We start from the raw sequence: 55,697 nt of genomic DNA, 5'->3' as shown, positions 1-55,697 counted from the left end.
GCTGCCTCCGGTGGTCGGTGGCGTCGCGCTGCTGCTCGTGCTCGGCCGCCGCGGGCTGGTCGGCGGATGGCTGGACGACACCTTCGGGATCACGTTCCCGTTCACCACGGCCGGGGTCGTGCTGGCGGAGACGTTCGTGGCGATGCCGTTCCTGGTGATCAGCGTGGAGGGCGCGCTGCGCGCCGCCGACCTGCGCTACGAGGAGGCCGCCGCCACCCTCGGCGCGGGCCGCTGGACGATCTTCCGCCGGGTCACGCTGCCGCTGGTCGCGCCCGGCGTCGCGGCCGGGGCCGTGCTGTGCTGGGCGCGGGCGCTCGGCGAGTTCGGCGCGACGATCACGTTCGCGGGCAACTTCCCGGGCCGGACGCAGACGATGCCGCTGGCCGTCTACCTGGCGCTGGAGACCGATCCGCAGGCCGCGATCGTGCTCAGCCTCGTCCTCCTCGCGGTGTCGGTCATCGTCCTGGCCGCGCTGAGAGACCGCTGGGTGAGCACCTCATCATGAGCGAGGCGGACCGGGGCGCGGGCCGTCCCCCGGGGACGGGGACGCGGGGGCTGGAGGCGCGGCTCGTGGTGCGGCGCGCCGCGTTCGACCTCGACCTCGCGCTCACCGCCGCGCCCGGCGAAGTGGTGGCGCTGCTCGGCCCGAACGGGGCGGGCAAGAGCACCGCGCTGCGCGCGCTGGCCGGGCTCGTCGCGATGGCGGGCGGCCACATCCGGGTGGACGGCGCCGACCTGCGCCCGCTGCCGCCCGACCGCCGCGGCATCGGCATGGTCTTCCAGGACTACCTGCTGTTCCCGCACCTCAGCGCCCTGGAGAACGTCGCGTTCGGGCTCCGCTGCCAGGGCGCGGGCCGCCGCGCGGCCCGGCGCCGCGCCGCCGAGTGGCTGGAGCGCGTCGGGCTGGCGGAGTTCGCGTCCGCCCGGCCGCGGGCGCTGTCGGGCGGGCAGGCGCAGCGCGTCGCCCTCGCCCGGGCGCTGGCCGTCGAACCCGGCCTGCTCCTGCTGGACGAGCCGCTCGCCGCCCTCGACGTCCACACGCGGATGGAGATCCGCGCCGCGCTCCGCCGTCATCTGGCCGGGTTCGCGGGCGCGGCCGTGCTCGTCACCCACGACCCCCTAGACGCGATGGTCCTGGCCGACCGGATCGTCGTCATCGAGGGCGGACGGCTCGTCCAGGAGGGGACGCCCGCCGACGTCGCCCGCCGCCCCCGCACCGACTACGTCGCGCGCCTGGTCGGCCTGAACCTGTACCGGGGCCGCGCCGAGGCCGGCACGGTCACCATCGAGGCTGACGCGGGTCCCGCCGCGGACAAGGTCGAGGGCGGCGCGGGGCCCGCTGGGGGAGGGGTCGAGGGCGGCGCGGGGGCTGCTGGAGGCGGTGGCTGGACGCTCGACACGGTCGACTCGCTCGAGGGTGACGTGTTCCTTGCCTTCGCGCCGTCCTCGGTGGCGCTGTACCGGACGCGTCCCGACGGCAGCCCCCGGAACCTGTGGCGGGCCCGCGTCGGCGCGATCGAGCGCCAGGGCGACCGCGTCCGGGTGCGGCTGGCCGGGCCGCCTTTCGACGCGGTCGCGGAGGTGACCCCGGCGGCGGTCGCGGAGCTTCAATTGTCCGAGGGCAGCATGATCTGGGCGGCCGTCAAGGCCACGGAAACCCACGTTTACCCAGCTTGAGAGCGTCCGTGCCAGGGGACCCAGGCGTGTCTCCGGCGTGTCTCCCGCCCACCCGCAGACCGGTGATATCTATCACAAAATCGGGCATCAACGCCCAAAAGCGGACGGGATTGGTCCAGACCAAATGGCAAAAACGACGGGTCTTGTTCATCATGCAAACATCCTGCGAACAGCTGAAGGAGTTGCCCGTGTCCAACCAGGTCCCCGGGGCCGACCAGGCCCCTACCGGCCACACCGAACTGACTGAGTGGGTACGCGGGATCGCCGAGCTGACCAAGCCCGACCGCGTCGAATGGTGCGACGGCTCGGACGCCGAATGGGAGCGGCTGACCGGGCTTCTCGTCGACCAGGGCACGCTCACGCGCCTCGACCCGGCGAAACGGCCCAACAGCTTCTACGCCGCGTCCGACCCGACCGACGTCGCCCGGGTCGAGGACCGCACGTTCATCTGCTCCGAGAAGCAGGAGGACGCCGGCCCCACCAACAACTGGATCGCCCCGGACGAGATGCGCGACACCCTCGGCGGCCTCTTCGACGGCTGCATGAAGGGCCGCACCATGTACGTGGTGCCGTTCTGCATGGGGCCGCTCGGCGGCAACATCTCGCAGCTCGGTGTGGAGATCACCGACTCCGCCTACGTCGCCGTGTCCATGCGGATCATGACGCGGATGGGCGCCGGCGCGCTGCGGCTCATCGAGGAGCGCGGGTCGTTCGTCAAGGCCGTCCACTCCGTCGGCGCCCCGCTGGAGCCCCGTCAAACGGACGCCAAATGGCCGTGCAATTCCACCAAATACATCACGCACTTCCCCGAGACGCGGGAGATCTGGTCGTACGGGTCCGGGTACGGCGGCAACGCGCTGCTCGGCAAGAAGTGCTACGCGCTGCGGATCGCGTCCACGATGGCGCGCGACGAGGGCTGGATGGCCGAGCACATGCTCATCCTCAAGCTCACGCCACCGGAGGGCGAGACCCGCTACGTCGCGGCCGCGTTCCCGTCGGCGTGCGGCAAGACCAACCTCGCCATGCTGGAGCCGACCATCCCTGGCTGGAAGGTCGAGACGATCGGCGACGACATCGCCTGGATGCGGTTCGGCGACGACTCCCGCCTCTACGCGATCAACCCGGAGGCAGGGTTCTTCGGCGTCGCGCCCGGCACCGGCGAGAGCACCAACGCCAACGCCGTGAAGACGCTCTGGGGCAACAGCATCTTCACGAACGTCGCGCTCACCGACGACGGCGACGTGTGGTGGGAGGGCCTCACCGACGAGCCGCCCGCGCACCTCACCGACTGGCGGGGCAACGACTGGACGCCCGACTCCGAGACCCCGGCCGCGCACCCGAACGCCCGGTTCACCACCCCGGCCGGGCAGTGCCCGATCATCGCCGACGAGTGGGAGGACCCGAAGGGCGTCCCGATCTCCGCGATCCTGTTCGGCGGGCGGCGGGCGTCCGCCGTCCCGCTCGTCACCGAGTCGTTCGACTGGCAGCAGGGCGTGTTCCTCGGCGCGAACGTCGCGTCCGAGAAGACCGCCGCCGCCGAGGGCAAGGTCGGCGAGCTCCGCCGCGACCCGTTCGCCATGCTGCCGTTCTGTGGCTACAACATGGGCGACTACTTCGGTCACTGGCTCGACATCGGCAAGGCCACGAACCCGGAGAAGCTGCCGCGGATCTACTACGTCAACTGGTTCCGCAAGAACGCCGACGGCAGGTTCATCTGGCCGGGCTTCGGGGAGAACAGCCGCGTCCTGAAGTGGATCGTCGAGCGGCTCAACGGGCAGGCCGACGCCGTCAAGACCCCGATCGGGCACCTGCCGACCCGCGAGGCGCTCGACACCGAAGGACTCGACCTCGACGACGCCGACCTCGACACGCTGCTGTCCGTCGACACCGAGGTGTGGAAGCAGGAGGCCGCCCTCGTCCCCGAGCACTTCGACAAGTTCGGCGACCACATGCCGAAGGCGCTGTGGGACGAGTACCACGACCTCGTCCGCCGCCTGGAGCACTAGACCGGCCCATCGGCCGCCGCAGACCGGCTCGCCGCCGCGCGCCCGCCCGCCGACGACCTCGGCGGGCGGGCGTTTGCCTCCGCCCCCTCCCCGGAAACCTCTACCGCGGTTGAGGTCGCATAGGATGCGGTCATGACGCGGCTTGAGCACCGGTTGCACGAACTGACCGTGGGGCAGCTCGCCGAGCGGAGCGGCGTGGCCGTCTCGGCGCTGCACTTCTACGAGTCCAAGGGCCTGATCAGCAGCCGCCGCACGGCGGGCAACCAGCGGCGCTTCAGCCGCGACACGCTCCGCCGCGTGTCGTTCATCAAGGTCTCGCAGCGGGTCGGCATCCCGCTCAGCGACATCCGCGACGCGCTCGGCACCCTCCCCGAGGAACGCACCCCCACGGTGGACGACTGGGCGCGCCTGTCGGAGAACTGGCGGACCGCCCTCGACGACCGCATCCGCCAGCTCGAACGCCTCCGCGACGACCTCACCGACTGCATCGGCTGCGGCTGCCTGTCGATCAACAAGTGCGCCCTCGCCAACCCCTACGACCGGCTCGGCGACGAGGGCCCGGGGCCGCGGCGGCTCCTCGTCCGGCACGGCACGTCCGGCCGGCCGCCGGCGGACGACAGGGCCGTGCGCGACGCCCCCAACCCCTGCCACGCCGACGCCTGCCCCACCGACTGACCGGCCAGCGCGTCATGGTGGGGGACGGCCCCCACGCCCCCACAACGACACGCTGACCGTCGTCGTCCACTCCGCCGACGCTCCGCGGGTGCTCCGCTCCAGGCGCCGGTCAGCGGCGGCGGGGGCCGCGGCCGTGGGGGTCGATGCGGCGGGGCATCGGCTCGCGGCCGGACGGCTGCGCCGGCGCCGGGCGGGCCTGGATCTGCTCGATCGGCAGCTCGACCGGCTCGTCCGCCAGCGTGAACGGCTCGCCGTGGTGCCACAGCTTGATGCCCGGGCCGTCCAGCAGCTCGTAGGACGCGGCCTCCGCCGTCACGTTGACCTTGACCAGGCTGCCGCGGTACCGCATCCGGAACGCCAGCCGGCTGATGCCGCCCGGCAGCCGCGGCGCGAACCGCAGCTTGCCGCGGCCCGCCCGCATCCCGCCGAACCCGGCGACGAGCCCGCTCCACGCCCCCGCCATCGACGCGATGTGCAGCCCGTCGCGGGTGTTGCGGTTCAGGTCGTGCAGGTCCATCAGGGCGGTCTCGCCGAGGTAGTCGTGCGCCAGCTCCAGCTGCCCGACCTCCGCCGCCACGACCGCCTGCGTCTGCGCCGAAAGCGACGAGTCACGGACCGTCAGACCCTCGTAGTAGGCGAAGTCGCGGACCTTCTGCTCCTCCGTGAACGCCTCCCCGCACAGGTGCAGCGCCAGGACGAGGTCGGCCTGCTTCACCACCTGCTTCCGGTACAGGTCGAAGTACGGGAAGTTCAGCAGCAGCGGATAGTGGTCGGGCTTGGTGGCGGCGAAGTCCCAGCGGGCGTGGTTGGTGAACCCCTCGCTCTGCGGGTGGACGCCCAGCCGGTCGTCGTACGGGATCAGCATCGCGGCCGCCGCGTCCCGCCACGACGCGGCCTCCTCGGCGTCCACGCCCAGCCGGTCGGCGACGTCCGGATGGCGCATCGCCATCTCCGCGGCCTCCTGGAGATTCCGGCGCGCCATGAGGTTGGTGTAGATGTTGTTGTCGACGATGGCGCTGTACTCGTCGGGGCCGGTGACGCCGTCGATGCGGAACACGCCGCCGACGTCGTGGTGGCCGAGGCTCCGCCACAGCCGGGCGGTCTGCACCAGGATGTCCAGGCCGACCTCCCGCTCGAACTGGTCGTCCTCCGTCGCGTCCACGTACCGGACGACGGCGTCGGAGATGTCGGCGTTGATGTGGAACGCGGCCGTCCCGGCGGGCCAGTAGCCCGAGCATTCGTGGCCGCGGATCGTCCGCCACGGGAACGTCGCGCCGTCCAGGCCGAGCTGGGTGGCGCGCTCCACCGCGAGCGGCAGCGTCATGTGCCGCCACGCGAGTGCGTCCGCGGCCGCGCCCGGCGACGTGTACGTCAGGACGGGCATCACGAACGTCTCGGTGTCCCAGAACGTGTGGCCGTCGTAGCCGGGCCCCGTCAGGCCCTTGGCCGGGATCATGCGGCGCTCCGCGCGCGCGCCCGCCTGCAGGACGTGGAACAGCCCGAACCTGACCGCCTGCTGGATCTCCGCGTCGCCCTCGACCTCGACGTCCGCGCCCTCCCAGAACCCGTCCAGGTACTCGCGCTGCTCGTCGAGCAGCCCGTCCCAGCCGGTCTGCCGCGCGCCCGCCAGCGCCCCGACCACCTGGTCGTGCAGCGCCGGACGCGACCGCCGGCTCGACCACCCGTACGCGATGTACTTCACGATGCGCAGCCGCTGCCCGGGCTCCAGGCGCGTCGCGACCGTCAGCCGGCCCACGTCCTTGGAGCTCTCGGTGTCGATCGCCATCGACTTCGGGCCCTCGATCTCGTGCGACATGCCCGCCGCCATCCGCAGCCCGCTCTGCCGCGTCCGGTGCAGGAGCAGGACCTTCGTGCCGTTGGCGACGTGCTCCTCGCTGACCAGCGGGCTCTCCAGGATCGCGGACGAGCGCGGATCCTTCCCGCCGCCCGGCAGCGCCTCGTTCGCGACCAGCTCCGACTGCGCGACCACCCGGACGGCCTCGTCCACCGGCTCGACCTCGTAGCAGATCGCCGCGACGGCCCGCTGCGTCAGCGACACGATCCGGACCGACGTCACCTTGATCGTCTTGTCGGCCGGGGACGTCCACTCCACATGCCGGGTGAGCGTGCCCTCCCGCATGTCCAGGATCCGCTCGTGGTGCAGGACGCGCCCGTACCGGACGTCGAGCGGCTCGTCGTCCACCAGCAGCCGGATCACCTTGCCGTTGGTCACGTTGATGACCGTCTGGCCCGACTCCGGATACCCGTAGGCCGTCTCCGCGTGCGGCAGCGGGCGCTGCTCGAAGAACGAGTTCAGATACGTGCCGGGCAGCCCGTGCGGCTCTCCCTCGTCGAGGTTGCCGCGCATCCCGACATGCCCGTTGGACAGCGCGAACACCGACTCGCTCTGGGCCAGCCTGTCCAGCCGCAGCTCCGGCTCGCGCACGCACCAGGGCTCCACCGTGAACACGGGCCGGTCGGCCGGGTTCAGCCCTTCCGCGTCTGTCACTTGCCCTCCATCAGCTCGGACAGGTCGGAGACCACGATGTCGGCGCCGTGCTCGGCGAGGGCCTTGGCGTGCGCGTCGTCCACCCGGTTGACGCCCACCACGTAGGCGAACCCGCCGGCCCGCCCCGCCTCGACGCCGGCGAGCGCGTCCTCGAACACCACCGCCTGCTTCGCCTGGACGCCGACCTCCTGCGCCCCCACCAGGAACATGTCCGGGGCCGGCTTCCCCGGCAGGTTCCGCTCGGCCGCGACGACGCCGTCGACCCGCGCGTCGAACAGGCCGGTGATGCCGACCGTCCGCAGCACCTGGACGGTGTTCGCGCTCGACGACACCACCGCCGTCTTCAGCCCCGCCTTGCGCGCCGCGCGGACGTAGTCGATCGACCCGTCGAACGTCTCGACGCCCTTCTCCTCGATCAGCCGCAGGACGAGCGCGTTCTTGCGGTTGCCGAGCCCCCGGACCGTCTCGTTCTCGGGCGGATCGTCCGGGTCGCCCTCCGGCAGCTCGATGCCGCGCGACTGCAGGAACGAGCGCGTCCCGTCCTCGCGCTTCTTGCCGTCGACGTACCGGCCGTAGTCCTTGACCGGGTCGAACTCTGTGAAGGGCCCGCCGTCGCGGCCCGCCCGCTCGCGCAGGTAGCCGTCGAACATCTCCTTCCAGGCGGCGGCGTGCACGGCCGCCGTCCTGGTCAGCACCCCGTCGAGATCGAAGAGACACGCCGCCGCCTCGTCCGGCAGTCCCAGCATTCGCACCCCCTGGAGAATGACACTGTTGAAACGATCCTCGACGCGCGTCCCGTTCCCGCGTACGGCGCGGACATGCGATGGCCGGCGCTCGAACGGGAGGATCATGGACCCGCGTACAACCCCTTGATCAGGGTGGCACACGAGGAGGAGCGATCCAATGGAAACGGCGCGTATCGGAGTCACGGGCCTCGCGGTGATGGGCCGCAACCTGGCCCGCAACCTCGCCCGGCACGGGCATCCCGTCGCCGTCCACAACCGCACCCCGGCCAGGACCAAGTCCCTCGTGGACGAGTTCGGCCACGAGGGCGCGTTCCTCCCGGCCGACACGCCGGAGAGGTTCGTCGCGTCGCTCGAACGCCCCCGCCGCCTGGTGATCATGGTGAAGGCGGGCGGCCCGACCGACGCCGTCATCGACGAGTTCGCGCCCCTCCTCGACCCCGGCGACATGATCGTCGACGGCGGCAACGCCAACTTCACCGACACCCGCCGCCGCGAATCCGTCCTCCGCGACCGCGGCATCCATTTCGTCGGCGCCGGCATCTCCGGCGGCGAGGAGGGCGCGCTGCACGGCCCCAGCATCATGCCGGGCGGCTCCGCCGCGTCCTACGAGGCGCTCGGCCCGCTCCTGGAGGACATCTCCGCCAAGGTGGACGGCACGCCCTGCTGCACCCACGTCGGCCCCGACGGCGCCGGACACTTCGTGAAAATGGTGCACAACGGCATCGAGTACGCCGACATGCAGCTGATCGCCGAGTCCTACGACCTGCTCCGGCACGCCGCCGGCCTCACCCCCGCCGAGATCGCCGAGGTCTTCCGCACCTGGAACACCGGCCGCCTCGGCTCCTACCTCATCGAGATCACCGCCGAGGTCCTCGCGCACACCGACGCCGCCACCGGCCGCCCGTTCGTGGACGTCGTCCTCGACCAGGCCGAGCAGAAGGGCACCGGCCGCTGGACCGTCCAGACCGCCCTCGACCTCGGCGTCCCGGTCGGCGGCATCGCCGAGGCGGTCTTCGCCCGCAGCGTCTCCGGCCACGCCGCCCTCCGCGAGGCGTCCCAGAACCTCCCCGGCCCGCGACGTGCGCCCGCCGCGGGCCCGGACTTCGCCGACGCCGTCGAGCGGGCCCTGTACGCGTCCAAGATCGTCGCCTACGCGCAGGGCTTCCACGAGATCCAGGCGGGCAGCGCCGAGTACGGCTGGAACATCGACCTCGGCGCCATGGCCGCCATCTGGCGCGGCGGCTGCATCATCCGCGCCCGCTTCCTCGACCGCATCCGCGCCGCCTACCAGGCCGACCCGCAGACCCCGACCCTGCTGACCGACCCCCACTTCACCGAGGCGGTCGGCGAAGCCCAGGACGCCTGGCGCGACGTCGTCGGCACGGCCGCCAGACTCGGCATCCCGGCCCCCGGCTTCTCCACGGCCCTCGCCTACTACGACGCGCTCCGAGCCCCACGCCTCCCCGCCGCCCTCACCCAGGGCCAACGCGACTACTTCGGCGCCCACACCTACCGCCGCGTAGACCGCGAAGGCGCCTTCCACACCCTCTGGGGCACCGACCGCACCGAAGTCACCTCCTGACTCACCGGAGCCCTCGCCCACCGAGGTGACGCGAGGGCTCCGCACGGTCACTCGGTCATCTCGGGCTTCAACCTCAGCTTGTGCATGTAGATCTTCTCGCCCGTTTCCGATTGCCAGGCCCGGTACTGCAGCGCGGCCGGCTCCGTGACGCCGCGCCATTTGCGGAGAGCGACTATGACCGCGTCGGCCAATGCCCTGATCTGTTCTGGCGTCTGCGGGGAAGTAGGCGAGAGACCCCGCTCGTGGGACGCCCCCGCTGGCGCCGGAGGCCGCCGGCCGCCCGCCGCGATCTCCTCTTCCGGTGAATCGTCGACGGCCAGCGTGGCGACGAGCCCCCCCTCGTCCCTGACGAATCGAATGTGGCGACGGTGGTCCGGGTCGCCGTCTTCGGAGATCATCAGTTGCGCCCCCTCCGGAAGGGCGGGCAACTCCCGTTCAAGACCTTTGGCCAGTTCGGCCCAGTCCAGTTCGTCGAGTTCGGCGAGCGTCTCCGGGGCACGTGGTTCGTCTTTCAGGTGGTCGGAGAGCCGGCCGCGACGAATGCCGAGGAAGTCGACATCAATGAACCCCGCCCCATCGCGGGAGAAGATGTTCCCTCGCTCGAACAGCAGCATGAGCGGCTCAAACGGATTCGGCAAGTCGGGGAGGGGGGCGCCTGCGTCCGACAGCGCTGCGAAGTGGAGGGCGTATTCGATCGTTCGCCTGGTAATCGAATTGACCCATATGGGCAGGCCACTCTCTATCCGTTGCAGCGCTTCCGGACTTGCCCGCACGGCTGGGTCGACCATTGCGGCGACGTCGGAGAAGAGCCACCCGCCCGAGTATTCCTTGGCCCACAGAGCCGAACGGCGCAGATACTCTTCCATGAGCAGCGCCTGCGACACTCTTTGATCCGCCCGCTCGGTCCAGTTGATCTGCAGGAGGCGCTCCACAAGGGCGTTGACGCGATTTTCGGTCATCGGGCCCCTTTCATGATGAGCTCGGCGAGGTCGTTGATGTTCGATAGATCGTCGGCGAGCTCGAAGTCCCTTGGCGGCTCCCTGTCCATGTCACGATACGCCACCCAGGGATCGCCGCCCTTGTCGCTCGGTGCCAGGTCGTGGGCTCCGTAGTGCTCCGAGGTGGGTCTGTTCATGCCATTTTCGTTGTAGGCGCCCGGGTGAGCCGAGCGATAAGGAAATCCCTGTTCCATCAGACGACGCTCTACCGCTTCGTGCGTGATCAGATTACGGAATTCCACCTTCTCGTACGCGGTGAGTTCGCCGCGAGTGGCCTTGATCCAGAGGTCTCCGATCTCCGCCATGGGCGTGAATTTTCCTCTGTTGGCTCGGTTGGGTCCGAGCGGCACGTCATGTTCCTGGAAGAAAAGATGCTGTTTGACGTGGTCGAGTACATCCTTGTTGATGCCAGTATGGTGGGCGATGTCTTGAGTGTCGTGGGGGCTGTTGCGTATCTCTTGGTAGTCGTGTACGGCGTCGTAGCTCTCGGGCACATCGGCGTACTTGTTTCCGTACTCATCAATGTAGTGGCCGTGCTCGTAGGTCCAACCCTTGGGTACATGGCGGCCTGTGTAGGGGTCATAGAAGCCCTTCTCGTGCTTCTCCCCAGGGTCGTCGTTGACGAGAGGCCGATCGTCGTCTTGGCGGGCACCGGCAGCGTCGGTCCCGTCGTTCCCAGATGCCTCGATGTCCTCGCCATCCCGACCGCGCTCGCTCGGCGGTTCGTCACCCGTCGGGGTCTGTCCTTCATCCGGTGGGTTCTCGCTGTCCGGCGTGGGCGGCTGGTTCTCGTCACGATCTGGTGCGGTCTTCGCCGGGCCTTGCGGGTCGCCGGGCTCGGCGCTGGACGGATCGGATCGATCGCCGCCGGACTTGGGGGTGTTGTCGCCGTGATCGGGAGGTTTGCCTGGACCGGGTTCGTCGTGGGACCCGTGGATGTCGTGGTGGCGGCCACCGACGCCGACGGGAACCTGCTTCCTGGGGTCGGGTAAGGGGTCGGGGCGGCCGCCGGGGGCCGGGTCGAGCTGCTTGAACCTGTCGTCGTAGCCGCCGAGTTCGCCGAGCTCGTCGATGTCACGCTGCATGCGCTTGACAACCTCGCCGATGGTCGGCGGTTGGCCTCCGCCGGGCGGGTTGTCGATGTCGCCGGGATCGACGGGCTCGGGCTGGTTGCCGTCACCGTCGCCGTCTTGGCCGCGGTCGTGATGTCGGCCGAGGCCCAGGAAGCCCTTGACCCCCGCTCCTGCTCCGAGGGTGACGGCGGCCAGTGCCGCGTTGATGCCGGCGGTGGTGATGACGTATCCGGGGCGCTCGTCCCATTCGCGCCAGGGCACAAAACCGTGAACCAGCTCTTTCCAGTTGTCTCCCGCGGTGCCGAGATCGGGCGGGCCCCACCCGTCCTTGCCGTGGGCTCCGGCGAGCCCGGCGATCCCTTCGATCTTGCCCGTCCAGGCGCCGCTGAAGTTGTCCCACCAATCGCCGAAGCCTTCCAGACCGGTGAGGCCACCGTTCTCGTCGAACAGGCCGGTGAGGCCGCCGAGTTCCTTGGCGATGCCGCCGACGAGGTCGCCGCCGGCGTCGAGAGCGTCTCCCCACCAGGGTTTGTCCTGGCCGCCGGCGTTGCCCCAGGGTGTCTCGACGCCGTCAAGGTTGGCGGTGGCGGGGTTGATGCCGGTGAGGGGGGCACCACCGACGAGCGCGGTGATCTTGTTGGCGCACTCGATCTCTCGCGCCTTGTACTCCAGGGCCGCGTGGGTGACGGCACGGACCAGGCCGTCGTTCTCTTCGGCGAGGTCCTCGTCAGCGCGCCAGTCGTCGCCCGCGACCTTGGCGCGGAAGGCGTCGGCCATGGCCGCGAGGCTGCGGAAGCGGTCCAGACTGGCCTTGGCGACGTGGGCGAACTCGATGAGCGCCGCGCCCGCTGCAGCGGTCCCCTCTTGAAATTCGTTTCCCGCGGCGGGTACCGGGGAGATCGCGGCGATCAGTTCGTCGGCCTCGGGCGAGTGGTAAAAGCCCCGTAACCTGCGCCAGGCGGCGTCGATGTCGTGCCCGGTCGCGGCAATGGCTTTGCCGTCTTTGATCAGTGCGCGCCCGAACTGTTCCACTTGGCCGGGGTCGACCTTGGGGACGGGAAAGGCGGAGGGGTCGATCAGCCCGTCGCTCACTGGCCGACCGCCTTGATCCGGGGGGCGGGAGCGTGTATCGCGCTCTGTTGCGCCTGTTCTGCCATCTCGCGGTCAGCGAGCAGATACGCCTTGGTGGCCTTGCTCGCCCCGGTGACGCAGCTGAAGGTCTTGGCTCCCATACCGAGTAGGGTCCGGGAGTAGTCGTTGAAGAACTCACCGAGCGCATGGGTGATGATCTTGCTCTGGGTGGCTTCCGCGGCGCCCTTGACGTTGTTGCCGAACCTGCGGGCCTCGCCCGCCAGGCCCTCGCCTCCGGCGACTTGGTGGGTGACTTTGCCGAGCACGTCCGCTACCCCGTGGGGCTCGATGTCCCAACCCTTAAGTGCCATCTACCATTCCTTTCACCGGTCGGCCTGGAGCGGGTCCGCCGAACCGGCTCGGGCGGAAGTCGGCGGGAGGTGTTCCGGAAAGGGGCTCGTCCCGACCTCGGGCGGTCTCGTAGGCGGCGACGAATGCGTTGAGTTCCGATATGTCGTCGATCATCTGGTCGGCGGTCGCCTTGAATCTCGCCCACAGTTCCGCCACCAGCGTCTCGAGGTCGGCGGGTTCGTCGGTGGCCGGCGGTTCGTCGATGTGCGGGGGAACGGATGAAGGTTCGGGCTGGAGATCGGCTTCCGGCACGTCGACCGGCTCGAATTTCATCGCCTCACCCCGTGCGAGTCTCGGTAACGCCGAGCATCGGCCTCGTGAAGCCGGCGCGGTCATCGGACTTGATCACGCGTTGACTCCTGGCATTATGCACTGGGTGGCCATATTCCGTCATGACTTTACTGTCAGCACAGATTTGGTGGAATATCACGGAACCATGTCTCCGCGGAGAGCGTCGCGCTCGCTGGAAGATCTGTGATCGGGGAGGGAGGGTCGTGACCTACGACGTGGTCGCGTTGACCGAACGGGCGCCGGACAAGCTCACCCTGGCGGCCTGCATGGCGCACATGGATCCCGGCCTGCGCGTGCGCAGTGCGGGTGGAGGCGCCGTGGTCCAGCTCTGCGACGACGACGGCGAGCCGCTTCTGAGCATCGAGGCGGCCCAGCGGGTGGAGGTTGAGGGAGAGGTCGAACGCCTGCTCGGTCCGGAGAGCACCCAAGGGCTCTCCGTCCCCTACTGGTGGGTCGAGGCCCGCGCGTCCCGGGAAGGCGAACGGCCCGCCGCGCTCGCTCGCGCGTTCGCAGAAGAGCTCGTCCGGCTGCTGGGCGGACGGGTCTGGTGCGAGCGTCCGGTGTCCCCGGAGGGCGGGCGATGACGCGTCCTCCGGCGGTGGACACGATGACCGACCGTGCCTCCGTCATCGTGCATGAGCGCTCGCTCGTGCCCCTGACGTCCTGGCTGATGGACGCACTGACGGCGAGCGCGGCCAGCGGCCGGGCAGTCCAGATTCTCACCGTGCCCACCACGCGGATCACCGCGCCGCTGCGCCTGGTCCTCGGTGCCTCCGACGGCCGATGGGTTGTTCAGGAGCCCGGCGAGGCCGGTTACTACGACGGGCTGTCAGGCCTGCCGCTCACTTGGGACGGCTCAGCGTTCGTCCCCGTGAACCGCTCCGCGCCGCAAGGTCCGTCGCCGTCGTTTCTCCGGGAGGGCGCCGGCTCCGTCGGCCATCTGAGAGTGGAACTGCGGGTCACCCAGCCGGCCGCCGCGGACCTCGATCTCGGCGGCGCCCTGGAGGCACTCGCCGCGACCGTCACCGGCACGGCTCCCACGAACTGGGGATCCAGCGAACCCGCCCTCTTCGCGTGGCGGCGCGGCGACGTCACCGGCCTGTGCCGCCGCCGCGCGCCCCGGCCCACATTCCTGGTCTTCGTCGGTCAGGACCGGACCGGCTGCCCCGCCGTCATCGGCACCCAGCGGGTGGAACGCGTCCCGTCCGGCGTCAAGGAGTCCATCACCTTCGTCGCCGGCTACGACGCCGGCCGGCCCGCGCCCGTCGATGAACTCGCCGATCTCGCCGACACGTTCGCCCGTACCGGGACCTGGTCACCATGACGGCCTATCAGGGCATCGGCCGTCCCGATCTCACGTACGCCCCGGTCTGGACCGGGGCGCCCTCCCCGATCGGGCTGGCGGTGGGCCCCTCGGGTGTCGCCGAGATGGGACTCACGCACGCCTTGGCCGCTCCCGTTCCCGGCCGCGTGATCGGCGCCTCGGGCGCACCCGCACTCTGGTATCGGCTCGCCGGCGAGCCTGGTGTTCCGATCTGGCCGCGCTTCACCAAGCTCATGCGCCACCTCACCGCGACCACTACCTCAGGCGGAATCGGTACCGCGACGCCTCTCGTGGAGCGACGCGAGCCGGGGGGATAGGGCATGCCCGATGCGTCCCGCCCGAGAGCAGGGCGTTCCACGGGCCGGGTGCGTAGGCTGAGCCGGGTGCGGATTCCGGGCGATGAACAGATTCGGGCCCTGCATGAGCGGTGTGCGCCTAGTGCGGAGGCGTTTGAGCTTGTGTGGACGCATTGTGTGATCGTGTGCGAGGTCGCCGAGCGGATCATGGACGATGGCGGGCTCGACCTCGACAAGGAGCTCGTCCGGGCCGGGTGCCTGCTGCATGATGTCGGCGTCTACCGGCTCTACGACGTCAACGGGGAAATCGACCACGAGGGTTACGTCCGGCACGGGGTGCTGGGGCATGAGTTGTTGCGTGATGAGGGCTTTCCCGGGGAGATCTGCCGGTTCTGTTCTCGGCACACCGGTGTCGGGCTGACGCGGGACGACGTCGAGAGGCAGCGGCTTCCGCTGCCCGCTGGCGACTACACCGCCGAGTCCGGTGAGGAGCGGCTGGTGATGTACGCGGACAAGTTTCACAGCAAGACCAATCCGCCGACCTTTGTGACGGCCGATTCCTTTGCCGTCCGCGTGCGGCGGTTCGGGGCCGACAAGGTCGCGGCCTTCGAGGCGATGCGCCAGCGGTTCGGGGAGCCTGATCTCACAGCGCTCGCGGACGACTTCGGGCACAACATCGTGTGACCTCGGGCGTGCCCCCGTGTGTCCTCTTTCTTGGAGAACGTCCAGGTCAGGGGTGTGATCTGGGGAGTGCAGGGAGGAGGTCACAGGAGCGCACGGCCAAGGGTGGTGGAGCCGGGTCAGCCTGAGCTCGTTCGTCCGAGAGGGAACGGGAGCGGGGCATGCAGACGGTGGCGGAGCTGGCGCCGGTGGTCGGTGGGGTGCTCAATGTTGTGGCGGCGGGGATCGGGATCGCGGTCGCGGTCGTCGCGGGGCGGCGGAGGGGGTGACGCGGGCAGGGCGCGGGACGGGGCAGGATGGAGGGGTGAGCCTTATTGATGAGCTTCCCTCTGGAAATGATGCCGATTCGCTGTTCGAGGCGTTCGAGCGGTGGGTGTCGGGGCGCGGGATCACGTTGTATCCCGCGCAGGAGGAGGCGCTCATCGAGGTCGTGTCGGGGGCGAACGTGATCCTGTCGACGCCGACCGGGTCGGGGAAGAGCCTGGTGGCGGCGGGGGCGCTGTTCGCGGGGCTGGGGAAGGACCAGGTCGGGTTCTACACGGCGCCGATCAAGGCGCTGGTGTCGGAGAAGTTCTTCGACCTGTGCGAGATGTTCGGGCGCGAGAACGTCGGCATGATGACCGGCGACGCCAGTGTGAACGCGGACGCGCCCATCGTCTGCTGCACGGCGGAGGTGCTGGCCAACATCGCGTTGCGGGACGGCGCCCAAGCGGACATCGGTGTCGTGGTCATGGACGAGTTCCATTTCTACGCCGAGCCCGAGCGGGGGTGGGCGTGGCAGATTCCGCTGCTGGAGCTGCCGCAGGCGCAGTTCCTCCTGATGTCGGCGACGCTCGGCGACGTGTCGTTCTTCCAGAAGGATCTGGCCCGCCGGACGGGACGGCAGACCGCGCTGGTGACGTCCGCGGAGCGGCCCGTCCCGCTGATCTACGACTACCGGGTGACGCCGCTGCACGAGACGATCGAGGAGCTGCTGGCCGAGCAGAAGGCGCCGGTGTACCTGGTGCATTTCACGCAGGCGGCGGCGATCGAGCGGGCGCAGTCGCTGATGAGCATCAACGTGTGCACGAAGACGGAGAAGGCGCGGATCGCGGAGCTGATCGGCAACTTCCGGTTCACGACGAAGTTCGGGCGGAACCTGTCGCGGTTCGTCCGGCACGGGATCGGGGTGCACCACGCGGGGATGCTGCCGAAGTACCGGCGGCTGGTGGAGCGGCTCGCGCAGGCCGGGCTGCTGAAGGTCATCTGCGGGACGGACACGCTGGGCGTCGGCGTCAACGTGCCGATCAGGACCGTGGTGTTCACCGCGCTCAGCAAGTACGACGGGCACCGGGTGCGGCGGCTCCGCGCACGGGAGTTCCACCAGATCGCGGGGCGGGCCGGGCGCGCCGGGTTCGACACGGTCGGGTTCGTCGTCGCGCAGGCGCCCGAGCACGTGGTGGAGAACGAGAAGGCCCTGGCCAAGGCGGGCGACGACCCCAAGAAGCGGCGGAAGGTGCAGCGCAAGAAGCCGCCCGAGGGGTTCGTCGGCTGGGACGAGGACGTCTTCGCGAAGCTGCAGGAGGCCGAGCCGGAGATGCTCCGGTCCCGGTTCCAGGTCAGCCACGCGATGCTGCTGTCGGTGATCGCGCGTCCGGGCAACGCGTTCCAGGCGATGAAACGGCTGCTGACCGACAACCACGAGGAGCCCGCGGCGCGGCGCAAGCACATCTCGCGGGCGATCGCGATCTACCGGTCGCTGCTGGCGGGCGGTGTCGTGGAGGTGCTGCCCGAGCCCGACGACATGGGACGGTACGCGCGCATCACCGTCGACCTGCAGGAGGACTTCGCGCTCAACCAGGCGCTGTCGACGTTCGCGCTGGCGGCGTTCGAGGTGCTGGACCCGTCGTCGCCGTCGTACGCGCTGGACGTCCTGTCGGTCATCGAGGCGACGCTGGAGGACCCGCGGCAGATCATCGCTGCGCAGCTCAACAAGGCGCGCGGCGAGGCCGTCCAGGAGATGAAGGCGGAGGGCATCGAGTACGAGGAGCGGATGGAGCTGCTCCAGGACGTCGACCATCCGAAGCCGCTGGAGGACGAGCTCGACGCCGCGTACGAGATCTACCGGGCCGGGCACCCGTGGGTGGGCGACCATCCGCTGCGTCCCAAGTCGGTGGTGCGCGACATGTACGAGCGGGCGATGACGTTCACCGAGTACATCGGGTACTACGAGCTGGCGCGGGGCGAGGGGCTCGTCCTGCGGTACCTGTCGGGGGCGTACAAGGCGCTGCAGCAGACCGTCCCGGAGTCGATCAAGACCGATGACCTGATCGACCTGATCGAGTGGCTGGGGGAGCTGGTCCGGCAGGTCGACTCCAGCCTGCTGGACGAGTGGGAGCAGCTCGCCAACCCGCAGGACGACGACCTGGACGAGCCGATCGAGGAGCGGGTCACGAGGGTGACGGCGAACGCGCGGGCGTTCCGGGTGCTGGTGCGCAACGCGATGTTCCGGCGGGTGGAGCTGGCGGCGCTGGAGCGGTACCGCGAGCTCGGCGAGCTGGACCCCGACTTCGGCGCCGACGCCTGGGCGGACGCGATGGACGGCTACTTCGCCGAGCACGACGAGCTGTTCACCGGCCCCGACGCGCGGGGCCCGAAGCTGCTGCAGATCGAGGAGGTCCCGGAGGACGCGCTGTGGCGTGTCCGGCAGGTGTTCGACGACCCCGAGGGCCACCACGACTGGGGCGTCCGCGCCGAGGTGGACCTGGCGGGCTCGGACCAGGAGGGCGAGGCCGTCATCCGTGTGACCGGCGTCGACCGGATGTGAGACGGAAGGGATTGGGCATGGTGCAGGTCGCGGTGGCGCAGTTCGCGCCCGGTGTCGACAAGGACGAGAACCTGGCGGCGATCCGCAAGCTGGCGGGCGAGGCGACCGGTCGGGGCGCGCACGTCGTGGTGTTCCCCGAGTTCGCCATGTTCACGGCGCCGAAGCTGGACGAGCGTTTCGTCGACTCGGCGGAGCCGCTCGACGGCCCGTTCGTCGCGGGCCTCGCCGAGCTGGCGGGGCGGCTCGGCGTGCACGTCGTCGCGGGCATGAACGAGCGGCTGGACGAGCGGCTGGCCGAGGCCGACCGTCCGGGCCGGATCTCCAACACGCTGCTGGCGGTCGGCCCGGGCGGCGACGTCGTCGCCGAGTACCGCAAGATGCACCTGTACGACGCGTTCGGCTACAAGGAGTCGGCGCTGGTCCGGCCCGGCGAGATCGGGGAGCCGGAGACGTTCACCGTCGAGGGCGTGACGTTCGGGATGCAGACCTGCTACGACGTCCGGTTCCCCGAGGTGACGCGGCGGATCGTGGACGCGGGCGCCGACGTGCTGGCGCTGCCCGCCGACTGGGTGCCGGGCCCGCTGAAGGAGGACCACTGGCGGACGCTCGTCCGGGCCCGCGCGATCGAGAACACGATGTACGTGGCCGCCGCCGGGCAGTGCGCCCCGACCGGCGCCGGCAACAGCATGATCGTGGACCCGATGGGCGTGGTGGCGGCCGGGGTCGGTGAGGGCACCGGCGTGGCGTCCGCCGAGGTCTCGGCGGGGCGGGTCGCGGCCGTCCGGGAGACGAATCCGGCGCTCGGGTTGCGCAGATTCGCCGTCACCCGCGCGGAGTGAGCGCCGTCACCCGCGCGGAGTGAGCGCCGTCACCCGCGCGGAGTGAGCGTCGTCACCCGCGCGGGGTGAGCGGGGGTCCGCGGTGCGGGGCGGGTCAGCCTCTCCGGTGCGCGGACGTGCGGGACGGCGCCCTGCCGCGCTCGCCCCGCACCAGTCGCCGGCGCTTGTCGTCCTTGAGCCGCCAGGAGTACTTGCCGGGCCGGCGCGCCTCGTGCGTCAGCTCCCTGACCACGCCCTTCGCGGCGGCCTCCTTGATCTTCGCGCCGAGGCGGCCGCCGATGCAGAGGCCCTTCGCGGTGTCGTCCCTGGCGGCGAGCTGTGCGGTGGCGGCGTGCCGGCCCAGGCTGATGCACATGCCGGCGAACGCCACGTTGATGGGTGCGGGCCGCTCACCGGCGATCCGGCTGAGGACCGTGTCGGCGGCGTGCGCGCCCTGCCGTTCGGCGGCGAAACAGCTCATCCGGAAGGGCAGTCCGGACGGGGCCGCCGCGTCCCCGGCCGCGACGATGCGCAGGTCGTCCACGCTGGTCAGCGTCTCGTCCGTGAGCAGGCGCCCGACGGCGTCGGTGCTCAGCCCGCTCCGTGCGGCCAGGTCGGGGACGCCGAACCCGGCGGTCCAGATGGTGATCTCGCTTGCGAGCGTCCGGCCGTCGTCGAGCCGCACGGCGTCGCGCGTCACGGCGGTCACCTTCGTGCCGGGGCCGTCGAGCACGGTCACGCCGAGCTTGGCCAGCCGTTTGGCGACCGAACGCCGGCCCCGAGGGTGCAGGTAGGGGCCGAGCACCGTGCCACAGACGAGGGTCACGGCGCGGCCCGGCTCCGCCAGTTCGGCGGCGGTCTCGATGCCGGTCGGACCGGCTCCGACCACCGTCACCGCCGCCGCGGGCGCGGAGTCGAGGACCTGCCGCAGCCGCAGCGCCTCCTCCAGCCGGTTGATCGGGTAGGCGAACTCGGCCGCACCCGGCACGCCGGGGGCGTTGCCGCCGCTTCCCACCGCGTAGATCAGATGGTCGTAGCCGGCCGTCGCGCCGATCGCCGTCGTCACGCTGCGCTCGGTGACGTCGATCCGGGTCACGGTGTCGACCGCGAGCCGGACGCGGTCGGCCAGCAGGTCCTGGTAGTCGACGACCGCGCCGTGGGACCCGGCCACCAGCTGGTGCAGCCGGAGCCGTTCCACGAAGGCCAGTCGCTCGTTGAACAGGGTCACGTTCACGTCGTCGCGCTGCGTCAGGCGATTGGCCGCCATGACGCCCGCGTATCCGCCGCCGATCACGATCAGATCGGTGTTTCTCCTGGACATGGGCCTACGTTCCCAGGGGCTCGGCCTTGGGGCACCCGGCGTGACCGATAGAAGACAGCGCGTGACCGATAGCCTTGTCTGCCGTGGGCCGGAAAAGCCCACCACGGGTGTGCCGCACTTTTCGAGCCGATTCCGGGCGCTCGTCGGGCCTGGCGCGGACTCGGAGTCGCCTTGGCGAAGGGCCGCCTTGACAATTGAGTGAGCACTCACTCAAATAGAGGCCATCGACAACGGCTACGGGGAGGCGCGGGATGGCTGATCGGCGGTTCCGGTTCGCGGTGATGGCGGCGTGGGCGCGCGACGGCGCCGGCTGGGCGGCACAGGCGCGGCGCGCGGAGGAGCTCGGGTACGCGACGCTGCTGACGCCCGACACGTCCGGCACGGCCATGCCGGCGGCGGCGCTGGCCGCGGCGGCGGGGGCGACGACGACGCTGCGGGTCGGCACCTTCGTGCTGAACGTCGCGACCCGGCCGGTGCACATGATCGCGTGGGAGGCCGCGTCGCTGGCGTTCGCGACCGGCGACCGGTTCGAGCTCGGGATCGGCGCCGGACGCCCCGGCGGCGAGGAGGACGCGGAGATCTTCGGCGTCCCCTACGGCGCCCCCGCCGAGCGCATCGCCCGCGTGGAACAGGTGATCGACGCCGTCGCGCGCCCGCCGGAGGCCCTGTTCGCCGGGACGGGCACTCCGCAGCGCGTGCTGGTCGCCGCGTCCCGGCCGCGGATGCTGGAGCTCGCCGCGCGGCGCGCGGACACCGTCGCGTTCGGCGTCCCGCCGCTGACCGGCGACGCGCGGCTCGGCGAGCTCGTGGACGTCGTCCGCCGGGCGGCGGGGGAGCGGTTCGACGAGGTGGAGCTGTGCACGCAGGTCCACGTCGTCGGCGACGAGGTGCCCGCGTGGCTGGGCCGCCAGATGGACGTCGACCCGGCCGCGATGGCGTCGTCCGGCGCGATCGCGATGCTGTCGGGGACGCCGCGGCGGATGGCCGACACGCTCGCCAGGCGCCGGGACGAGCTGGGCGTGTCGTACGTGTCGGTGTCGTCGGCGTTCGTCGAGGAGTTCGCGCCCGTCGTGGAACTGCTCGCCGGAGGCTGACCGCCAGCGGCGGGGGGCGGGGTCAGGGGGTGCCGATGACCTTTCCCGGGTTGAAGATGCCCGCCGGATCCAGGGCGTCCTTGACCGCGTGGTGCATGGCGATGACGGCCGGGGACACCTCGTCGCGCAGGCCGCGGCGCTTGAGCAGGCCGACGCCGTGCTCGCCGGTTACGGTGCCGCCGAGCGCGATGGCGTCGGCGATGATCTCGTCGAAGGCGCGCTGCGCCCGGACGCGGGCGTCGTCGTCGCCCTGCGGGGTGACGATCAGCGGGTGCAGGTTCCCGTCGCCCGCGTGCGCGACGTTGGCGATGTGGACGTCGTTGCGCGCGGCGGTGGCCTCGACGCGGGTCAGCATCTCCGGGAGGAGGCCGCGCGGGACGCACACGTCCTCCGTCAGGAGGGTGCCGAGGCGTTCGAGCGCCTGGTGGCTGAGCTTGCGGGCGGAGAACAGCGCCTCGGCCTCGTCCTCGTCGGACGAGCGGGTGCTCCACGTCGCGCCCGCCTCCTCGAACAGCCGGGCCATGGCGTCGGCCTCCGCGTCCCCGGCCTCGCCCGGCACGTCGGTGCGGCCGAGGAGCAGGACGTTCGCGTCCGCCGACAGGCCCATGTTGCGCCACGCGTCGACGGCCTCCAGGACGTGCCGGTCCATCAGCTCCAGCGCGCTCGGCACGATCCCGGCCGCGATGACCTTGCCGACCGCCGCGCCCGCGGCCTGCAGGGTGTCGAAGTACCCGACGACCGTGCGCTCGGCGGAGCGGGCGCCGCGCAGCCGCACGGTCACCTCGGTGACCACGCCGAGCGTCCCCTCGGAGCCGACCATGAGTCCGCACAGGTCGTACCCGGCGACGCCCTTGGCGGTGCGGCGGCCGAGCCTGACCACCTCGCCGCGTCCGACGACCGCCTCCACGGCCAGGACGTAGTCGCGGGTCACGCCGTACTTGACGCAGCACAGCCCGCCCGCGTTGGTGGCGACGTTCCCGCCGATCGTCGACCACGGCGCGCTGGACGGGTCCGGCGGATACCAGAGGCCGCGCTCGGCGCACGCCTGCCGCAGCGTGTCGTTCACGACGCCCGCCTGGACGACCGCGAGCCGCTCGTCGGCGTCGATCTCGACGATGTCGTCCATCGCCTCCAGGGACAGCAGCACGCATCCGTCCAGCGCGTTCGCGCCGCCGGACACCCCGGTGCCCGCGCCGCGCGGCACGAGCGGGACGCCGTGCTCGGCGCAGGTCGCCACGACGTTCCGCACGTCTTCGGTCGATCCGGCGCGGACGAGGACGGCCGACGTCCCGTAGGGCGCCCAGGCCGCCTCGTCGTGCGCGTAGGAGGAGATCACGTCCGGATCGGTGACGATCCGGTCGGCGGGGACGAGGCCGCGCAGCGAGTCCAGGAAATCCGACATGTCCCCAAGAAATCACACGTGCGGGGGGTTCAGGCCGCTCGGGACGCCATCAGCCGGTCGATGTCGGCGCGCAGCGCCTCGACGTCCACGCCGGCCTCGGTCGCGATCCGTGCCGACAGGAAGGCGTCGTCGTGCAGGAGGCCGAGCAGGATGTGCCCGTCGCGGATCTCCTTCTGCTTGAGCCTGATCGCGTGCCGCAGGCTCAGCTCCAGGACCTTCTTGGCCTTCGGCGTGAACGGGATGTGGCCCTTCGGGCCTCGGCATTCGCGGGCGGGGACGTCCAGGGCGCCCGCCCCGAAGGTCCGCTCGGTGGCCTCCCGGACGGCGTCCAGGTCGATGCCGAGCGTGCTCAGCGCCTCGGGGTCGAGCGGGTCCTCGCTGCGCCGGACGATCCGGGCCCGCACGCCGGACGCGTCCAGACCGTGCCGCGCCGCCGTCCTGGTGACCTCGCCGTTCTCGTCCAGCAGGGTGAGGAGCAGGTGCTCGGTGCCGATGTGGCGGTGCCGCAGCTCCCGTGCCTCCGCCTGGGCGCCGACGACGATCCGCCGCGCGCCGTCGGTGAAACGCTCGAACATCGCGCTAGTCCTCCTTCCTGAGAATGCGGCGTTTGCCGCCGTGCTTCTTGTGGACGGCCTGCCGGCTCACGCCGAGGCAGACCGCGATGTCCTGCCAGGAATAGCCCTGGTCGCGGGCGCTGGCGACCTGGAGGGCCTCCAGTCGTTCGGCCAGCTCGCGCAGCGCCCGTACGGCCCGCAGCCCGACCGCGGGATCCCGGCTGCTCGCCTCCTGGGCGAGCGTCACTCCATCGCTCATGGTGTCAATGTAGGTTGACGCCCGCCTGTTGTCAACCGATGTTGACGCTTTCGGCCGGTGATCAGCGGACGGGCAGCAGGGTCGTCAGGAGGTCGTCGAGGCTGACGAGCCCGGCGACGCGGCCGTCGGGGGACACGGCCAGGCCGAGATGGCTGTGGTGTCCCTTCAGGACGGCGACCGCCTCGCCGACCGGCGTGCCGATCGGCACCGCGGGCACCGGATGCGCCATCCCCGCGGCCGGGGTCCGGCGGCCGCGCGCGCGGGCCAGGTACGCGTCGCGGACGTGCACCATGCGAGGCTCGTCCCCCGCCCCCCGCAGCATGAGCCGGAGATGGCCCGTGCGGACGGCGGTGTCGATGACCTCCTGCGGGGTCGCCGCCGCCGGCACCGACACGATCCGGGAGACCGGGACGACGAGGCCCGCCAGCGGCGCGCGCGGCGCGTCCAGCGCGGCGGTGAGCAGCGCCAGCTCGGTCTCCTCGATCAGCCCGAGGCGCCGCGAGTCCTGCGCGATGCCGCGCAGCTGCTCCGGCGTCCTGGACACCTCCCGCGAGTCGGCCGGCTCGATGCGGATCATCCGCAGCAGCAGGTTCGTCGTGCCGTTCAGGGCGGCCAGCAGCGGCCGGACGACGGTCGCGAACGCGCGGAACGGAAGCCCGAGCAGCGTCGCCGAGCGCTCCGGCGCGGTGATCGCCCACGACTTCGGCGCCATCTCCCCGACGACCATGTGCAGGAACGTGACGAGCGCCAGGGCCAGCACGAACGCGACCGCGTGCGCCGCGCCGTCCGGCAGGCCCGCCGCGTGGATCGGCGGCGTGAGCGTCTCCGCGAACACCGGCTCGGAGACCAGGCCGAGCCCGAGCGAGCACATCGTGATGCCGAGCTGCGCCCCGGCCAGGGTCAGCGACAGCTCGTCGATCCCGGCGACCGCGGCGGCCGCGGCCCGGCCGCCCCGCGCCGCGGCCCGCTCCAGGCGCGGCCGCCGCGCCGCCACCAGCGCGAACTCCGCGGCGACGAAGAAGCCGTTCCCGACCAGCAGCGCGAGGGTGACGAGCGCGCCCAGCGCGAGGCTCACCGTTCCCCACCTTTCTGGGGGGCGACCCCCAGACCCCCGGGTGGTCGGACCGATGATCCTCGCTCCGCTCCGGTCATCGGTCATCCTCGGCTTCGGCCGTGACGGTGCGGACGCGGATCAGCTCCGGCACATGGCGGTGGACGGTCAGCACCTCGATGTACGCGGTGCGGGCGGGCTCGTCCAGGCGGGTCGGCGGCAGGTCGACGGTGACGACGTCGCCGGGGCGGGCGACCCGTCCGAGCCGCTTCAGCAGCAGCCCCGCGACGGTCTCGTAGTCGCCCTCGGGGAGCGCGATGCCGGTCTCGTGGGCGACCTCGTCCATGCGGAGGCCGGCGTCGGTCGTCCACCACTCGCCGGTGCGGATCGCGAGGTCCTCGCCCGGCTCGTTCTCGTCGGCGATCTCCCCGACCAGCTCCTCGGCGACGTCCTCCCAGGTCACCAGGCCGGCGAAGCCGCCGTACTCGTCCATCACGCAGGCCATCGGCGCGCCGGCGGAGCGCAGCCGGAGCAGCACCTCGGGCAGCGGCAGCGAGGACGGCAGCAGCACCGGCGCCCTGGCGATGTCGCCGACCCTGGTGCGGCCGGCGGCGTCCGGGGAGAGCAGGATCAGGTCCTCCAGGCCGACGACGCCGACGAGGTCGTCGACGCTCTCGCCCACGACCGGATACCGGGAGTGCCCGGACGCGGAGATGACGTCGCTCAGCTCCGCGGCGAGCGCGGCCGCGGGGACGGTCACCACGTCCACGCGCGGGACCATGACCTCCTCGGCGTCGCGCTCGGAGAACGCCAGCGCCCGCTCCAGCAGGGCGGCGTGCCCCGCCTGCAGCTTCTCGCGGGACTCGCCGATGATGTGCCCGAGCTCCTGCAGCGTCGCGCCGTGGTGCAGCTCCTCCACCGGCTCGATCCCGGCCGCCCGGACGAGCCGGTTCGCCGCCGCGTCGAACAGCCTGATCAGCGGCCCCGCCACCGTCAGGTAGACGAGCGTTGACGCGGCGAGCGCCCGCGCCATCGGCTCCGCCCTGACCAGCGCCAGGTTCTTCGGGAACAGCTCGCCCAGGATCATCTGGACCACGGTGGCGAGCCCGAACCCGAGCGCCACCGCCACCCCGCCGGACGCCGCGTCCGGCACCCCGCCCGCCCGCAGCGCCGGATCGATCAGGTCGGCGAGCGCGGGCTTGGCGATGAACCCGACGACGAGCGCGGTGACCGTGATGCCGAGCTGCGCGCCGGACAGCATGAACGACAGCCGCCGCATCACCCGCACCGCCCGCGCGGCCGCCCGGTCGCCGTCCGCGGCTCGCTGGTCGAGCAGCGCCCGGTCGGCCGTGACGAACGCGAACTCCTGCGCCACGAAGTAGCCGGTCGCGGCCGTCAGCACGAGAACGGCCACCAGCCCGAGCACAGCGTTCACCCCGGCTCCTCCCTGCCGCACGTGCAAGATCCTCTTACCCGTCCGGCGTGGTTCTCCCCACCGAGCGTTTGGACGGTTATCAACCGCTCTGTGTGGAATGAAACCGTGGGAAAGGATCAGGGTCGAGCCGAGGCCGCGGCCACGAGTCCGAGGGGGCGCCCATGCCCAGACCGTTCGCGTCGTCCGCAGACCTGGGCGACAAGACGCAGACGCTGGAAGTCCTGGCCGACGGAGTGTACGCGCTCACCGCCGAGGGCGACCCGAATGTCGGGGCCGTCGAGGGGGAGGACTTCCTCGTCTGCTTCGAGGCCCTCGCGACACCGGCCGCGGCCCGCGACTGGCTCGCCGTCCTGCGCGAGCACACCGACAAGCCGATCCGCTACCTGGTGCTGTCGCACTACCACGCCGTCCGGACGCTCGGCGCCAGCGCGTTCGGCGCGCCCGTGATCATCGCGCACGACCTGACCCGCGCGCTGATCGCCGAGCGCGGCAAGCAGGACTGGGAGTCGGAGTACGGCCGGATGCCCCGGCTGTTCAAGGACCCGGAGAGCATCCCCGGCCTCACCTGGCCGACCGTGACGTTCTCCCGCACGCTCACCATCGACCTCGGCGGCGATCGCGGCGACCTCGACCTGGCGTACTGCGGGCGCGGCCACACCGAGGGCGACCTCGTGGCGTGGCTGCCCCGGCACCGGATCCTGTTCGCCGGCGACCTCGTCGAGACGCAGGCCGCGCTCTACACCGGCGACGCGTTCCACCGGGACTGGGCGTCCGCCACCCTCGACCACGTCGCCTCGTTCGGCGCCGAGACGCTCGTCGGCGGGCGCGGCGCCGTCGCGCACGGCCGGGACGCCGCCGACGCCGCCGTCGGCCAGACCCGCGACTTCCTGGACACCATGATCCGCGAGACAGGCAAGGTCCGGGTGCGCGGCGGCACGCTCAAGGACGCGTTCGGCGCCGTCCACGCGGCGCTCGCGCCCGCCTACGGCCGCTGGCCGATCTTCGAGCACTGCCTGCCGTTCGACGTCGCCCGCCTCTGGGACGAGCTGGACGGCGTCGAACGCCCCCGGATCTGGACCGCCGAGCGCGACCGCGACGTCTGGGCGCGGCTTCAGGACTGAACGTTCTTCGTCCGGCCTGTCCGCGGCGGCATGGCCTACACGGCAGACCGAAGATGAAGAGTGTCCATCGAGCCGGCGCGGGAGCGGCGGACAAGCCGGGCAGTACGGTCTGACGCTCGCGTCAAGGACCGATGTCCCGATCTCGTGACAATCTGGAGAGGGCCGACCTCGCGTGAAAGGGTCGGAGCAGCCTGCAGGCCATGGCCCACGGCCCACGGCCTGCGGCACAAGGTTTCCCTGACGCGGTGTGGGGAGAGCCGATGAAGGAAGAGAAACGTCCCCGTCCGGTGTTCGATCCCGGAATCTCCGGCGACGACCGTGCCGTCCTCGCCGCCGCCCCCGAACTGCTGGTCGCGGCCTCCATGCCGGCGCCGCCGCGCCCGCGGCTGCGTCCCGCCACCGTCGCGGCGCGGCTGGTGTGGATCCCGGCGTTCGCGTTCTTCTACGGCGTCCTGCCCGGCGGGTGGCTCCGGGTGTTCTTCCTCGCCTCGCTGGACGGGGACGAGCTCGTCGGCGGCGCGGCGCGCTGGGGGCGGCTGCCCGTCGCCGCGATGATGCTCACCCCGGCCCTGCAGGTCCTCCTGCTGCTGCTCGGCCAGACCGAGGCCGCCGCCGTGCTCGCGGCGGCGAGCTTCACAGGGTGGGCGGCCGGTGCGCTGCGGCACGTCCGGGAACCGGCCGCGGCCCGCGCCGCCCGCGAGCACCACGGCTCCTACCTGCTGCCCGGCGACTTCGACCGGTCCGCGGCGGGGCTCCTCGTCCGCGCGCAGCGCGCCGTCGACGCCGTCCTCGGGTCGCAGTCGCACGGCGCCGGGCTGCTGGACGACGTCAACAACACCGTCGTCCTGCCGCGGCAGGAATGGGCGATCGCGTGCGCGCTCGCCGAGCACACGCGGCTGCGCCGGGAACGCCGCGCCCAGCAGCCCGAGCGGCTCTCCCCGCGGGTCCGGGCGCTGCTCGAACCGCAGGACCGCGCCCTCGCGAGGTCGGTCCGCTCGGTCACCGGACGGATCGAGGCGCTGGAGGCGTACGCGCGCCGCGCGGGCGAGGCCGACGACGCCTACCACGAGTCGCGGGTGCTGCAAGAGCTGCCCGAGCAGAACGCCCGCTACCGGGACCTGCTCGCGAGCACCGTCGGGGACGAGATGGCGGGCGCGGAGATCCGCGGCATGGCCGAGGACGCGCACCGCGCGGAGCGGGCGCTGCGGGAGCGGGTCACGAGCGCCCTGCGCGCCGGTCACGAGTTGCGGCTCCCCACCGAGGAAGCCGAGTGACGGCCGCGGCCGAGCTCCACGACTCCCTGCGGGCCGAGTCTCGCGGCTTGCCGCAGGCCGAGCACCGCGGGCTCCCCGCGGGCTGAGCCTCGCGGCTTGCCGCGGGTTGAGCTTCGCGGCTCCCTGCGAGCCGAGCTTCACGGCTTGCCGCAGGCCGAGCTCCGCGGGCTCCCCGCGGGCTGAGCCTCGCGGCTTGCCGCGGGTTGAGCTTCGCGGCTCCCTGCGAGCCGAGCTTCACGGCTTAGCGCAGGCCGAGTTTCGCGGCTTGCCGCGGGCTGAGCTTCGCGGTGCTCGCCGCAGGCTGAGCCGGGTCGGAGCCGCGGCTCCGACCGGGCTGAGCGGGGCGGTCCGGGGCCGGTTCGCCACGGGGCATGACGCCGTGGTCGCCTAATGTGTTGTCCCGCACCATTCCCGGCGAATGCCGTACGGAAAAGGCGATTTGCCCGTTGCGCACGCAAGGGCCGGGGTGATGAGATATCCACCACCCCGGCCCCGGGTGCGTGCCGGAACGCGTCCGGCGACGCGGCGGGCCGCGCTAGTGCGCGGCCTCGTACTGCTCGATCACATTGGCGGGGATACGGCCCCGCTCATTGACCTTGATGCCGCGGCTCTTCGCCCACTCGCGAATCTCGGCGGAACGTTCGCGGCTGCCCGCGGTCCGCGCGGCGCGACCGCCGCGACCGGCGGGCTTGCGCGCCTTGCGGGCGCCGGCCACGAACGGCTCCAGTCCGTTGCGCAGCTTGCTGGCGTTCTTCTTGCTCAGGTCGATCTCGTATGACGTGCCATCGAGGGAAAAGCTGACGGTCTCGTCAGCCTCTCCGCCGTCGATGTCATCCACGAGAAGGACTTCGACCTTCTGTGCCATGCGGGGACTCCCTCTTGCTATGCGTCCGGCCTCGCGTCCGGATGTGCGTCGATGAATGCAGCATAGACCTCATCCGATATCTTGCCACGTTCAGAGACTTCGATGTTACTTCGCAATGCCCAGGCGCGGACATCGCCGTTCGTGTAGCCCTTGATCTTCGCGGTGCGGGACTTGCGGCCCTTCCCGGCGGGCTTCACCTCGACGGCGTTCTCGATGAAGGGCGCGAGCGCGTCCAGCATCTCGTTCAGCCGCTTGAAGTTGTCGTCGCTCAAGTCGATCGTGAACGTCCGGCCCAGGACTTCGAAGTCTCGCTTTGCGACATCGGCCCCTTCGGAGCCGTCGATGTCGTCCACCCGAATGACCTTCTCGGCCATGTGTACTCAGTGTTCCTTCCCCTCGCCTGCGCGGCGCCCCCGACCGTAGCGGATTCCGTGCCCGGGCATGTCGCCGGGACGCGCGGGGCGGTCCGCGGCGCAGCCACCGGTCGCGGCGCCAGATCACCGGTCACCGGCATCGCGGCCCCGGTCGGGGCCCGGCGGCGACGGATCCCAGGTCGGCGGCGCGGCGCGGCCGTGGTGGTGCCTGCGGCCCGGCCGGGCCCTCATCAGCGCCGTCCGGCGGCGGCCGCGCCATGGTCACTGTGCGTGACGTTGATTGTCGACAGTCCGACAATGCGAGCGAAATCAAGTTCCGGTCAAAGCGCGCATGTCCAGCGGAACGCGGGGTAGCGGCCATCACTGCTGGGCCGATTCACCGTGAGGGAGCTGAAACATGGTCAACCCCGCCGACCGCGAGGACCGAAAGCAGGAGCAGCTGGAGCGTCGGCGGGTGAGCCCGGAAGGCGCGCGGCTCACCACCGATCAGGGAATCAGGGTCGACGACACCGACAACTCGCTGTCCGCGGGCGAACGCGGGCCGTCCCTGATGGACGACTTCCACCTCCGCGAGAAAATCACACATTTCGACCACGAGCGGATCCCGGAACGGGTCGTGCACGCGCGCGGCGCGGGCGCCTACGGCCATTTCCGGCTGCACGAGTCGCTGGCCGACTACACGACCGCGGAATTCCTGTGCGACACGTCGCTGACGACGCCGGTTTTCGTGCGGTTCTCGACCGTCGCCGGGTCGCGCGGGTCCGCCGACACCGTCCGGGACGTCCGCGGCTTCGCGACGAAGTTCTACACGCGGCAGGGCAACTTCGACCTCGTCGGCAACAACATGCCCGTTTTCTTCATCCAGGACGGCATCAAGTTCCCCGACTTCGTGCACGCCGTGAAGCCCGAGCCGCCGAACGAGATCCCGCAGGCGTCGTCCGCGCACGACACGCTCTGGGACTTCGTCCAACTGCAGCCCGAGACCATGCACATGATGATGTGGCTGATGTCGGACCGGGCGCTGCCGCGCAGTTTCGCGATGATGCAGGGATTCGGCGTCCACACGTTCCGGTTCGTCAACGCCGAGGGCCGCCCGACGTTCGTGAAGTTCCACTGGAAGCCGCGGCTCGGCACCCACTCGCTCGCCTGGGACGAGACCCAGAAGATCGCCGGCAAGGACCCGGACTTCAACCGCCGCGACCTGTGGGACCGGATCGAGGCCGGCGACTTCCCCGAGTACGAGTTCGGCGTGCAGCTCGTCCCGGCCGAGGACGAGCACCGGTTCGGCTTCGACCTGCTCGACCCAACCAAGATCATCCCGGAGGAGGAGGTCCCGGTGCGGCCGGTCGGCACGCTGACCCTGGACCGCAACCCCGACAACTTCTTCGCCGAGACGGAGCAGGTCGCGTTCTGCATCGGCAACGTCGTGCCCGGCATCGACTTCACCAACGACCCGCTGCTGCAGGCGCGGCTGTTCTCCTACCTGGACACGCAGCTGATCCGCCTCGGCGGGCCGAACTTCCCGCAGCTCCCCGTCAACCGGCCCGTCGCCGACGTGCGCAACCACCACCGCGACGGCTATCACCAGACGGACATCCACCAGGGGCAGGCGAGCTACCACAAGAACACGCTGTCCGGCGGCTGCCCGGTCGTGGGCGGCGAGGGCTCGTTCACCCACTACCAGGAGCGGGTGGAGGGAAACAAGATCCGCAAGCGGAGCGAGAGCTTCGCCGACCACTACTCGCAGGCGACGCTGTTCTGGAACAGCATGGCCGACTGGGAGAAAGAGCACATCGTCGGAGCGTTCCGGTTCGAGCTGGGCAAATGCGAACACAGGCACATCCGGGAGGGCGTCGTCGGGCAGCTGAACCACGTCGACCACGAGCTGGCCGTCCAGGTCGGCGAGGGCGTCGGGGTGGAGCCGCCGAAGTCGCCGGTGTCCGCCAACCACGGGCGCGGCTCGCCCGCGCTGAGCCAGGCGAACGCGCCGGGCTCCGTCCAGGGGCGCAAGATCGCGATCCTGGCGGCGGACGGCGTCGACTCGGCGGCCGTCGCGGCGGTCGGCGACGCGCTCAAGGACGCGGGCGCGATCTGCGAGATCCTCGCGGCGAAGGACGGGTTCGTCCAGGCGGCCAACGGCGGCCAGGTCGAGGTGACCCGGGCGATGCCGACCGTGGCGTCCGTCCTGTACGACGCGGTGCTCGTGCCCGGCGGCGAGGAGAGCGCGCGGACGCTCGCGCGGGACGGCGACGCCGTCCACTTCGTCGCCGAGGCGTTCGTGCACTGCAAGGCGATCGGCGCCCTCGACGCGGGCATCGGCCTGCTGGAACGCGCCGGGATCACCGGCGTGCGGTTCTCCGACGGCGGCGTGGTCAGCGACGCCGGCGTCGTCACCGGCCAGGGCCCGGGCGGCGACTTCTCCGCCAAGCTGCTCGACGCGATCAAGGCCCACCGCCACTGGACACGCAACAAGTCGCACGTGCCCGCCTGACACCCCCTAAGACCAGCCCCGGCCCCCGCCTGGCGGGTCTCTCGGGCTGGGCTCGGCTCCGGCTTGGCGGGGCCTTCAAGCCAGGGAAGGCTCCGGCTTGGCGGGTCTCTCAGGTCAGGCCCGGCTCTCGCTTGGCGGGGCCTTCGGGCCGGGCCTGGTTCCGGGCTGGTGGGTCTCTCGGGCCGGGCTCGGCTCCGGCTTGGCGGGTCTCTCAGGTCGGGCTCGGCTCCGGCCTGGTGGGGACTTCGGGTCGGGCTCGGCTCCGGCCTGGCGGGGTGTCAGGTCAGGCCCAGTTCGCGTTTGACGGTGTCGAACTCGGCCGCCATCGCGTCCGAGAGGGCGCGGGTGGCCGACAGCGGGCGGACCATGACGCAGAACTCGTCGATCAGCCCGTCGTCGTCATGGTGCAGGAAGTCGCAGCCGTGGACCTCTAGGTCGCCGACCCGCGCCTTGAAGACCAGCGCGTGGTCGCGGCCGCCGCCGATCTCGCGGACGTACCGGAAGTCGGTGAGCACCCGGGTCACCGCGCGCAGGATCGCGGCGACCGCCGCGCGCCCCTCGTACGGCGCGTACGCGACCGGGCTGAGGAACGTGACGTCCTCGGCCAGCAGCGCCGGGAGGGCCGCGACGTCGCCCTTCTCGACGGCAGCGCGGAACGGGTGCATCGGGCCCACCTCCATGCTCGCCCGGGGGAGTCGCGGGCAAGCCTATGGGCAGCGGGCCGTGTCCGCGATCACCGTCCGGGCGCCATGTTCAGGCGGCGGGCTGAAGCAGCACCTTGATCGCCCCGTCCTGCTTCTTCTGGAAGATCTCGTAGGCGAGCGGCGCCTTCTCCAGCGGCCAGCGGTGCGTCGCGAGGTCCAGCACGCCGAGCGGGTCGGAGTCGTCGGAGACCAGCGGCAGCAGGTCGCCGATCCACCTCTTGACGTGCGCCTGGCCCATCCGGAGCGCGATGCCCTTGTCGAACATCCGCAGCATCGGCAGCGGGTCCGTCATCCCGCCGTAGACGCCGATGACGGAGATCGTCCCGCCGCGCCGGACGATCTCGATCGCGGCGCCGAGCGCGGCGAGCCGGTCGACGCCGACGCGCGACATCAGCGGCGCGGCGGTGCCGCCCGGCAGCAGCCCGGCGACCGTCTGCGCGAACTTGGCGCCGGGCGAGCCGTGCGCCTCCATCCCGACCGCGTCGATCACCGAGTCGGCGCCTCGCCCGCCGGTGATCTGGCGGATCGCGTCGGGGACGTCGTCGGCGTCGTCGGCGTCGATCAGCTCGACGCCGTGTCGCCGCGCCATCTCCAGCCGCTCCGGGACGAAGTCGACCGCGATCACCCGGTGGCCAAGATGGCGGGCGATGCGGGACGCCATCTGCCCGATCGGCCCGAGGCCGAGCACCGCGACCGTCCCGCCCTCCGGGACGTCGGCCCAGGCGACGGCCTGCCACGCGGTCGGCAGCACGTCGGACAGGTACACGAACCGCTCGTCCGGCGGGCCCTCCGGCACCTTGATCGGCCCGAAGTGGGCCTGCGGGACGCGGAGATACTCGGCCTGCCCGCCCGGGACCTGCCCGTACAGCTTCGTGTAGCCGAACAGCGCGGCGCCCATGCCCTGCTCGCGGACCTGCGTCGTCTCACACTGCGCGTACAGCTGCATCCCGCACATGTGGCAGCGGCCGCACGAGATGTTGAACGGGATGACCACGCGGTCGCCGGGCCTGATGTGCGTGACGTCGGCGCCGGTTTCCTCGACGATCCCCATCGGCTCGTGGCCGAGGACGTCGCCCGCGCTGAGGAACGGCCCGAGCACCTCGTACAGGTGCAGGTCAGACCCGCAGATCCCGGACGAGGTCACCCTGATGATCGCGTCGTCCGGCTCCTTGATCTCCGGGTCGGGCACGCTCTCGACGCGGACGTCGCGCTTGCCGTGCCAGGTGACGGCCTTCATCGTGTCTCCTCCAGGAACCAGGGTCGCCTTCGCGAGCGGCCCTACCCGGCGGTCCCGCCCGAAACGTCGCGGGGCCGGGGCGGCCGCCGGACGGGTCAGCGGGCGTAGGTGCCGACGACGGACGCTGAGGCGAGCACGTCGTCGTCCCGCAGGCGCGCGCGCAGGTCGTCGACCGAGAAACCGGAGGTCAGGCCGGACGGGCGGCGCAGCGCGTAGAGGGTGAAGACGTAGCGGTGCGGCGGGTCGCCGGGCGGGGGATGCGGCCCGCCGTAGCCGTTGTCGCCGAAGTCGTTGCGGCCGCGGGCGATGCGCGGACGCTCCTCCCCGGCGGCGAGCCCGTCGCGACCGGGCGGGATGCCGGCGAGCATCCAGTGGACGAAGGTGCCGCCGGGCGCGTCCGGGTCCTCGCAGGTCAGGACGAGTTCCAGGCACGCGGCCGGGACGCCCGACCACCTCAGCCCGGGGGAGAGGTCGCCCGCCTCGTGCGAGTACGTCGACGGGATCGGACCGTGGTCGGCGAACGCGGGGCTCCGCAGCGAGATCTCCTCCATGGTGCCCTCGTGCCCGATCACCGGCCGACGATGCCGCCCGCCCGCAGCCCGAGGATGCCGCCTGCCCGCAGCCTGATGATGCCGGTGGCCTGCGGGCCGACGATGCCGCCTGGCCGCAGCCTGATGATGCCGGTGGCCTGCGGGTCGGCGATGGCGGTGGCCTGCGGGTTGGCGATGGCGCTGAGCTGCGGGCCGACGGTGCCGCCTGCCTGCGGGTCGGTGGTTGCGGTGCGGGGTCGGGGGCGTTTGAAACGGGCTTGCGCGGCAAGTGCCCCGGTGGGCTCGGACGTGGAGGGGAGGCCGGATGACGGCCGTGCGGGACAGGGACGACACCAGCGTCGCCGACGCGCTCGCGCGGCACCGCAAGGGCGCCAGGATCGGCGACGTCCTGGCGACGACCGACCACAAGATGGTCGGCTACCTGTACCTGACGACGTCGTTCGCGATGTTCCTGATCGCCGGGCTGATGGCGATGCTGATGCGGGCCGAGCTGATGGAGCCGGGCCGGCAGGTGATGGACCCCCAGCAGTACAACCAGCTGTTCACCGTCCACGGCACGATCATGATGCTGCTGTTCGCGACGCCGCTGTTCCTCGGGTTCGCGAACGTGATCGTCCCGCTGCAGATCGGCGCCCCGGACGTGGCGTTCCCGCGGCTGAACGCGCTCACCTACTACCTGTTCCTGTTCGGCTCGCTGATCGTCCTCGCCGGGTTCCTGATGCCGGGCGGCGCGGCGGCCTTCGGGTGGTTCGCCTACGCGCCGCTGACGTCCGACACGTTCTCGCCCGGCCGGGGCGGCGACCTGTGGATCATGGGGTTGATCATCTCCGGGGTGGGCACGACGCTGACCGCGGTCAACCTGATCACCACGATCATCGGGATGCGCGCGCCCGGCATGGTGATGTTCCGGATGCCGATCTTCTGCTGGAACACGCTGCTCACCGGCCTCATGGTGATCATCGCGTTCCCGGTGCTGGCCGCGGCGCTGTTCGCGCTGGAGGCCGACCGCAGGCTCGGCGCGCACATCTACGACGGCGCGAACGGCGGCGGGCTGCTGTGGCAGCACCTGTTCTGGTTCTTCGGCCATCCCGAGGTCTACATCGTGGCGCTGCCGTTCTTCGGCATCATCACCGAGATCATCCCCGTGTTCGCGCGCAAGCCGCTGTTCGGGTACCTCGGCATGGTCGGCGCCACCATCGCGATCACCGGGCTCTCGATGACGGTGTGGGCGCACCACATGTTCGCGACCGGCCAGGTCCTGCTGCCGTTCTTCTCGATCACCTCGTTCATGATCGCCGTGCCGACCGGGATCAAGTTCTTCAACTGGGTCGGGACGCTGTGGAAGGGGCACCTGACGTTCGAGACGCCGATGCTGTTCGCGCTGGGGTTCCTGACGACGTTCCTGTTCGGCGGGCTGACCGGCGTGATCCTCGCGTCCCCGGCGCTGGACTTCCACCTCACCGACTCGTTCTTCGTCATCGGACATCTGCACTACGTCCTGTTCGGCACCGTCGTGTTCGCCATGTTCGGCGGGTTCTACTTCTGGTGGCCGAAGATGACCGGCCTGATGCTGGACGAGACCTGGGGGAAGATCCACTTCTGGTCGCTGTTCGTGGGCTTCCACACGACGTTCCTCGTCCAGCACTGGCTCGGCGCGGAGGGCATGCCGCGCCGCTACGCCGACTACCCGGACCAGTTCGCCACGTTGAACCTCATCTCGTCCGTGGGGTCGTTCGTGCTGGGGGCGTCGACGTTCGCGTTCCTGTGGAACGTGCTGCGCACCTGGCGGCGCGGCGAGCGGGTCGGCGTGGACGACCCGTGGGGCGCCGGCGGCTCGCTGGAATGGGCGACGTCCTGCCCGCCGCCGCGGCACAACTTCACGTCGATGCCGCGGATCCGGTCGATCCGTCCGGCGTTCGACCTGCGCTTCCCGCCGAAGGAGCCGCCTCAGGAGGCCGAGCCCGCCCTGCCGCCGCCGCCCGGGGGCGGGTGAGCGTGCGGCGTCACTCGTCGTCGTGCCCCTGCCCGTCGTGCCCCTGGCCATCCGGGTGTTGGCCGTCCTGCCCAGGCCCGTTGTGGCTCAGGTCGCCCTGGCCGCCGCCGTGCGACTCGCTCTGGTAGTTGAGGTAGAAGCGGTTGGCGCGGGTCCGCACCTGGGTGCGGGCGCGGTCCGGGGTCGGCAGCGGGATGACGTGGTGCGGGTAGGGCGCGACGAGCTCGCCCGGCTGACGGGCCCGCAGGACGGCCTCCCGCTCGTCCGACGGCGGCTCGTGCCGCTCGTGGAACCCGCCGTCCGGGCTCAGCGAGATCAGGCCGCTCTCCACGCCCTCCGCGCGCTGTTGCAGGTCGCGGCGCTGCAGGGAGAGGCAGACCCGCCGGGTGACGGTGAACGCCAGGAGCGGCGCGACGAAGAAGCCCGCGCGGAAGAACCAGGTCGTCCAGAACAGCGGGATGCCGAACGCGTACGCGAGGACGTCGTTGCCGCCCGCCGCCCACAGGTTCCCGTACCAGGCGACGACCGCCGCGCCGATCGCGGTCCGGGTCGCGGCGTTGCGGGGGCGGTCGAGGAGGTGGTGGAGGCGCTCGTCCCCCGTCGCCCAGCGTTCCACGAACGGGTACAGCCCGATGAGCGTGAGGAACACCCCCGGCAGGACGACGGCGGGCAGCAGCACGTTCCACGAGACGGTGTGCCCGAACAGGGTCGTCGACAGGGGCGGGATGATGCGCAGCGCGCCTTCGAGGAAGCCGACGTACCAGTCGGGCTGCGAGCCGACCGAGACCTGGTCCGGCTCGTACGGGCCGTACAGCCAGACCGGGTTGACCTGCACGAGCGCCGCCATCGCGGCCAGCACCCCGAACGTGTAGAGGAAGTACGCGGTGGTCTGCGCGGCGAAGAGCGGGAAGAACGGGTCGCCGCCCACCGACCGCTCCCGCCGCCCCCTGCCCGGCCAGATCGTGTGCGTCTGGTGCCACATGATCATCAGATGCGCGGTGACGAGCACGAGCAGCAGCGCGGGGATGAGCAGGATGTGCACGGCGTACAGGCGCGGCAGGAACGTCTCGGTCGCGGGGAACTCGCCGCCGAAGATCCACATGCTCAGATACGTCCCGGCGACCGGGATCGACAGCACGATCCCCTGCATGATCCGCAGGCCGGTGCCGGACAGCAGGTCGTCGGGCAGCGAGTAGCCCGCGAACCCCTCGGCCAGCGCCAGCGCGAACATCGTCACGCCGATCACGTAATTGACCTCCCGGGGCTTGCGGAACGCCCCGGTGAAGAAGACGCGCAGCAGATGGACGGAGATCGCCGCGAGGAAGACGATCGCCCCCCAGTGGTGGATCTGCCGCATCAGCAGCCCGCCCCGCACGTCGAACGTGATGTGCAGCGTGGACGCGTACGCCTCGCTCATCGTCAGGCCGTGCAGCGGCGCGTACGAGCCGTCGTAGACGACCACGGAACCGCTCGGCTTGTAGAACAGCGTCAGGTACACACCGGTGATCAGCACGACGGTGAACGAGTACAGCGCGATCTCGCCCAGCAGGAAGGACCAGTGCTTCGGGAACGCCTTCTGGAGGTTCCGCTGCATGAACTGGGTGGACCCGAGCCGGTCGTTGACGCCCCAGGCGAGCCGTCCGAGCCGTTCGGGCCTCTCGGCCTTCGCGCCGCCGCCGCCCCTCCGACCCGCCATCGCGCATCTCCCCTGGCCGAGCACTGATCGTCCGCAGGCCGGGTACCCGGGCCCGGTTAGGACAAACGCCGACCCGAGCGAGGCGAGCGGGCTGCTCAACGCCGTCCGGCAGCTCGGCGCCTCCGTGGGCGTCGCGGCGATGGGCGCGCTCGCGTCCGCCGGACCCTCCGGCGGCGACCGTCCGGCCCACGCGCCGTTCCTCGGCGCGGCCGTGCGCCACCGCCCTCCCCATCGGCCCGCGCGCCCGCATGGGCCCGCGCGCCCGCATGGGTCTGCGCGCCCGCATGGGTCTGCGCGCCCGCATGGGTCTGCGCGCCCGCATGGGTCTGCGCGCCCGCATCAGGCCGCGGGCCCGCATCAGGGCGCGGGCTCACATCAGGGCGCGGGCTCGCATCGGTCCGCACGCGCGCATCAGGCCGCACGCGCGCATCGGGGCGTGGGTGCGTGTCGGGGCGCGTGGGTGTGTCAGGCGACGCGGCGGGGCGAGGGGCATGCGTTGAGGTGGTCGCGCATGTCGCGGACGTCGGCGCGCAGCCGGACGGCCGACAGCGGGTCCCGCTCCAGGCCGCCGAGACCGTCCTCGATCAGGCTGAGCTGCGCGGCCCGGAGCCGGGCGAGGAGGCGTCGCGGCTCCCCGGTCGGCACGTCCCACCGCTCCTTCCGGCGCCACTTGCGGTGGACGAGCACGTGCCCCTCGCCCGGCACGAGGACGCCCCGCGCCGTCTCGGCGTGCACCGTCCGCCGGAAGTGCGACAGGTAGCGGCGGCGCGCCAGCCGGTACGCGACGATCGCCGCGAGCAGGATCGGCGCGCCCTTCACCGGCAGCAGCGCCACCCCGGGCAGGACGGGCGCGTCCCACCAGGAGTGCAGCGCCATCGCCAGGACGAACGCGGCGAACGCCACGGCCGCGGTCGTCCGGGACGCGCGGCCGAGCAGGCAGCCGAGCCCCGCCCCGCCGATCGCCGTCATCGCCCAGTGGCTCCACCACGCGCCGCCGATCACCCGGGTGCCGAACGAGAACAGCGCCGCGTTCACGTCCTGCGTCGCCCCCGTCAGCACGATCGTGTTGAGGACGTAGAGGAAGTTCTCGGAGATCTGGAAGCCGAGCCCGGTGAGCGCGCCGTAACCCCAGCCGTCCAGCGGGCCGCGGATCGCGGACGGCGCCAGCAGCGCCAGCGTCACCACCCCGAGCAGTTTCAGGATCTCCTCGTTCACCGGCGCGGCGATCGCCGCGCCCCACGCGGAGCCGAACTCCGGGCCCGCCGTCTTCCCGATGACCGCCTGGAACGCCGCGTTCGCGGGCAGCGCCAGCCCGAACGCGGCCAGCCCGCCCCACGCCACCGCCATCAGCGCGTACCCGAGCGGATGCGACCGGACGGGATGCAGCCGCCGCAGTCCCCAGACGCCGGCGGCGAGCGCGGGCGCCAGCAGCGCGCCCCCCGCCACCGCGCCGGCCGGGAACGCCCGGACGGCGGCGTCCAGCCCGCGCACCGCGATCCACGCCCCGGACAGGCACACCGCGACCCACAGCCAGAACGCCGGTCTGCGCGTCATCGGCCGGTCTCCGACGTCCAGGGCGCCGGTCTGCGGGTCATGGGTCGGTCTCCGACGTCCAGGGCGTCGGTCTGCGGGTCATGGGCCGGTCTCCGACGTCCAGGGCGCCGCGATCGTGACGGTCCGCACCATCGCCTCGACCTGCGCGGCCACGCTCCGGAACGCGAGCGGGGGACCGGCCGCCGTCACCGTCGCCCCTAGCGTGTCGGTGGCGAAGACCGCCGCCGTGCCCGTCCGGTCCCGCCCGGCGAGCGTCCCGGTGAGCCCGGTCAGCCCGCGCGCCGTCACGATCGGGACGGGCCGCGTCCCGAGCCGCGCGCGCCCGCCGATCGCGACGATGCGGCCGAGACCGTCCCACAGCGCGCGCGCGTCGAACGGGGCCAGCGGGACGGCGACGCTCAGGTTGACCACGACGTCCTCGCTGGTCAGCTTCGCGTAGCCGGTCAGGGACGTGGCCGCCTCGTCGAGCGCCCACCCGGCGTGCGGGACGGTCAGCGTGATCGGCCGGACGTCGTCGCGCTCCGTCCCGACCGACAGGATCGTCCCCGGCGCCAGCGGCTCGGCGCCGCTCCCGAGGGCCTTGTCCAGCAGGGGCAGCCCGGCGCACGGGACCAGCAGCGCGAGCGCCACGAGACCCGTCCCCCACCATCGCACCCGCGTCACGCAGCCCCCCTGATGACCCGTGCTGCGGGGGAATGCCCCTCAACGGCGGCCCTAAACAAGATCAGTGAGCGGCCACCGCGCGGTGGTCAGCGGGGGCGGGTCACCAGTGGGCGGGCCGCCCCAGGGCCGCGGACAGTCGCGTGGCGGCGTCGCCCCGGGCCGAGTCGAGCTGCGGCCGGGTGAGGAAGACGGCTCCCGGTGAGGTCGGCCCCGCGCAGGTCGGCGTCCCGCAGGTCCGCGCCGATCAGGTCGGACGCCCGCAGATCGGCGTCCCGCAGGTCGGCCGCGATCAGGTACGCGCCCCGCAGATCGGCCCCGCGGAGGTTCGCGCCCCTCAGCTTCGCCCCGATCAGGTCGGCTCCACGCCGGTTCTGCTTCCGCCCAGGGACGGAGGCCCTGACCAGCTCGCTGACGCGCAGAAGCAGGACGTCGACCTTCGCCCGCACCTGCCTGACGTCCAGCGCGACGAGCTCGCCGGGACCGCCCCGGGCGAGACGGCCGACGTCGTCGGCGGCCGCGCGGAGATCGTCTCGGACGGGCCCGGCGGACGGCCTCGCCAGCGCTTCCCCCAGGTACCAGAGCAGCTCATGAAGCTGCCGCATGACGGGGAACACGCGGAACATGTCCCGCGCGACGGCGGGGTCGCGCCGCCAGTCCCGTCCGCCGAAGGTGCCCTGCGACACCTTCTGCCCGGCCCCGAAACAGTCGAAAACGGTGCAGCCCTGGAAACCCCGCTCCCGAAGGTTCGAGTGGATGCCACAGCTGTGATCGGCCATGAGGTTGCGGCACGGCTCGCCCGCCGCCTTCTCCACGGCGAAATCGGCCGACGCGGCGAAGGGCAGCGCGACGCAGCACAGCCCGAAACAATTCGCGCAGTCGGCTTTGAGGCCCCGGTCGCCCATGCCCGCGAGCTTAGGCCGCCATTTCACGCTGCGAGTTCACACCGCGAGTCCAGGCCGCGAGTTCAGGCCGCGAGGCTCATGGCGCGAGGCTAGGCCGCGTCGTGGAATACCAGGCCCAGCGTGCGGCGGTGCCCCGACCGGACGACGCTGACCCCGTGCCGCATCGGCGCCGCCGACCACCCGCGCTTCGTCCGCACCGGACGGTCCCGTGTGGTGAAGACCAGGCCGCGGCCGCGGGGAAGCAGCGTCGCCGTGCCCCGCGACTGGGCGCGGGCCCGCTGCTCGACCATCATGAACTCCCCGCCGGTGTAGTCGCCGCCCGGCTCGTCCAGGCCGATCACGACCTGCATCGGGAACACCAGGTCGCCGTAGAGGTCGCGGTGCAGGGCGTTCCAGCCGTCCCGCCCGTATCGCAGCAGGATCGGCGTCGGCTTCTTCTGGCCCGCCGCATGGCACATGTCCAGCCAGTCTTCCAGGGTGTCCGGCCAGGGGGCGGGCCGTCCGAGCCTGGCGGCCCAGTCGCGCGCGATCGGCAGCAGGCGCGGATACAGCGCCGCGCGCAACTCGCCGACCGGCTCCGGGAACGGCTCGGCGAAGTACCGGTACTGGCCGGCGCCGAACCGGTACCGCTCCATGTCGATCGTCGAACGGAACCGTCCTACGTCGTCGTACAGGGCGGCGATGTCCGCGCACTCCTCCTTGGTCAGCAGCGGAGGCGTCAGAGCGCTGCCGTAGGCGTCCATCTCCTCGGCGAGCGCCGCCCAGTCGCCCTCCGCGACCCTGTCCGCATAGATGCTCATGTCCCTTGAACACCATCGGACCGTGGAGCGTTGCGGAGCCCCGGACAAGAACCTCGGCGAAGGACTCGGGCAAGAACCTCGGATAGGGTTGCGGTCGCTCATGACAGCACCCCTCACCGAGACCGCCGTCGCCGCCAGGCTGCGCGCCGCGGGCTGCGTCTTCGCCGAGGACGAGGCCCGCCTGATCCTCGCCACGGCCGCCACGCCGGACGACGCGTCCGCCATGGTGGAGCGGCGCGCCGCCGGCCTGCCGCTCGAACACGTCCTCGGCTGGGCCGAGTTCTGCGGCCTCCGGATCGCCGTCGACCCCGGCGTCTTCGTGCCGCGCCGCCGCACCGAGTTCCTCGTCCGGCAGGCCGCCGAACGCCTCGTCCGGCAGGCCGCCGCGCTGGGCCCGCCGCGTCCCGTGATCGTCGATCTGTGCTGCGGCTCAGGCGCGCTCGGGGCCGCGCTCGCCTCCGTCCTGCTCGCCGGCGGCCGGGACGCGTTCGCGCTGCACGCCGCCGACATCGAACCCGCGGCGGTGCGCTGCGCCCGCCGCAACCTCGCGCCGTTCGGCGGGCACGTCCACGAGGGCGACCTGTACGCACCGCTCCCGCCCGTGCTGCGCGGCACGATCGACGTGCTGCTCGCCAATGTGCCCTACGTTCCGGCCGGCGAGCTCGCGCTGATGCCGGCGGAGGCGCGCGAGCACGAGCCGCGCGTGGCGCTCGACGGCGGCGCGGACGGGCTCGACGTCCTGCGCCGCGTCACCGCCGAGGCGCCGGACTGGCTCGCGCCGGGCGGACGCCTGCTGTTCGAGACGAGCGGACGGCAGGTCCCGGACGCCGTCGCGGCCGTCGAACGCGCCGGTCTCAGCGCCGCCGTGGCCGCGTCCGAGGAATTCCACGCCACCGTCGTCATCGGGGCAAAGCCCGTGTAAAACGCCATCACAGGGTATGGGGCGCTTTAGGACGACATGAAGGAGTGAATCCAAATGCGCCGCATCAGTGCAGCGCTCAGCGCCGTCACCGGCACGATCGCGGGCGTTCTCGGCGCCGTCGCGGGCGTGGTGATCAGCATCGTCACCCTGCCGTTCAGGGTGCTCCAGCGGCTGCTGGCCCCGTCGCGCCGCCGTCCGGCGCGCACGCGCCGCAGGGCCCTCTGACGCGGACGGCGCCCCGCCGACCGACGACGGCCGCACCGGGACCCGTGAGCTGGGCAGGGCCCCGGTGCGGTCCCGTGTCAAAGTGCGGGCCGCGTTAAAAGCGATTGCACACACCGCGAGCCATGCCGCACTATAAGAGCAATGACGAACGCACGAGCAGAGAAAGGAGCCGCACGATGACCGGGTTTGTCGCCCAGTGGCAGCGGCCCTTCGCCGCTCGGCCGAAGGGCGGTTGCAGCGACCCCGTGGACGCCTCTGGATAGGGCCTGAGAAGGCTCCGCCGGAGGCCGCCAGGGAGACGATCCCCGGCGGCTTTTTCATGGCCTTCTAGCTCATGTGGATGAGCACCCGGTTGAACCCCGGGGGGACGAGGTTCGACTCCTCGGACGGCCACGCGAGCCCTGGTCAGGCTCCTGCACTGCCGCACAGGTCGAATGGTGAGACACCTGGCTTCCACCCAGGCGAACCGGGCTCAATTCCCGGGTGCGGCTCTGGACTGGACCGGCGGGAGTAACGACCCCCGGCTGGTTCTCCCGTGCCCAGGCGGGCGGACGCCACCGCCCGCCGGCGGGCACCCAATGCTGGATCATCCAATCGGCAGGATGCGTGATTCTGAATCACGTCATGCAGGTTCAAGCCCTGCTCCAGCAGCGCGTCCCGGAATGGCTGTCCGGGCGATGACCGGTAGCTCAGTCAGGTAGAGCGGCTGTCTTACAAACAGCGGGTCGCAGGTTCGAGCCCTGTCCGGTCAACCGGCCACGGAAAAGGACGGTCCCGCCGACCCGGACGGGGGCCGGCGGGACCGTCCGCTCCCCGAGGGGTGTGGTGTCGCCCGGCGGGTGTGACGCGCATCGCCCGGCGCCGCCTTGACTCGGGCCCGCCGCCTCGCTTACTTTGGCGTTCAAATATTGGCCGTCAAAGTAATATGGCCGTCGACGCGGCCCCGCGGAGGAATCATGAGCGACTTCCCTGCCTACGCGCCGTCCGAGGAGCATGAGCTGCTGCGGCGCACGGTGCGCGAGCTGGCCGACGCCAAGATCGCTCCGTTCGCGGCGGAGGTGGACGAGGAGTCCCGGTTCCCGCAGGAGGCCCTCGACGCGCTGGTGGCCAACGACCTGCACGCGGTGCACGTCCCCGAGCAGTACGGCGGCGGGGGCGCGGACGCCCTCGCCACGGTCATCGTGATCGAGGAGGTCGCCCGCGCGTGCGCCTCGTCGTCGCTGATCCCGGCGGTGAACAAGCTGGGCACCGTCCCGGTCCTGCTGTCCGGCTCCGAGGAGCTGAAGGCGAAGTACCTGGGGCCGGTGGCGCGCGGCGAGGCGATGTTCTCCTACGCGCTGTCGGAGGCCGACGCGGGCTCGGACGCGGCCGGGATGAAGACCCGCGCGGTCCGCGACGGCGAGGCGTGGGTGCTGAACGGCACCAAGATGTGGATCACCAACGCGGGCGAGTCGGAGTTCTACACGGTGATGGCCGTCACCGACCCGTCGCAGGGCGCCCGCGGCATCTCCGCGTTCGTCGTCGAGAAGGGCGACCCGGGCGTCTCCTTCGGCCCGAAGGAGCGCAAGCTCGGCATCAAGGGCTCCCCGACCCGCCAGGTGATCCTGGAGGACGTCCGCATCCCCGCCGACCGGATCATCGGCGCCGAGGGAAGCGGCTTCAAGACGGCGCTGGCCACCCTCGACCACACCCGCATCACGATCGCCGCCCAGGCCCTCGGCATCGCCCAGGGCGCGCTCGACTTCGCGCTCGGCTACGTCAAGGACCGCCGCCAGTTCGGCAAGCCCATCGCCGACTTCCAGGGCGTGCAGTTCATGCTGGCCGACATGGCGATGCGGCTCGAAGGGGCCCGCCAGCTCACCTACCACGCGGCGATCAAGTCCGAGCGGGCGATGCACGGCGAGAGGATCGCCGACCTGACGTTCGTGTCGTCGGCGTGCAAGACGCTGGCGTCCGACGTGGCGATGGACGTGACGACCGACGCCGTCCAGCTCCTCGGCGGCTACGGCTACACCCGCGAGTTCCCGGTCGAGCGGATGATGCGCGACGCCAAGATCACCCAGATCTACGAGGGGACGAACCAGATCCAGCGCATGGTCATGGCCCGCCAGCTCCTGAAGTAGCCATCTGATTCCGGTGCCGGGCGCGGAGCGGCCGAGCTCATTGTCGCCGCGCTGGAACCCCCGGGCTCCGTCAATGGGTGGTCGATGAGATCCCGGGGTGTTGTCCCATGGCGCGGTCTAGATGCGTGATGACGGCCTGCACGTCACCACTCTCGCTGCTCCTGATCAACTGCAGTGCCGGTCGGACGAGGCCATCGGGGCGTGCTATCAAGCGTGCGAGCACGGCGGCCCGGACGTCGAGCCGCTCGATGGTGTCCTCGCGTTCTGTGTCGTGCTGCCCGGCGAGCAGGACGGCGTTGTGCCAAGCCTCTTGCCGGGACTGACGGATACTGAAATCCAGGATCCGTTCATCGGTGCGGCCGCCGACCTGGTCCAGCAGCCACAGGAGCGGCGATAAATCGCCGACCGCGCTCTGCACTTCCAGCACCACCCGCGCCAGGATGTCGTTGATCAGCAGAAAGTCGCGCCGCAACTCGTGGATGGCCTCGCCCGGACTGGTCTGCGCGGCGGCAATCGCCAAGTCGAGGTTGATGTGCGCGTTCACGCCGAGTATCAGGTGCTGAACGATGATGGTGTCGGCGTCGTGGAGCAGCCCGAACGTCTCGCGCCAGCAACGTGGCCCGCCCCGGGTGCGCCGCCAGGCATCGTACGCCTCGAAGTAGCGGTTGCCGAACAGCGTGTCGAACCGGTTCATTCGTGCGCCGTCATCGAACTGTCCAGCGCGAATGGCCGTGCGGACTTCGACGGTCACCTGCCGGTACAACGCTGCGAAGTACCCGACCCGGTCACCCGTGCGACTGGCGTCCCGCACGATGTCGGCAAGCCCTTCGATGACCTCGTCGATGTTCTCCGCCGCCATGCACAACCCCCGGAACGGGATGACGTTGACTAGCCACCATACCGGTGCCTTAACGTGCTTTCCGTGCATCGCGGCAGATCTTCTGCGTCCAGTCCAGGTGCCCGAGCCGTGGTCGCCAAGCTGCGCAACCAGCTTTTGGCCGCGCACTTCCAGACTTGGATCGGCTCTCCGATCCGCCGGCTACGCGTTCGTTGAGGCCACCGAGATCATGCTGGCAGAGCCGAGATCACGCAGTCCTGCGAGGGACGAACCAGATCCAGCGGATGGTCATGGCCCGCCGGCTCCTGAAGTGATCATCGGCAGGCGCACCTCGAAGAGGGCGCCGCCGCCTGGGACGTCGCCGGCGGTGAGGTCCCCGCCGTGCGCCCGGACCAGGTCCCGGGCGATGGCGAGGCCGAGGCCCGCGCCGCCCTCGTCGCGGCTGCGGGCGTCGTCCAGCCGGACGAACCGCTCGAAGATCCGCTCCCGGTCGGCGGGCGGCACCCCCGGGCCGTCGTCGGTGACCCGCACGACCGCCTGGCCCGCCTCCTCGGACACCGACAGCCGGACGCCCGTGCGCGCGTGCCGTTCGGCGTTGTCGAGGAGGTTGCCGACGACCCGCGCGAGCCGTCCCGGCACGCCCATGACGCGGGGGTCGTCGTCGATCCACGCCTTGACGGGGAACCGGTCGCCCGCCGCGCGCCGACGGCGGTCCAGCTCGTCCCGGACGAGGCTTCCGAGCCTGACGGGCCGCTCCGGCGGACGGTCGCCCGCGTCGATCCGGGCGAGGAGCAGCAGGTCGGCGGCCAGATCCTGGAGGCGCACGACGTCCGCGACGAGGCCGTCCACGTCCAGCGGCCCGGGATGCGCGGCCGCGACCTCCAGCTGGGTGCGCAGCGACGCGATCGGGCTGCGCAGCTCGTGCGAGGCGTCCGCGACGAACCCGCGCTGCTTCGCGACGGAGTCCTCCAGCGCGGCGAGGGTCGCGTTCGTCGTGGCCGCCAGGCCGGCGATCTCGTCCCGGGAGTCCGGGACGGGCACCCGCCGGGCCAGGTCTCCGGCCGCGGTGATCTCGGCCAGCTCCGCCCTGACGTCCTCCACCGGACGCAGCGCCCGCCGCGTGACCAGCCACGTCACGCCCGCGACCACGGCGACCAGCAGGGGCAGGCCCGCGAGCATCGCCTTGGTGACGGTGCCGACCGCGTCCCGCGCGGCGGCCAGGTCCGCGCCCGCGTACACGGTGACGGTCTCGTCCGACGGCGTCGTCGCCTCGACCGCCGCGAACCGGTAGTCGGCGGTGCGGCCGTCGACGGTCGCGCTGCCGGTGGAGAAGCGCGGGCCGTCGTCCGACACCTCGCCGCGCCCGGGATCGTCGTCGTCGGAGTCGTCGTCGGTGTCGTCGCGGCCCGCCGGGGACGAGTCGGGCCGGACGCCCGGCGATGCCGTCCCGTCGATCGCCTTCAGGTCCTCGCTCGCCGCGCGGACGCGGCCGCGCTCGTCCACGACCTGCACGGGATGGTCGTCGCCGTCCGGCAGGTCGAGGCTCCGGTACGGGACGCCGGTCGCGAGCTGCGACGCGACCTCCCGGGCCGCGACCTCCGCCTCCAGATCGGCCTGCCCGCCGAGGTTGGCGCGGAGCAGCAGCACGACCGCCAGCCCCGCCGCGATCAGCGCGCCGGCCACCACGGCGGTCGCGCCGAGCGTCGTCCGCGCCCGGACGGACGACAGCCGCACCCGCACGGACGAGAAGCGCCGCACCTGCACACCCCGCAAGCGCCGTGCCCGCGCGGACCGGAAGCGCCGCACCCGCGCGGACGGGAAACGCCGCGGCACGTCAGGCGCCTCCGTCCCTGGCCAGCCGGTATCCGGCCCCGCGCACCGTCGCGATCGACCTGCGCCCGAACGGGACGTCGAGCTTGCGGCGCAGCGCGCTCACGTACACCTCGACGATGTTCGGGTCCCCGCCGTAGGCGAAGTCCCAGACCGCCTCCATGATCTGCGTCTTCGACACGACCTGGCCCGCGTTCGACGCCAGGTGCTCCAGCACGGCGAACTCCTTGGCGGTCAGCTCCACCTCCGCGTCGCCGCGGAACACCCGCCGCGCCGCCGGGTCCACGGTGAGGTCGCCGAGCACGATGGTCGGCGCGGCGCCCCGCGTCCGGCGGCGCAGCAGCGCGCGGACGCGGGCGACCAGCACCACGTACGAGAACGGCTTGGTGAGGTAGTCGTCGGCGCCCGTGTCCAGGCCCTCGGCCTCGTCGTACTCGCCGTCCTTGGCGGTCAGCATGAGGATCGGCGTCTCGTCGCCCGCCGCGCGCAGCGACGCGCACACCCGGTAGCCGTTCATGCCGGGCAGCATGATGTCCAGGACGATCAGGTCGAACCCTCCGGCGAGCGCCCGGTCGAGCCCCTCGGCGCCGTCATGGACGGTCTCGACCACGAACCCCTCGGCCGTCAGTCCGCGGGCGAGGGACGTGGCCAGGCGTTTCTCGTCCTCCACGAGCAGCAGGCGCATGCCCACAGACTGCCAAACCGTCCCTGAAGGCGGCTTCAGGAAGCTTCAGGGCCCTTACAGGAACCCGCGGCATCGTCGAAAAGGCACGGGCGGCCGGACTCGCCGGCCGCCCGGCGCGACACCTGGAGGGTGCACATGAGGATCTACGCGCGCCGCTTCGTCTCCGGACGCGGCCTGCTGGTCACGGTCGTCGCCGCAAGCGTCCTCGCGGGCGGGGGAGCGGCCACCGCGTTCGCCGCCCACGACGGCGGGGACGGCACGACGCCTCTGTCGCCGCGGCCCGGCACCTCGGTCACGGCGGCGGAGGCGGCGGCCGCCGCGCTGAAGGCGGCCCCCGGCAAGGTCGAGGAGATCGAGCTGGACGGCGACGACCGCGCCGCCCCCGTCTGGGAGATCGACCTCCTGTCCGACCGCGGCGGCTGGCGGGACGTCACGGTCGACGCCGCCACCGGCAAGCTCCTGTCCGACCGCGCCGCCCACCGGGCCGACGACGGTGACGACGACGGTGACGACGACGGTGACGACCGGGACCCGTCCGCCGCGCTCCGCAAGGCCAAGGTCACCGCATCGGACGCCGCCGGGGCCGCGCAGAAGGCGGTCTCCGGCACGGTGACGTCCGTCGACTTCGAGCGGGAGCACGGCAGGGCGGTCTGGGAGGTCGACGTCACCGGCCCGGACGGCACCGAGCACGAAGTGATCGTGGACGCCGCGACCGCCAAGATCCTCGCCAACGCGACCGACGACGACTGACGGGCACGGGGCCGGGAACGGAACAGTGCATGAACGAAGACAGGCCCGGCCCCGACATCGACACGAGCGTCCCGCATGTGGCGCGCATCTGGAACTACTGGCTGGGCGGCAAGGACAACTACCCGGTGGACCGGGAGGTCGGCGACCAGATCCTCGGGATGCTGCCGGACGTGGCGCGCCTCGCCCGCGCGTCCCGGCTGTTCCTCAACCGGGTCGTCTGGCATCTGGCGGCGGAGGCGGGCGTCCGCCAGTTCATCGACATCGGGACGGGCCTGCCCACGGTGGACAACACCCATGAGGTCGCGCAGCGCGCCGCGCCCGAGTCGAAGATCGTCTACGTGGATCACGACCCGCTCGTGCTGCGGCACGCGCGGGCGCTGCTCACCAGCACGCCCGAGGGCGAGACGGCCTACGTCGACGCCGACCTGCGCGACCCGGACCGCATCCTGGCGGCCGCCGCCGAGACGCTCGACTTCGGGAGGCCGATCGCGTTCACGCTGATGGGCATCCTGGAGTTCATCCCGGACGACGGCGAGGCGTACGCCGTCGTGCGGCGGCTCCTGGACGCGGTGCCGCCTGGCAGCTACTTCGCCATGTCGGACGGGACGAACGTCGTCCACGGCGAGGCGTCCGACCGGATCGTCGAGGTGTGGAACGCGTCCGGGAACGCGCCGCTCGTCCTGCGCAGCCCCGAGCAGATGGAGCGGTTCTTCGACGGCCTGGAACTGCTGGAGCCCGGCGTGGTCTCCGTGACGCACTGGCGTCCGGACGGCGCCGCCGACCAGGAGGCGGTGGACGCGTTCGGCGGCGTCGGCCGCAAACCGTGACCCCGGATTGACATGCAGCCGTCCGGCTGCCTATTGTTAAAGGCAGCCAGAAGGCTCCATATTGGGACGGTGCATGGACGAGATCTTCAAGGCCCTGGCCGACACGAGCCGGCGCAGGCTCCTGGACAGCCTCAACGCCCGCAACGGACAGACCCTCCGGGAGCTGTGCGACGGGCTCGACATGGCCCGCCAGTCGGTCAGCAAACACCTCGCCGTGCTGGAGGCCGCGGGCCTCGTGACCACGCGACGCCGTGGCCGCGAGAAGCTCCACCACCTCAACGCCGCCCCGATCAACGCCATCGCCGACCGCTGGATGAGTCGGTACGACCGGGAGCGGGCCAGCGCGCTCGCCGACCTGAAGACCGCATTGGAGCAGGACCCCATGACCGGAAGCGAATTCGTCTACACCACCTACATCCGCACCACGCCGGAACGGCTCTGGCAGGCGCTGACCGACCCGGCCTTCACCCGCCGCTACTGGGGCGTCACGTTCGAGACCGACTGGACGCCCGGCTCCACGATCACCTGGAACGAGGAGAACGCCACGATAGATGACCCCGAGCAGGTCGTCCTCGAAGCCGACCCGCCCCGCCGCCTCTCCTACACCTGGCACACCTTCACCCCCGAATGGGCGAAGGCGGTCGGCGTGGACGAGGAGACCCGCGCCAAGCTCCTCGCCGAACCCCGCTCCACCGTCAGCTTCGACATCGAACCGGCCGGGGAGACGGTCAAGCTGACGGTCGTCCACGAGGGGGGCGACGCTCTCCTCGACATGTCGCGCCACGGCTGGCCGAGCGTCGTGTCCGGCCTCAAGACCCTCCTGGAGACCGGCGAGCCCCTGCCCACCGCATGACCGGAAGACCACCCTGACACCGCTCAGGGATCCCGTCCCCCGGCATCTGAACCCTGTCCCCCCGGCATCTGAACCGCCTGCCCCCGGCCTCTGGACCGCGTTCCCCCGGCCTCTAGCATGAACGCGGTCGATCACGTGAGGAGCGGGTCCGTGCGAGAGATCGCCGTGTTCAGCGGTAGCGCCCACCCCCGGCTGGCCGACGAGGTCTGCGCCCATCTGGGGGTGCCGCTCAGCCCGGTGCGCGTCTCCCGGTTCGCCAACGACTGCCTGGAGGTCCAGCTGCAGGCGAACTGCCGGGAACGGGACGTCTTCCTGATCCAGCCGCTCGTCGCGCCCGTCCAGGAGAACCTGGTCGAGCTGCTGCTCATGTGCGACGCCGCCCGCGGCGCGTCCGCGAGCCGCATCACCGTCGTGATGCCGCACTACTCCTACGCCCGCTCCGACAAGAAGGACGAGCCCCGCATCTCCATCGGCGGCCGCCTGGTCGCCGACCTGCTCGTCGCCTCAGGAGCGGGCCGCGTCCTGGCGATGACGCTGCACTCGCCGCAGGTCCACGGCTTCTTCTCCGTGCCCGTCGACCACCTGCACGCGCTCCGCGAACTCGCCGCCCACTTCCGCGGCCACGACCTGTCGCGCACCACCGTCGTCTCGCCCGACCTCGGCAACGCGAAGCAGGCCGCCGCGTTCGCGCGCCTCCTCGGCGTCCCGGTCGCCGCGGGCGCCAAACAGCGCTTCGCGGACGACCGCGTCCAGATCAGCTCCGTCATCGGCGAGATCGCCGGCCGCGACGTGATCGTCCTGGACGACGAGATCGCCAAGGGCAGCACCGTCCTGGAACTCCTCGACCGTCTCCGCGAACTGGACGCCCGGACCATCCGCGTCGCCTGCACGCACGGCCTGTTCTCCGCCGGCGCCCTCGGCCGCCTCTCCGCCGAGCCCGACGTCCTGGAGATCGTCTGCACGAACACGGTCCCCGTCCCCAACGGCGACCGCAGCGACAAGCTCCGCGTCCTCTCCATAGCCCCCGCCCTGGCCGAGGCCGTCCGCCGAATCCACAACGGCGAATCCGTAAGCGCCCTCTTCCACGAGACCCCCTGACCCCTGCCCCGCGGAAGGGGGTCAGAGGCGCATGCCGCTGCCGCCGGATTCTTCTTCGCCGTCGGTGGTGTGCTCGGGTTCCAGGTACTCGTCGTCGGGCCAGAGGGTGTCGGCGAGGCAGGCGAGGTACTCCTCGTCGGCGGGGTCGAGTTCGGCGGTCATCGACTCCGGGTGGACGGCGGGGGAGGCGTCCCGGGGCGGTGGGTCGGGATCGCGGACGAGGACGCGGACGGGCGGCATGGGACGGAGCAGGTTCGGCAGGCAGAGGCCGAACAGGGCGACCAAGGCCACGAGGACCAGGACTGCGATCACACCACACCGTCCTTCCGCGGTCGAGTTCCACATGATTCTTGCGTAAGGAGCGAAACACTTGAACGCTACCGGGACGACCCTTCCGATGGGAGTCCGACATGCAGACCGCCGGGGACAATGACCCCGTGGAGCCTCGGGTGGACGCGCGTACGCGCGAGCTGGCCAGGATCGTCTGGGACTATCTCGTCCTGTCCGAGCCCCTCTCCAAGGCTGACGTGATCCTCGCGCTGGGGAGCCACGACACGCGGGTGGCGGTGCACGCGGCGCGGCTCTGGCACGAGGGGTGGGCGCCGCTGGTGGTCGTGTCGGGCGGACGCGGGAAGGTCACGTCCGGGTGGGAGCTGACCGAGGCGCGGGTTTTCGGACGCGTCGCCCGCGAGCACGGCGTCCCGGATCGGGCGCTGCTGCTGGAGGAGACCGCGACGAACACGGGGGAGAACATCACCGCGTCCAGGCGGCTGCTGGCGGAGCGGGGCGTCGCGGTGGAGCGCGGGATCCTGGTCGCCAAGCCGTACATGACGCGCCGGGCGCTGGCCACGGCGCGCCGCCAGTGGGCCGGGGTGGGCTGGGTCGCCTCCGCGCCCGAGCTGGGGTTCGAGGCGTACGCCGGGGAGGAGCGGCAGTTCGTCGAGCTAATGGTGGGCGACCTGCAGCGCATGGTCGTCTACGCGGAGCGGGGCTTCCAGGTGCCGACGCACGTCCCGGCGGCGGTCTGGGCGGCGTACGAGGAGCTGGCGCGGCTCGGGTTCGACCGTCATGTGATCAGGTGATCCGCCGGCGCGCCGAGTCGTCCGGAGGCAGGACCGGGCGCCAGGACCCGGCGTCAGGACCCGGCGTCAGGACCCGGTGTCAGGACCGGGAGTGTCCGGAAAAGGGGCGTCCGGAAAGCGGCCGTCCGGAAACGGGCCTAGGCGGCCGTGGTGGGACGGTGCGGCGCGATCACGCGGCCGTCGGGCAGCAGCTCGCCGGTGTCGTCGAAGACGACGATGCCGTTGCAGAGCAGGCTCCACCCCTGCTCCGGGTGGCTGGCGACGGTGCGCGCGGCCTCGCGGTCGACGGCGTCGGGCGCCGGGCAGGCCGGTTCGTGCGGGCAGATCGAGTCGTGTTGTGCGGTCACGGGGTCCTCCAGGGTGTCCCTGTGATTAAGGACATAGATGCAGCCTGCCGTCGCCCGTCCGAAATATGCAAGTCAATGAGGGATTCTTTACCCTTCAATACGTGTGAAGCCGGACAAGGAGGGGCAACTCGCCCGATTCACCGCAAGAGGCCCTCATCGGGCTCGCCGCCGTGGTCGACGTCCAGACCGACGACGGAGGCGCACCCCGTGCAGATCCACTCCGCGATGACCGCCTCCGGGTTCGTGCCGTGCGTGCGGTACGGGCGGTCGACCCTCCGGCGCCGCATCCCGTGGCCGCAGGACGAGTGCAGCACCCGCCCGCAGGTGGGGCACGGCCAGACGTCCTCGCACCGCAGGTCGCAGCGGGGGCACAGCGGCGACTCGTAGGGCCCGGCCTGCTCGCCGGGGTCCAGCTCGCCGAGCCACTCGTGCTCCATGTCCAGGTACTCGTCGCCGGGCCAGTGGTGGTCGGCCAGCCACGCGAGGTACTCCTCGTCGCCCGGGCCGAGAACGGCCGTCAGGGACTCGGGGTGCTCGTTCCCCGAGCAGGGGCGGTGCCTGCCGTGCCGCGCCGTGGCCAGGAGCGTCATCAGGCCGAGGAGCGCGGCCGCGGCCAGGCCTGTGGCGAGGGGCATCGCGGCGTCCTTATGATCTTGCGGCGGGAATTTCGATCATGAATTCACTTCACAAAACCCTGCGAACGCTACAAGAAAGGTTCTTTACGGAAAAGTCGATCAAAAAGATTCTTTACCCGAGCGGCGGCCGGACGGGTGTCCGAAACCGGCACCGGACCGCGTCCAGAACCCGTGCAGCCTGCGGGAACCGAGGCTTCGAGCCTCCTCGGCCGGGCCCCCGGCCGAACCGGGTTTCACTCTCCGCTGAATCCGCCGATCAGCCCTCGCGGCCGGGTAAGGCCACCATCTGAGCGTGCGGGCTGCACCAGCGGTCCTACCGGCGGTCCCACCAGCGGTCCCACCAGCGGCGTCACCAGCGGCCCACCGGCGGCGTCACCAGGCCGTCCTGACGCCGGGAGCGGGTGCAGGCGACCGGACGGCGCACCGCTGAGCCGTCGACGGCCCGCGGGGGTGTGGTTTTCCGCAGGGTCGGGGTGCGGCGCCCGGCCGGTCGGGCGGGCGGTGTCCACCATGGTGACGGGACCGGCCGGTTTCTAGCGTCGTCAACATGATCGAAATGGCGTACGCGGCGTCCGGGAGCGAGCCGACCGGCGGCATCGCGGGATGGGCGACCGACCTGATGGACACGCTCGGCGCGCCGGGCGCCGGGCTGGCGATCGCGCTGGAGAACCTGTTCCCGCCGCTGCCGAGCGAGGTGATCCTGCCGCTGGCCGGGTTCACCGTCGCGCAGGGCCGGATGAGCCTGGCGGCGGCGCTGATCTGGACGACCGCCGGCAGCGTCGTCGGCGCCCTCGTCCTCTACGGGATCGGCGCGCTGATCGGCCGCGACCGGATCCGCGCGCTCGTGGCGCGGCTCCCGCTGGTCAAGCTGTCCGACCTGGACCGGACGGAGGCGTGGTTCGCGCGGCACGGCGCCAAGGCGGTGTTCTTCGGCCGCATGATCCCCATCTTCCGCAGCCTGGTCTCCGTCCCGGCCGGGGTGGAGCGGATGCGGATGACGACGTTCCTGATCTACACCGGCCTGGGCAGCCTGCTGTGGAACACCACGTTCGTCCTGGCCGGGTACGGGCTCGGCGACAACTGGCGGACAGTCGAGGAGTACGTCGGCGTCTACTCCAAGGGGGTGCTCGCGCTGGCTGTCCTCGCCGCCGCCGTGTTCGTCGTCGTGCGTATCGTG

General features: G+C 71.6%; 52 protein-coding genes, 4 tRNA genes and 1 pseudogene (2 of these 57 running past the window's edge). 29 read left to right on the top strand and 28 right to left on the bottom strand.

What is annotated here, in order from left to right; translation table 11 throughout:
• From ACH34T_RS13275 to soxR, 4 genes are all read left to right on the top strand, one after another.
• Window positions 1–505, top strand: the 3' portion of a protein-coding gene (locus ACH34T_RS13275) for an ABC transporter permease (RefSeq protein ID WP_395992368.1). 317 nt of this gene lie to the left of the window's left edge; 505 of the gene's 822 nt are visible here — the last part of the coding sequence; its start codon lies beyond the left edge, outside the window; the stop codon is at window positions 503–505.
• Window positions 502–1,677, top strand: a complete 1,176-nt coding sequence (locus ACH34T_RS13270; RefSeq protein WP_395992367.1) for an ABC transporter ATP-binding protein — start codon at window positions 502–504, stop codon at window positions 1,675–1,677. The genes ACH34T_RS13275 and ACH34T_RS13270 overlap by 4 nt, the downstream gene beginning before the upstream one ends.
• A 188-nt stretch (window positions 1,678–1,865) precedes the next feature.
• On the top strand, window positions 1,866–3,683 hold the full coding sequence (locus ACH34T_RS13265; protein WP_395992366.1) for a phosphoenolpyruvate carboxykinase (GTP): 1,818 nt from the start codon (window positions 1,866–1,868) through the stop codon (window positions 3,681–3,683).
• Between the two features lie 132 nt (window positions 3,684–3,815).
• Window positions 3,816–4,358, top strand: a complete 543-nt coding sequence (gene soxR, locus ACH34T_RS13260; RefSeq protein WP_395992365.1) for a redox-sensitive transcriptional activator SoxR — start codon at window positions 3,816–3,818, stop codon at window positions 4,356–4,358.
• Between the two features lie 109 nt (window positions 4,359–4,467).
• Here the strand turns inward: soxR and ACH34T_RS13255 are convergent, their stop codons facing one another.
• Both ACH34T_RS13255 and ACH34T_RS13250 read right to left on the bottom strand, forming a co-directional pair.
• Entirely contained in the window at window positions 4,468–6,867 is a 2,400-nt protein-coding gene (locus ACH34T_RS13255) for a glycoside hydrolase family 65 protein (RefSeq protein WP_395992364.1), read from the bottom strand.
• The gene (locus ACH34T_RS13250; protein ID WP_395992438.1) at window positions 6,864–7,613 is read right to left on the bottom strand and encodes an HAD family hydrolase; all 750 of its coding nucleotides are present in this window, start codon (window positions 7,611–7,613) and stop codon (window positions 6,864–6,866) included. Before ACH34T_RS13250 ends, ACH34T_RS13255 begins: the two co-directional genes overlap by 4 nt.
• A 157-nt stretch (window positions 7,614–7,770) precedes the next feature.
• Between ACH34T_RS13250 and gndA the strand changes: the two genes are divergently transcribed.
• Entirely contained in the window at window positions 7,771–9,195 is a 1,425-nt protein-coding gene (gene gndA / locus ACH34T_RS13245) for an NADP-dependent phosphogluconate dehydrogenase (RefSeq protein ID WP_395992363.1), read from the top strand.
• Between the two features lie 47 nt (window positions 9,196–9,242).
• Here gndA and ACH34T_RS13240 read toward each other — a convergent pair whose 3' ends face one another.
• The 4 genes from ACH34T_RS13240 to ACH34T_RS13225 are packed head-to-tail and all read right to left on the bottom strand — an operon-like array spanning window position 9,243 to window position 13,021.
• A complete protein-coding gene (locus ACH34T_RS13240; RefSeq protein ID WP_395992362.1) occupies window positions 9,243–10,154 on the bottom strand; it encodes a TY-Chap domain-containing protein in 912 nt (303 codons plus the stop codon).
• A complete protein-coding gene (locus tag ACH34T_RS13235; RefSeq protein ID WP_395992361.1) occupies window positions 10,151–12,358 on the bottom strand; it encodes a hypothetical protein in 2,208 nt (735 codons plus the stop codon). The genes ACH34T_RS13240 and ACH34T_RS13235 overlap by 4 nt, the downstream gene beginning before the upstream one ends.
• Window positions 12,355–12,708 (bottom strand): DUF6507 family protein, encoded by a 354-nt coding sequence (locus ACH34T_RS13230; protein WP_395992360.1) that lies wholly within the window; start codon window positions 12,706–12,708, stop codon window positions 12,355–12,357. Before ACH34T_RS13230 ends, ACH34T_RS13235 begins: the two co-directional genes overlap by 4 nt.
• Complete coding sequence (locus ACH34T_RS13225; protein WP_395992359.1) at window positions 12,698–13,021, bottom strand: hypothetical protein; 324 nt, start codon at window positions 13,019–13,021, stop codon at window positions 12,698–12,700. Before ACH34T_RS13225 ends, ACH34T_RS13230 begins: the two co-directional genes overlap by 11 nt.
• A 221-nt stretch (window positions 13,022–13,242) precedes the next feature.
• On the opposite strand from ACH34T_RS13225, the gene ACH34T_RS13220 reads away from it, so the two are divergent.
• From ACH34T_RS13220 to ACH34T_RS13195, 6 genes are all read left to right on the top strand, one after another.
• Window positions 13,243–13,623 carry a hypothetical protein gene (locus ACH34T_RS13220; RefSeq protein ID WP_395992358.1) on the top strand — a complete coding sequence of 127 codons (381 nt, stop codon included), beginning with the start codon at window positions 13,243–13,245 and terminating at the stop codon, window positions 13,621–13,623.
• The gene (locus tag ACH34T_RS13215; RefSeq protein ID WP_395992357.1) at window positions 13,620–14,363 is read left to right on the top strand and encodes a DUF6177 family protein; all 744 of its coding nucleotides are present in this window, start codon (window positions 13,620–13,622) and stop codon (window positions 14,361–14,363) included. The genes ACH34T_RS13220 and ACH34T_RS13215 overlap by 4 nt, the downstream gene beginning before the upstream one ends.
• On the top strand, window positions 14,360–14,680 hold the full coding sequence (locus ACH34T_RS13210; protein WP_395992356.1) for a DUF6177 family protein: 321 nt from the start codon (window positions 14,360–14,362) through the stop codon (window positions 14,678–14,680). Before ACH34T_RS13215 ends, ACH34T_RS13210 begins: the two co-directional genes overlap by 4 nt.
• Window positions 14,681–14,746: 66 nt before the next feature.
• Window positions 14,747–15,343, top strand: coding sequence for an HD domain-containing protein (locus tag ACH34T_RS13205; RefSeq protein ID WP_395992355.1), 597 nt, complete (start codon window positions 14,747–14,749; stop codon window positions 15,341–15,343).
• A 301-nt stretch (window positions 15,344–15,644) separates the two neighbouring features.
• Window positions 15,645–18,146, top strand: a complete 2,502-nt coding sequence (locus tag ACH34T_RS13200; RefSeq protein WP_395992354.1) for a DEAD/DEAH box helicase — start codon at window positions 15,645–15,647, stop codon at window positions 18,144–18,146.
• Window positions 18,147–18,163: 17 nt separating this feature from the next.
• Entirely contained in the window at window positions 18,164–18,985 is an 822-nt protein-coding gene (locus ACH34T_RS13195) for a carbon-nitrogen hydrolase family protein (protein ID WP_395992353.1), read from the top strand.
• Between the two features lie 94 nt (window positions 18,986–19,079).
• On the opposite strand, the gene ACH34T_RS13190 is transcribed toward ACH34T_RS13195, so the two are convergent.
• Window positions 19,080–20,285, bottom strand: coding sequence for an NAD(P)/FAD-dependent oxidoreductase (locus tag ACH34T_RS13190; RefSeq protein ID WP_395992352.1), 1,206 nt, complete (start codon window positions 20,283–20,285; stop codon window positions 19,080–19,082).
• Between the two features lie 251 nt (window positions 20,286–20,536).
• Here ACH34T_RS13190 and ACH34T_RS13185 point away from each other — a divergent pair, with 251 nt between their 5' ends.
• Window positions 20,537–21,379, top strand: coding sequence for an LLM class flavin-dependent oxidoreductase (locus ACH34T_RS13185; RefSeq protein ID WP_395992351.1), 843 nt, complete (start codon window positions 20,537–20,539; stop codon window positions 21,377–21,379).
• A 22-nt stretch (window positions 21,380–21,401) separates the two neighbouring features.
• On the opposite strand, the gene ACH34T_RS13180 is transcribed toward ACH34T_RS13185, so the two are convergent.
• The 5 genes from ACH34T_RS13180 to ACH34T_RS13160 all read right to left on the bottom strand — a co-directional run bounded on the left by ACH34T_RS13180 (window position 21,402) and on the right by ACH34T_RS13160 (window position 26,080).
• Entirely contained in the window at window positions 21,402–22,781 is a 1,380-nt protein-coding gene (locus ACH34T_RS13180; protein WP_395992350.1) for an FAD-binding oxidoreductase, read from the bottom strand.
• Between the two features lie 29 nt (window positions 22,782–22,810).
• On the bottom strand, window positions 22,811–23,356 hold the full coding sequence (locus ACH34T_RS13175; RefSeq protein ID WP_395992349.1) for a Clp protease N-terminal domain-containing protein: 546 nt from the start codon (window positions 23,354–23,356) through the stop codon (window positions 22,811–22,813).
• A 4-nt stretch (window positions 23,357–23,360) separates the two neighbouring features.
• Complete coding sequence (locus ACH34T_RS13170; protein ID WP_395992348.1) at window positions 23,361–23,594, bottom strand: RNA polymerase subunit sigma-70; 234 nt, start codon at window positions 23,592–23,594, stop codon at window positions 23,361–23,363.
• 61 nt (window positions 23,595–23,655) lie between these two features.
• Complete coding sequence (locus ACH34T_RS13165; RefSeq protein WP_395992347.1) at window positions 23,656–24,669, bottom strand: CNNM domain-containing protein; 1,014 nt, start codon at window positions 24,667–24,669, stop codon at window positions 23,656–23,658.
• 73 nt (window positions 24,670–24,742) lie between these two features.
• A complete protein-coding gene (locus ACH34T_RS13160) occupies window positions 24,743–26,080 on the bottom strand; it encodes a hemolysin family protein (RefSeq protein WP_395992346.1) in 1,338 nt (445 codons plus the stop codon).
• A 161-nt stretch (window positions 26,081–26,241) separates the two neighbouring features.
• On the opposite strand from ACH34T_RS13160, the gene ACH34T_RS13155 reads away from it, so the two are divergent.
• Both ACH34T_RS13155 and ACH34T_RS13150 read left to right on the top strand, forming a co-directional pair.
• Window positions 26,242–27,201 carry an MBL fold metallo-hydrolase gene (locus tag ACH34T_RS13155; RefSeq protein ID WP_395992345.1) on the top strand — a complete coding sequence of 320 codons (960 nt, stop codon included), beginning with the start codon at window positions 26,242–26,244 and terminating at the stop codon, window positions 27,199–27,201.
• Window positions 27,202–27,461: 260 nt separating this feature from the next.
• On the top strand, window positions 27,462–28,475 hold the full coding sequence (locus ACH34T_RS13150; RefSeq protein ID WP_395992344.1) for a hypothetical protein: 1,014 nt from the start codon (window positions 27,462–27,464) through the stop codon (window positions 28,473–28,475).
• 535 nt (window positions 28,476–29,010) lie between these two features.
• Here the strand turns inward: ACH34T_RS13150 and ACH34T_RS13145 are convergent.
• The gene (locus ACH34T_RS13145; protein WP_395992343.1) at window positions 29,011–29,340 is read right to left on the bottom strand and encodes an Lsr2 family protein; all 330 of its coding nucleotides are present in this window, start codon (window positions 29,338–29,340) and stop codon (window positions 29,011–29,013) included.
• A gap of 17 nt (window positions 29,341–29,357) precedes the next feature.
• Window positions 29,358–29,714 carry an Lsr2 family protein gene (locus ACH34T_RS13140; RefSeq protein ID WP_395992342.1) on the bottom strand — a complete coding sequence of 119 codons (357 nt, stop codon included), beginning with the start codon at window positions 29,712–29,714 and terminating at the stop codon, window positions 29,358–29,360.
• Window positions 29,715–30,111: 397 nt separating this feature from the next.
• Here ACH34T_RS13140 and ACH34T_RS13135 point away from each other — a divergent pair, with 397 nt between their 5' ends.
• A complete protein-coding gene (locus ACH34T_RS13135) occupies window positions 30,112–32,205 on the top strand; it encodes a catalase (RefSeq protein ID WP_395992341.1) in 2,094 nt (697 codons plus the stop codon).
• A gap of 278 nt (window positions 32,206–32,483) precedes the next feature.
• Here ACH34T_RS13135 and ACH34T_RS13130 read toward each other — a convergent pair whose 3' ends face one another.
• The 3 genes from ACH34T_RS13130 to ACH34T_RS13120 all read right to left on the bottom strand — a co-directional run bounded on the left by ACH34T_RS13130 (window position 32,484) and on the right by ACH34T_RS13120 (window position 34,718).
• Window positions 32,484–32,870 (bottom strand): nuclear transport factor 2 family protein, encoded by a 387-nt coding sequence (locus ACH34T_RS13130; RefSeq protein WP_395992340.1) that lies wholly within the window; start codon window positions 32,868–32,870, stop codon window positions 32,484–32,486.
• Window positions 32,871–32,958: 88 nt separating this feature from the next.
• The gene (locus tag ACH34T_RS13125; protein ID WP_395992339.1) at window positions 32,959–34,146 is read right to left on the bottom strand and encodes a zinc-dependent alcohol dehydrogenase; all 1,188 of its coding nucleotides are present in this window, start codon (window positions 34,144–34,146) and stop codon (window positions 32,959–32,961) included.
• Window positions 34,147–34,241: 95 nt separating this feature from the next.
• Window positions 34,242–34,718, bottom strand: coding sequence for a YbhB/YbcL family Raf kinase inhibitor-like protein (locus ACH34T_RS13120; protein WP_395992338.1), 477 nt, complete (start codon window positions 34,716–34,718; stop codon window positions 34,242–34,244).
• Between the two features lie 283 nt (window positions 34,719–35,001).
• On the opposite strand from ACH34T_RS13120, the gene ctaD reads away from it, so the two are divergent.
• Complete coding sequence (gene ctaD, locus ACH34T_RS13115) at window positions 35,002–36,690, top strand: cytochrome c oxidase subunit I (protein ID WP_395992337.1); 1,689 nt, start codon at window positions 35,002–35,004, stop codon at window positions 36,688–36,690.
• 10 nt (window positions 36,691–36,700) lie between these two features.
• On the opposite strand, the gene ACH34T_RS13110 is transcribed toward ctaD, so the two are convergent.
• The 5 genes and pseudogenes from ACH34T_RS13110 to ACH34T_RS13090 all read right to left on the bottom strand — a co-directional run bounded on the left by ACH34T_RS13110 (window position 36,701) and on the right by ACH34T_RS13090 (window position 42,305).
• Window positions 36,701–38,386, bottom strand: a complete 1,686-nt coding sequence (locus ACH34T_RS13110; RefSeq protein WP_395992336.1) for a cytochrome bc complex cytochrome b subunit — start codon at window positions 38,384–38,386, stop codon at window positions 36,701–36,703.
• Between the two features lie 465 nt (window positions 38,387–38,851).
• On the bottom strand, window positions 38,852–39,940 hold the full coding sequence (locus ACH34T_RS13105) for a PrsW family intramembrane metalloprotease (protein ID WP_395992335.1): 1,089 nt from the start codon (window positions 39,938–39,940) through the stop codon (window positions 38,852–38,854).
• 78 nt (window positions 39,941–40,018) lie between these two features.
• A complete protein-coding gene (locus ACH34T_RS13100; RefSeq protein ID WP_395992334.1) occupies window positions 40,019–40,603 on the bottom strand; it encodes a hypothetical protein in 585 nt (194 codons plus the stop codon).
• 100 nt (window positions 40,604–40,703) lie between these two features.
• A pseudogene (locus tag ACH34T_RS13095) lies at window positions 40,704–41,505 on the bottom strand (pentapeptide repeat-containing protein).
• An 89-nt stretch (window positions 41,506–41,594) separates the two neighbouring features.
• Window positions 41,595–42,305, bottom strand: coding sequence for a 2OG-Fe(II) oxygenase (locus tag ACH34T_RS13090; RefSeq protein WP_395992333.1), 711 nt, complete (start codon window positions 42,303–42,305; stop codon window positions 41,595–41,597).
• A gap of 100 nt (window positions 42,306–42,405) precedes the next feature.
• On the opposite strand from ACH34T_RS13090, the gene ACH34T_RS13085 reads away from it, so the two are divergent.
• From ACH34T_RS13085 to ACH34T_RS13055, 7 genes are all read left to right on the top strand, one after another.
• Entirely contained in the window at window positions 42,406–43,227 is an 822-nt protein-coding gene (locus ACH34T_RS13085) for a putative protein N(5)-glutamine methyltransferase (RefSeq protein ID WP_395992332.1), read from the top strand.
• Window positions 43,228–43,281: 54 nt separating this feature from the next.
• Window positions 43,282–43,452 carry an LPFR motif small protein gene (locus tag ACH34T_RS13080; protein WP_395992331.1) on the top strand — a complete coding sequence of 57 codons (171 nt, stop codon included), beginning with the start codon at window positions 43,282–43,284 and terminating at the stop codon, window positions 43,450–43,452.
• A gap of 321 nt (window positions 43,453–43,773) precedes the next feature.
• Window positions 43,774–43,845: transfer RNA gene (locus ACH34T_RS13075), tRNA-Phe, on the top strand.
• Window positions 43,846–43,872: 27 nt separating this feature from the next.
• Window positions 43,873–43,943 (top strand) — tRNA-Gly (locus ACH34T_RS13070).
• 88 nt (window positions 43,944–44,031) lie between these two features.
• Window positions 44,032–44,103, top strand: a tRNA-Gln gene (locus tag ACH34T_RS13065).
• Between the two features lie 27 nt (window positions 44,104–44,130).
• Window positions 44,131–44,204, top strand: a tRNA-Val gene (locus tag ACH34T_RS13060).
• Window positions 44,205–44,408: 204 nt separating this feature from the next.
• Window positions 44,409–45,575, top strand: a complete 1,167-nt coding sequence (locus tag ACH34T_RS13055; protein ID WP_395992330.1) for an acyl-CoA dehydrogenase — start codon at window positions 44,409–44,411, stop codon at window positions 45,573–45,575.
• A 70-nt stretch (window positions 45,576–45,645) separates the two neighbouring features.
• On the opposite strand, the gene ACH34T_RS13050 is transcribed toward ACH34T_RS13055, so the two are convergent.
• From ACH34T_RS13050 to ACH34T_RS13040, 3 genes are all read right to left on the bottom strand, one after another.
• Complete coding sequence (locus ACH34T_RS13050) at window positions 45,646–46,434, bottom strand: DUF5995 family protein (protein ID WP_395992329.1); 789 nt, start codon at window positions 46,432–46,434, stop codon at window positions 45,646–45,648.
• Between the two features lie 267 nt (window positions 46,435–46,701).
• Window positions 46,702–48,171 (bottom strand): sensor histidine kinase, encoded by a 1,470-nt coding sequence (locus ACH34T_RS13045; RefSeq protein ID WP_395992328.1) that lies wholly within the window; start codon window positions 48,169–48,171, stop codon window positions 46,702–46,704.
• Window positions 48,172–48,247: 76 nt separating this feature from the next.
• Window positions 48,248–48,928 carry a response regulator transcription factor gene (locus ACH34T_RS13040; RefSeq protein WP_395992327.1) on the bottom strand — a complete coding sequence of 227 codons (681 nt, stop codon included), beginning with the start codon at window positions 48,926–48,928 and terminating at the stop codon, window positions 48,248–48,250.
• A gap of 135 nt (window positions 48,929–49,063) precedes the next feature.
• Here ACH34T_RS13040 and ACH34T_RS13035 point away from each other — a divergent pair, with 135 nt between their 5' ends.
• The 4 genes from ACH34T_RS13035 (at window position 49,064) to ACH34T_RS13020 (ending at window position 52,456) form a co-directional block, all read left to right on the top strand.
• A complete protein-coding gene (locus ACH34T_RS13035) occupies window positions 49,064–49,678 on the top strand; it encodes a PepSY domain-containing protein (RefSeq protein ID WP_395992326.1) in 615 nt (204 codons plus the stop codon).
• A 29-nt stretch (window positions 49,679–49,707) separates the two neighbouring features.
• Window positions 49,708–50,505 carry an SAM-dependent methyltransferase gene (locus ACH34T_RS13030; protein WP_395992325.1) on the top strand — a complete coding sequence of 266 codons (798 nt, stop codon included), beginning with the start codon at window positions 49,708–49,710 and terminating at the stop codon, window positions 50,503–50,505.
• A 73-nt stretch (window positions 50,506–50,578) separates the two neighbouring features.
• Window positions 50,579–51,358, top strand: coding sequence for an ArsR/SmtB family transcription factor (locus ACH34T_RS13025; RefSeq protein WP_395992324.1), 780 nt, complete (start codon window positions 50,579–50,581; stop codon window positions 51,356–51,358).
• A 150-nt stretch (window positions 51,359–51,508) separates the two neighbouring features.
• Entirely contained in the window at window positions 51,509–52,456 is a 948-nt protein-coding gene (locus tag ACH34T_RS13020) for a ribose-phosphate diphosphokinase (protein ID WP_395992323.1), read from the top strand.
• Between the two features lie 21 nt (window positions 52,457–52,477).
• Here ACH34T_RS13020 and ACH34T_RS13015 read toward each other — a convergent pair whose 3' ends face one another.
• The gene (locus tag ACH34T_RS13015) at window positions 52,478–52,768 is read right to left on the bottom strand and encodes a hypothetical protein (protein ID WP_395992322.1); all 291 of its coding nucleotides are present in this window, start codon (window positions 52,766–52,768) and stop codon (window positions 52,478–52,480) included.
• A gap of 137 nt (window positions 52,769–52,905) precedes the next feature.
• Here ACH34T_RS13015 and ACH34T_RS13010 point away from each other — a divergent pair, with 137 nt between their 5' ends.
• Complete coding sequence (locus ACH34T_RS13010; RefSeq protein ID WP_395992321.1) at window positions 52,906–53,538, top strand: YdcF family protein; 633 nt, start codon at window positions 52,906–52,908, stop codon at window positions 53,536–53,538.
• Between the two features lie 137 nt (window positions 53,539–53,675).
• Here ACH34T_RS13010 and ACH34T_RS13005 read toward each other — a convergent pair whose 3' ends face one another.
• Together ACH34T_RS13005 and ACH34T_RS13000 are read right to left on the bottom strand one after the other, a co-directional pair.
• Entirely contained in the window at window positions 53,676–53,864 is a 189-nt protein-coding gene (locus tag ACH34T_RS13005; protein ID WP_395992437.1) for a DUF5999 family protein, read from the bottom strand.
• A gap of 158 nt (window positions 53,865–54,022) precedes the next feature.
• The gene (locus tag ACH34T_RS13000; RefSeq protein WP_395992320.1) at window positions 54,023–54,520 is read right to left on the bottom strand and encodes a hypothetical protein; all 498 of its coding nucleotides are present in this window, start codon (window positions 54,518–54,520) and stop codon (window positions 54,023–54,025) included.
• Window positions 54,521–55,067: 547 nt separating this feature from the next.
• Here ACH34T_RS13000 and ACH34T_RS12995 point away from each other — a divergent pair.
• Window positions 55,068–55,697, top strand: partial view of a DedA family protein gene (locus ACH34T_RS12995; protein WP_395992319.1) — the 5' portion only. The gene runs 120 nt beyond the window's last position; 630 of the gene's 750 nt are visible here — the first part of the coding sequence; it begins with the start codon at window positions 55,068–55,070; its stop codon lies off the right edge, out of view.

Source organism: Actinomadura sp. 9N215, from assembly GCF_044326345.1.
In the GTDB taxonomy this organism is placed as follows: Bacteria; Actinomycetota; Actinomycetes; order Streptosporangiales; family Streptosporangiaceae; genus Spirillospora.
The sequence above is the reverse complement of the archived record's forward strand: the minus strand, read 5'-3'. Positions and strand labels throughout refer to the sequence as shown.

What these genes read in the sequence shown, in the direction of transcription:
- ACH34T_RS13080 (WP_395992331.1), top strand. Translation starts at nt 43,282, where the DNA reads ATGCGCCGCATCAGTGCAGCGCTCAGCGCCGTCACCGGCACGATCGCG.
- ACH34T_RS13240 (WP_395992362.1), bottom strand. Translation starts at nt 10,154, where the DNA reads ATGACCGAAAATCGCGTCAACGCCCTTGTGGAGCGCCTCCTGCAGATC.
- ACH34T_RS13175 (WP_395992349.1), bottom strand. Translation starts at nt 23,356, where the DNA reads ATGTTCGAGCGTTTCACCGACGGCGCGCGGCGGATCGTCGTCGGCGCC.
- ACH34T_RS13155 (WP_395992345.1), top strand. Translation starts at nt 26,242, where the DNA reads ATGCCCAGACCGTTCGCGTCGTCCGCAGACCTGGGCGACAAGACGCAG.
- gndA (WP_395992363.1), top strand. Translation starts at nt 7,771, where the DNA reads ATGGAAACGGCGCGTATCGGAGTCACGGGCCTCGCGGTGATGGGCCGC.
- ACH34T_RS13030 (WP_395992325.1), top strand. Translation starts at nt 49,708, where the DNA reads ATGAACGAAGACAGGCCCGGCCCCGACATCGACACGAGCGTCCCGCAT.
- ACH34T_RS13135 (WP_395992341.1), top strand. Translation starts at nt 30,112, where the DNA reads ATGGTCAACCCCGCCGACCGCGAGGACCGAAAGCAGGAGCAGCTGGAG.
- ACH34T_RS13000 (WP_395992320.1), bottom strand. Translation starts at nt 54,520, where the DNA reads ATGCCCCTCGCCACAGGCCTGGCCGCGGCCGCGCTCCTCGGCCTGATG.
- ACH34T_RS13090 (WP_395992333.1), bottom strand. Translation starts at nt 42,305, where the DNA reads ATGAGCATCTATGCGGACAGGGTCGCGGAGGGCGACTGGGCGGCGCTC.
- ACH34T_RS13230 (WP_395992360.1), bottom strand. Translation starts at nt 12,708, where the DNA reads ATGGCACTTAAGGGTTGGGACATCGAGCCCCACGGGGTAGCGGACGTG.
- ACH34T_RS13170 (WP_395992348.1), bottom strand. Translation starts at nt 23,594, where the DNA reads ATGAGCGATGGAGTGACGCTCGCCCAGGAGGCGAGCAGCCGGGATCCC.
- ACH34T_RS13215 (WP_395992357.1), top strand. Translation starts at nt 13,620, where the DNA reads ATGACGCGTCCTCCGGCGGTGGACACGATGACCGACCGTGCCTCCGTC.
- ACH34T_RS13050 (WP_395992329.1), bottom strand. Translation starts at nt 46,434, where the DNA reads ATGGCGGCGGAGAACATCGACGAGGTCATCGAAGGGCTTGCCGACATC.
- ctaD (WP_395992337.1), top strand. Translation starts at nt 35,002, where the DNA reads ATGACGGCCGTGCGGGACAGGGACGACACCAGCGTCGCCGACGCGCTC.
- ACH34T_RS13225 (WP_395992359.1), bottom strand. Translation starts at nt 13,021, where the DNA reads ATGAAATTCGAGCCGGTCGACGTGCCGGAAGCCGATCTCCAGCCCGAA.
- ACH34T_RS13035 (WP_395992326.1), top strand. Translation starts at nt 49,064, where the DNA reads ATGAGGATCTACGCGCGCCGCTTCGTCTCCGGACGCGGCCTGCTGGTC.
- ACH34T_RS13185 (WP_395992351.1), top strand. Translation starts at nt 20,537, where the DNA reads ATGGCTGATCGGCGGTTCCGGTTCGCGGTGATGGCGGCGTGGGCGCGC.
- ACH34T_RS13125 (WP_395992339.1), bottom strand. Translation starts at nt 34,146, where the DNA reads ATGAAGGCCGTCACCTGGCACGGCAAGCGCGACGTCCGCGTCGAGAGC.
- ACH34T_RS13180 (WP_395992350.1), bottom strand. Translation starts at nt 22,781, where the DNA reads ATGTCGGATTTCCTGGACTCGCTGCGCGGCCTCGTCCCCGCCGACCGG.
- ACH34T_RS13085 (WP_395992332.1), top strand. Translation starts at nt 42,406, where the DNA reads ATGACAGCACCCCTCACCGAGACCGCCGTCGCCGCCAGGCTGCGCGCC.
- ACH34T_RS13145 (WP_395992343.1), bottom strand. Translation starts at nt 29,340, where the DNA reads ATGGCACAGAAGGTCGAAGTCCTTCTCGTGGATGACATCGACGGCGGA.
- ACH34T_RS13025 (WP_395992324.1), top strand. Translation starts at nt 50,579, where the DNA reads ATGGACGAGATCTTCAAGGCCCTGGCCGACACGAGCCGGCGCAGGCTC.
- ACH34T_RS13040 (WP_395992327.1), bottom strand. Translation starts at nt 48,928, where the DNA reads ATGCGCCTGCTGCTCGTGGAGGACGAGAAACGCCTGGCCACGTCCCTC.
- soxR (WP_395992365.1), top strand. Translation starts at nt 3,816, where the DNA reads ATGACGCGGCTTGAGCACCGGTTGCACGAACTGACCGTGGGGCAGCTC.
- ACH34T_RS13270 (WP_395992367.1), top strand. Translation starts at nt 502, where the DNA reads ATGAGCGAGGCGGACCGGGGCGCGGGCCGTCCCCCGGGGACGGGGACG.
- ACH34T_RS13190 (WP_395992352.1), bottom strand. Translation starts at nt 20,285, where the DNA reads ATGTCCAGGAGAAACACCGATCTGATCGTGATCGGCGGCGGATACGCG.
- ACH34T_RS13210 (WP_395992356.1), top strand. Translation starts at nt 14,360, where the DNA reads ATGACGGCCTATCAGGGCATCGGCCGTCCCGATCTCACGTACGCCCCG.
- ACH34T_RS13105 (WP_395992335.1), bottom strand. Translation starts at nt 39,940, where the DNA reads ATGACGCGCAGACCGGCGTTCTGGCTGTGGGTCGCGGTGTGCCTGTCC.
- ACH34T_RS13140 (WP_395992342.1), bottom strand. Translation starts at nt 29,714, where the DNA reads ATGGCCGAGAAGGTCATTCGGGTGGACGACATCGACGGCTCCGAAGGG.
- ACH34T_RS13130 (WP_395992340.1), bottom strand. Translation starts at nt 32,870, where the DNA reads ATGCACCCGTTCCGCGCTGCCGTCGAGAAGGGCGACGTCGCGGCCCTC.
- ACH34T_RS13250 (WP_395992438.1), bottom strand. Translation starts at nt 7,613, where the DNA reads ATGCTGGGACTGCCGGACGAGGCGGCGGCGTGTCTCTTCGATCTCGAC.
- ACH34T_RS13195 (WP_395992353.1), top strand. Translation starts at nt 18,164, where the DNA reads ATGGTGCAGGTCGCGGTGGCGCAGTTCGCGCCCGGTGTCGACAAGGAC.
- ACH34T_RS13110 (WP_395992336.1), bottom strand. Translation starts at nt 38,386, where the DNA reads ATGGCGGGTCGGAGGGGCGGCGGCGGCGCGAAGGCCGAGAGGCCCGAA.
- ACH34T_RS13150 (WP_395992344.1), top strand. Translation starts at nt 27,462, where the DNA reads ATGAAGGAAGAGAAACGTCCCCGTCCGGTGTTCGATCCCGGAATCTCC.
- ACH34T_RS13055 (WP_395992330.1), top strand. Translation starts at nt 44,409, where the DNA reads ATGAGCGACTTCCCTGCCTACGCGCCGTCCGAGGAGCATGAGCTGCTG.